The organism is Gemmatimonadaceae bacterium (assembly GCA_036273715.1).
Lineage (GTDB): Bacteria > Gemmatimonadota > Gemmatimonadetes > Gemmatimonadales > Gemmatimonadaceae > JADGGM01.
Window position 1 is genome coordinate 57,672 of the sequence record DASUHB010000072.1, and the last position, 56,863, is coordinate 114,534.

The window sequence follows — 56,863 nt, forward strand, 5'->3', positions numbered from 1 at the left end:
AGGCGCGCACGTTGGTCTCGAGTCCCCAGCGCTTCATCGCGTCGATCACGAAATCGCGTGTCCGCGCCTGCGCCGGCGTGCCGGCCACGTGCACATCGCTCGACAGTGTGCGCGAATCGGCGCGCGCCTGCGCGCTGTCCGGACGCGGCGTGGTACTCGCTTCCAGCGCTCGCTCCCGCTGCGCCTCCGCCGGCGTGTAGCCCGGCAGCGATGTCTGTTGTCCGTAGACGCCGCCGACACGGACAACGACAGCGAACGCCGCCAATGCGACCTTTAGATGAACACGCATGATGTTGGAGTGCAGAGAGGATGCCGCCGAATGCCTTCGATCGCCTACGCATGTTGCGCGCGGAACGTTGCCCATGGGCGCGGGCGTTGGCAAGTGTCCTGCGCCCGCCCCCCGCCCTGTCCCGCGAGCCGCGAGCCGCGATGACTAACCGTGGCTCAGAAATGCGTCGCGCGCCCCCGTCACCACGAACTGCACCGCGACCGCAGCCAGCAACAGGCCCATGATGCGCGTCATGACGCGGATGCCCGTCTGTCCGAGCCCGACCACCAGGCGCTCGCCTAACCGAAGCGCGGCCCAGGAAAGCGCCGCGGTCAGCACGACGGACCCGTACACCACCACCGCTTCCGCAACCGTCCGCGCTTGGCTCGAGAGAACCATCACCGTGGAGATCGCGCCCGGTCCCGCCAGCATCGGCATCGCCAGCGGCGTCAGCGCGACGTCTTCCTTCTCGGCCCCCTCCTCGATTTCGGCGCGGCTCTCCTGCGTGCTGCGTTGTCCGCGCAGCATGTCCATCGCCACGTACCACAGAATGAGTCCGCCCGCGATGCGAAACGCCGGAAGCGTGATGCCGAACAGCCGAAAAATGAGACGGCCCGCAATGCCAAACACGATCATGAGCAGGGCCGCCGCGATCGTCGCGCGCCTTGCCGTCGTGCGGCGCTGCGCCGGCGTCTCATTCCGCGTGATCACCAAATACGTCGGGATCACCGCGATCGGATCGACGATGAACAGCACCGACGTAAACGTGATCAGCGCGAATTGCAGGAAACCGGTCACGAACGCTCGCGCAGGGCAGGGATCATCGCAGTGCCGCGTGGACGGCGGAACTTAACCACCGCCACGCGCCAGCCATAGTCGGGCTAACGATGTTCCATTTCGTCGAGCAGCACTTCCAGCGCGTTTCTCAGTCGCTCTTCTCGCATCGGCCCCGCGCGCACCGTCGCGCCGAGATGCGAGAGCTGCGCCACCATCTCCCGCTCGACAAACACGTCCGGATCTCGCACGCCGAGCGCTTCCAGCGAGCGCAGCGCCACCGAGCGAAGGAGCTTTCGCGTCTCGCGCGTGAGGCCCGACAGCACTCGGGGATCTGTCGCGAGCTCCGGTGCGGGATCCTTTCGCCGAGCCGGCGCCGATCGCAGCGATGAGAGCGGCGCCAACGCGACCACGAACGAACCGGGCGTGTGCTCGCGCACCGCGTCCACCACGCCGCGCCGACGCAGGGTGCGCAACAGCGCGAGAATTGCCTGTCGCACCACCGACACCCCGGCGACGCTCCGGTTCCCGCGCCCCGTGATCACCAACACTTCCCCGGCGCGCTCCACCTGCTTCTGCCTGAGCCACGACTCCGCGCGCGCTGTCGCCTGGCTCGGCGTCGGCAGCACCGCCCGCAGGTTCAAGGTCCGGCCGGGCCCGAACCGCGCCTCGTCCAGCGCCGCCAGTGCGCTGCCTGGGCGCGGTCCGTCCCGGCCCATACGAACTTCCGTTAGAACGTGACGCCGACGCTGACGGGCAGCATCTGCACGCTGCTCCCGGTCGTGAAGATGTCGTGCCAGCGAATCTCGGCGAACGTCGAGAATCCCGTGAGCTGCACGCGCAAGCCGGCTCCAAGGTTGATGCCGAAGCGCGTCTCGGAAAACGAGTCGGCGCCGGCTGGCTCGAACTTCACGTTGTATCCACCCACACCGCCGATGACGTATGGTTTGATCACCGGCTGCGGCCCGAAGGCATACGTCGCATTCAGCGTCACGGCGACCACACGCGCCTTCTCCGACGACGTCCCCAGCCCATCAGGGGTGGCGATGGTAGTCGTCTTCGTGCCTAACTGATGCCACACGCCTTCCACCCGGAACCCGAGCGGCACCAACGGAAGTCCGAGATCCACGAACGCACCCGCATGCCAACCGCTCGCGGACGCATTGGACAGAGTGCCGAGCGGAAAGGTGCCACCGCCCACGATCCCGAATCGAGCAGGACTCGACGCCAACTGCGCCGATGCCGGCACGGCGAACGCGAGTGACGTAACGGCCGCGATCACACTCCACACCATGCGTCTCATGCAACGCCCCCTTGAAAATGCTTGTGCATCGCGACCGTTTGTCGTCGCCCCGGTCGCACCGCTGCGTCTCCAACCCTCACCAGCGAAGCCGCGCCGCGCAAGTCGCGCGCCCCGCTAGAAGCGAAGGCCGACGCTAATGGGTACCATCTGCGCGTGCTTTCCGCTGGTGTACGCGTCGTGCCACCTCGCCTCGACGAACGCCGCGAAACCGGCCAGCTCCACGCGAACGCCCGCGCCGGCGTTCACGCCGAACGCACTCCGGGTCACCTCGCAGGGCTCAGCAGCGCAGTCGATCGGGACCGGATCCCGAAACGATCGCACGTTGTATTGCCCGACCCCGGCGATCAGATACGGTTTGATGATCGGCAGCGGAAGCAGCGTGTATGTCGCATCCACGGTGCCGGCAAGCACTCGTGGACTGTCATCCGTGCCGAGGATGTGCTTGCTGCCCAACTGATGATACGTGCCCTCCAAGCGAAAGCCGATCGGTATCACGGGCAGCTTGAGCTCGAGAAACGCGCCGGCATGCCAACCGGAGGTCGCGACATCTCTGAGCGGTCCTGACGGAGATGTGGTGCCACCCACCACTCCGAATCCAAGCGGACTCGAGATCTGTCCATGCGACACGGGCGCGATCATGATGAGGGCAACGATCACAGCGAGCGCTGGCGACGATGTGTTCACGTGGATGCTCCGGTTGAGTCGAGCTCGATGTCTGATACACGAGCGGCGGCGCTCAGGTCACAAGCCGCCTGCCCTCGGCGGCAAGTTGCGCGCCTCCGCTGCATCGGCGGCTCGACCTTGTCCGTTAGACACGCGAGGGGGCGCACGCGTCACCGGCGAGCCGGAGCGGCGCGCCGGGAAGACGCCCTCGATCTGGACCCTGGCTGCACCGCCGGCGAGCTGAAGCGTACCGGCGTCTCACGCCGCTGCGTCGATGACCTCAGCCGCCAGCGTCCGCGAGACGCAGATTTCTTTGCACCCGGCACGACGCGCACACGCCGCGCAGTCGCGCTGCAGCTTCTCCGGGTACCGGGCGCGATCATCCACGCCGTACCCTACCGCCTCGAAGAAGGTGGGCGTGAGCGTGAGCGCGAAGACCTCCTCGACGCCCCGAATCCGCGCCAGCCGCTCCACCGCCGCGACGATCGCGCGGCCGACACCGCGCCCGTGCGCCTCCGGCGAGACAGCCACCGACGCGACCTCGCCTAACGAAGGCGAGTACTGCTTGAGCGCGCCGCAGGCCACGACGCGACCGCGGCTATCGGCGGCGACGACGAAATCATCCAGCGCCAGTGCGATCGACTCCGCGGTCCTCGGCAGCATCACCGCCTGTGCCGCGTACCCGTTGACCAACGCCGCAATCCCCGACACATCGGCCACGCCTGCGGCCCGCACGTGATACATGTCGCTCATTGCAACGCCGACTCGAGGATCGACAAGCCCTCCTCGAGCTCCGCCCGCGTCGCGACGAGCGGCGGGAGCAGCCGCACGGTGAATTCGCCGGCGGAACACACGAGCAATCCCGCCTCGAGCGCGGCATGCACCGTCTCCGCCGCCGGCCGCATCACGTCCAGGCCCCACATGAATCCGATGCCGCGCACCGCGCGCACACGACCGCACCGCGCGGCCAGTGCCGCGAGCTCCCCGCCTAACCAGGTGCCGGTCTCCGTCACGTGCGACAGCAGGTCGGGATCGGTCAACCGCTCCAGCACGTGCAGCGCCACCGACGCGACGAACGGGCCGCCGCCGAACGTCGTCCCGTGATCGCCCGGCCGGATCGCCCCCGCGACCTCCGATGTCATCAGCACCGCGCCCATCGGCAGCCCGCCGGCCAGCGGTTTGGCCAGCGTCACGAGATCCGGCACGATGCCGGCGCGCTGATATGCGAACATCCATCCCGTCCGGCCCAACCCGCATTGAATCTCGTCGCACACGAGCGCCACGCGACGCGCGCGCGTCAACGCGCGTACCTCGCGCAGATAGCCGGCGTCGAGCACCCGGACACCGCCCTCGCCCTGCACGACCTCGAGCACCAGCGCCGCCACACGCTCGCCATCCAACACCGTCTCGAGCGTCTTGAGATCGCGCTCCACCACCGACACACCGCCGGCTAACGGACGGAACGGCGCGCGATACTTCGGCCGGTCGGTGGCCGCGAGCGTCGCGAAGAGCCGGCCGTGAAACGCCCCCCGCAGCGCCAGAATTTCGTGCTTCGCCGCACCGCCAACCTCGCGCGCCCAACGACGCGCAAACTTGAAGGCGCCCTCGTTCGCCTCAGCTCCCGAATTGCAGAAGAACGCGCGATCCAGCGACGACAAGCGCACCAGCTCCGCCGCCAGACGCGCCGCCGGCCGCGTGTGAAAGAGATTCGACGTGTGCAGCAGCCCGGTGCCCGCCGCCTCGACCATCGTCTGCGCGATGCCGTCGTCGCCATAGCCTAACGCGTTGACGCCGATGCCGCTCGTGAAGTCGAGGTACGAGCGATCATCCGCGTCGAAGACGCGTACGCCCGAACCGCGCACGAGCTCCATGGGCGGACGCTTGTACAGCCCGAGCAACGCCTCGGGCACGACCGCCGGAACTGCCTCCGGCGTCAAGCTCTGAGCAGAGAGGGGAAGTGCGGTCACACCAGGCTCCGTGTTGGCGCGAGCACCGTACCTCGCGCCGGATCGAGAAGCGCATCGAGATCGCCGATGCGAACGCGCGACACACCGCGTTCGACCGCCGCGAGCCCGGCGCTGAGTTTCGCGACCATACCGCCGGTCGCGGTCCCATCGGAAATCGCCGCCGCCGCCTCATCGGCATCGAGCTGCGGCACTACCATGCCGTTCGCCCGCACACCGGGCACATCGGACACGAACAGCAACTCGTCGGCTTCGAGCGCCACGGCGATTGCCGCCGCCGCATCATCGCCGTTCACGTTGAGCGCGCCGGCTGCACCCGGGCGCGCGTCGAGATCGCGCGCCAACGGCGACACGACGGGCAGATACGCCCCCGCGAGCAGATGGCGCAGCACCGCGGCGTCCACCCATGCCGGCTCGCCCACGTGCCCGAGCTCCGCGCCGGCAATGCGCCGCGCGCCTAACAACCCCGCATCCTCGCCCGACATGCCGATCGCCGGCACCGCCGCCGCCGTTAGGCGGGCGACGAGATCCTTGTTCACCCCGCCCGACAGCGCCATCCGAATGATCTGGATGTCCGCCTCGCGCGTCACGCGCCGGCCGCGCACGAACGCCGCCGGCGCGCCGAGCGCGCGCTGCAGCGCCGACACCTGATCGCCGCCGCCGTGCACGATGCACATCGCACCGGGACCCGCGAACCACGCCGCATGCACCGCCGCCGGCAGCCGCGCATCGTCCTGTGCACGGCCGCCGAACTTGATCACGCGCATCACGCCGGCAACCCCATCGCTTCGTCGAGCCCCGCCAGCAGATTCCCGTTCTGCAGCGCCTGCCCGGCCGCACCCTTCACCAGATTGTCGATGGCCGCCACGACGATCAGCGTGGGACGACGCACATCCGCCGCCGGATGCACCGTGATGCTGGCGACGTTTCGATGCACTACGTCGCGCAGCGCCGGCACCGCATCCGTGATGTCCACGAACGGCTCGCCGGCGAATTGCGCCCGCCACAGGTCGAGCGGATTCGACAGCGACTCGGCTAACGGCACGGTGATGGTCGCCAGAATCCCGCGCGATACCGGTAAGAGGTGCGGTGTGAACACCAGGTCGGCGTCGCAGCCCAGCGCCCGCATCACGGCGCGCATCTCGGCCAGATGCCGGTGCGTGTTGCCTAACGCATAGGGGCGGTAGTCGCCGTTCACTTCGGCGAACATCAGGTCCTGGCGCGGCGTGATGCCCGCGCCCGTCACGCCGCTCGCCGCCGCCACGCTCACGCAGCCGCCCGGCGCGATGAGCCCCCGCACCAGCAGCGGCAACACGCCGAGCAGCACGGCGGTGGCATAGCAGCCCGGGTTGGCGACCACCTGCGCCGCCCGCACCTGATCGCGCGCCAGCTCCGTTAGGCCGTACGGCACCGTCATCGCGCCGCCCGCGCTGCCCGGGCGCAGATCCGCCGACAGATCCACCACCTTCGCCCCGGCCGCTTGCGCCGCTTCCACCCAGCGCCGAGATGCGCCGTGCGGCAGCGCGCTGAAGATCAGCTGCGCCCGGTCCAACGGCGCGTCGTCGTGCGCCAGAAAGGTCACCAGCTGCGTTCCACACCGCGCCGTCGACCCGCGCTGCTCGTTCGCGCTCGCGAACACCAACTCGGCGCACGGATGCCGCCCGAGAAGCGCACACAACTCGCGCCCCGCGTACCCGCTCGCGCCCAGGACACCCACAGAGACTTTATGCACAAGCTATGCATAAACACGCATCCGCGTGCTGTCAATGCCGCCGCGCGCCTGGAGAAGATCGCCCGAAGCCTGGCCGCCACGGCCCGGTCGGCTGTATCCTCCGGCATGGCCAACAAGCGCGACCGACAAGCCACGATCCGCGAGCTCATCGACGGACGCCCGGTGGAGAGCCAGGAAGAGCTGCGAAAGCTCCTCCTGCATCGCGGCTGGGACGTCACCCAGTCCACGCTCTCGCGCGATCTCCGCGAGCTCCGCATCGCGCGAGTCCCCTTACCCGATGGCGGTGCGCGCTACGCAGTCGCCACCGCCGCCGAAGACGACTCCCCGCGCCTCGATGCGCTCCTCCCCCATTTCTTCACCCACATCGACGGCGTCGGCGAGCTCATTGTGCTCCACACGCTGAGAAGCGGCGCCCAACCGATCAGCGAAGCCCTCGACGCCGAAGAATGGCCCGAGATCATCGGCACCATCGGCGGCGAGGACACCGTCCTCATCATCTGCCGCTCCGCAACCGCCCGCGAAAAAGTCATCCGCCGGCTCAAGAGCCTCGCCGAAGCCTGATCCGCATCCGCTGGATGTATCGCGCCAATCAAATGCCTTGACGCCCCCGGGTCGTGAGAGTAAATATGCATAGCCACAGCATATTTATCCTGACCGCCGGAGCCGTCATGATTCGCACGATCGCCCTCGCTTACTCGGGTGGACTCGACACCTCGATCATTGTCCCCTGGCTGCGCGAGCACTACGGCGCACGCGTCGTCTGCGTCGCCGCCGACATCGGACAGGGCCAGGAGCTCTCCGGCGTCCGCGAGAAAGCCATCGCCTCCGGCGCCGCCGAGTGCTACGTGGAAGACCTGCGACACGAATTCGTCACCGAATACGTGTGGCCGACACTCCGCGCCGGCGCCGTCTATGGACGCAAATACCTCCTCGGCACGTCCATGGCGCGCCCGCTCATCGCCAAGCGCCAAGTGGAAGTCGCGCGAGCTGTGAACGCCGACGCCCTCGCCCACGGATGCACCGGCAAGGGCAACGACCAGGTCCGCTTCGAGCTCACCTATGCGGCCTTCGCGCCCGACCTGCCCGTCATCGCGCCGTGGCGCGAATGGAATATCCGCAGCCGCGAGGACGCCATCGCCTACGCCGCAGCCCACCACGTGCCGGTCACCGCAACACGCGACAAGATCTACTCGCGCGACCGCAACCTCTGGCACCTGTCCCACGAAGGCGGCGTGCTCGAAAACCCGGCGTCCGTTCCGCCCGACGACTTGTTCCTGCTCACCGCCAATCCGGCATCCGCGCCTAACGTACCCGAAGACGTCGTCATCGGCTTCGTGGCCGGCACGCCCGTGTCGGTCAACGGCCAGTCCCTGTCGCCGGTGGCCATTATCGAGACGCTCAACACCATTGGCGGACGCCACGGCGTCGGCCGCATCGACCTGGTCGAGGATCGTCTCGTGGGCATGAAGTCACGCGGCGTCTATGAGACTCCGGGCGGCACCCTGCTCCACACCGCGCACTCCGAGCTCGAGCAGCTCGTGCTCGATCGCCGCACACTCGCCGCGAAAGACGTCATCGCACCCCGCTATGCCGATCTCGTATACGAGGGCCGGTGGTGGACCACCGAGCGCGAAGCATACGATGCATTCGTGAACACCACGCAGCAGCGCATCACCGGCAGCATCACGCTGCGTCTGTTCAAGGGCACCGTCACCGTTGCCGGTCGCGCCAGCGAGCACGCGCTCTACGACGAACGCTTCGTGACCTTCGGCGAAGACGACGTCTACCAGCAGAGCGATGCCGCCGGCTTCATCCGACTCTACGGACTCTCCCAGCGCGTGCGAGCGCTCAAGGACCGCGAGCTGGACGACGCCGCCATCGACAACGCACCCGCCGCCGAGGGAGCGCCCGAAGCGCTCGCCATCGCGTGACGTCGCTCAAGCTCGTCGGCGCCGACGCCACCGCACACAAACTCTGGGGCGGACGCTTCGGCGGCGACACCGCACCGGCCCTCGACGCGCTCAACCGTTCCATCGGCGTCGACTTCCGCCTGTGGCCCTTCGATGTGCGTCTGTCCAAGGCCTGGGCAGTCGCCCTGTGGAGCGCCGGCGTCCTAACGGTGCAGGAAAGCCAGCGCCTCGAGCGCGGCCTTGACGCGGTCGCGGCCCGCTTGCGCGCCGGCGCGACGCCGGTCGCATCCGATGAAGACGTGCATACAATGATCGACCGGCTGTTGCACGAGGAAGTGGGCGAGCTCGCCTCGAAGCTCCACACCGGTCGCAGCCGCAACGACCAGGTCGCGACCGCCACGCGCCTCTGGACGATGGACGCATGCGCGGAGCTCGATGTCCACATCCGCGAGCTCCAGCGCGTGATACTCGGCCACGCCGAATCGCTGGAGCGCGACGGCACGCTCATGCCCGCGTACACGCACATGCAGCGCGCCCAACCGATTGCGGCCGCACACTGGATGCTGGCGCACTTCTGGCCGCTCGACCGCGATCGCACCCGCCTGGCGCAGACCGCCCGCGCCACCGCGAGTCTTCCGTTAGGCGCAGGCGCCGTCGCCGGATGCGCCTATCCGATTTCGCGCGTCCTGTTGCAGGGCAGCCTCGGCTTCGACCGCTTGAGCCGGAACAGCGTCGACGCCGTGAGCGATCGCGATTTCGTCGCCGAGCTGATGTTCACGATCGCGCTGCTCGGCACACATCTCTCGCGGCTCGCCGAAGACCTCGTACTCTACGGCAGCTCCGAATTCTCGTTCGTTCAATTCGGCGACGCGTTCACCACCGGCTCGAGCATGATGCCGCAGAAGCGCAACCCGGATGCGCTCGAGCTCGCACGCGGCTCGAGCGCCCGCGTCCTCGGCGATCTCACAGCCTTGCTCGCCACGCTGAAAGGACTGCCGAGCGGATACAACAAAGATCTGCAGGACGACAAACACGCACTCTTCGATGCGGTCGACACCATGCGTCTCGTACTGCCGGCCGTTGCCGGCGCACTGGCCGAGATCACGTTCCGGGCCGATCGCATGCATGCCGCACTGTCGAGCGCCATGATGGCCACCGACCTCGCCGACTATCTCGTGCGCAAGGGCGCGACCTTTCGTGAGGCGCACGCGAGCGTCGGCCGACTCGTGCGCGAGAGCGACGAGCGCGGTGTCGAGCTCCACAGCCTGCCGCTCAAATCGTTTCTCGCCGCGCATGCGCTGTTCGCCGGCGATGTCTTCGATGCGCTCTCCCCGGCGGCGTCGGTGGAACGACGCGACGTCGAAGGCGGCACTGGGCCTAACGCACTACGCGAGCAGATCGTGGGCGCGCGGCTGGCGCTCGCATAGCCGCTGCCCCACGCCAGGAGCATGAAAAACGGAGGACACCGTTCGGCGCCCCCCGTTTCGCGTGGCCGTCAGTCATTGGCCAACGCTGGCCGACGTCACGTAAAACTCGGTGTCGCCGAAACACGATGTCGGCACACCGCGGTGCTCCTCGAACGTGAGCGCGACACGCTTCCCCATGTTCTGCTCGATCTGCTTCGCCACGGCTGCGTCGCGCACCGTAAAATGGAAAATCTGCGGCATGGTCCCAGGCAGGTTCGCCATGGCCAACTCTCCCTCCCACGTCTTACACACCCATCCCTCTTTCGCAAACTTCTGCACGTAACCCGATCGCTCGCCGTGTCCGTACGAAAACGTCAACGTCGACCATCCGTACAGCACGAACAACAAAATCGGAATCAGAAATACCATGGCGACGTATCGTTTCCACTTGAGCCGGCGACGCTTCTTCGGTGCCGGGTCCTGTGCCGCCATGTCTTCCGTGTTGTACGCCCTCGGCGGTTGTTCCATGTCGTCAACCATGTGGCAGCTCCAGTAGAGTAGAGTTCCAGCGTCGGAGCCGGGGCCGCGTCGCCCGCGGCGGCCGCATCCTTTCGCACATCGGTCCCGTTAGGTTTCGCGCATGACCTTCGCGACTCGCCGGCACACCGTCACCACGGTAGTGGGCGGCATCCCGGTTGGAAGCTCCCATCCGGTGGTGGTGCAGTCCATGACCAACACCGACACCGCGGACGCCGAAAGTACCGCGGCACAGGTCATCGCGCTTGCGCGCGCCGGGTCCGAGCTCGTGCGCATCACGGTCAACACACCGGAAGCAGCCGCCGCGGTCGAGGAGATCGTTCACCGGGTAGCAGACGCCGGCGTCCAGGCTCCGATCATTGGCGACTTTCACTACAACGGACATCTGCTCCTCGATCGCTATCCGGCCTGCGCCCGTTCGCTCGCCAAATATCGGATCAACCCCGGAAATGTGGGCGGCAAACGACGCGACGAGAATTTCCGTACGATAGTGCAGATCGCCGTCGCGAACGACAAGCCCGTCCGCATCGGCGTCAACTGGGGATCGCTCGACCAGGACCTCCTGACAGCGCTCATGGATGAGAACGCGCGGAGCGCCGTGCCGCGCGATGCCCGTGATGTGTACATCGACGCGATGCTCGAAAGCGCGCTGCGCTCTGCTCAGCTCGCCGAGGAGACGGGGCTCGGCCACGACCGGATCATTCTCTCCGCGAAAGTGTCCGGCGTGCGCGATCTCGTCGATGTCTATCGACTGCTGGCCCGGCGCTGCGACTATCCGCTGCACCTTGGCCTTACGGAAGCGGGCCTCGGCATGAAAGGCACGGTCGTGAGCACGGCCGCGCTTTCGATCCTGTTGGGCGAAGGTATCGGCGACACGATCCGTGTGTCGCTCACGCCGCGTCCCGGCGGCGACCGCACCGAAGAGGTGCTCATCGCCCAACAAATCCTTCAGTCCCTCGGCTTGCGCACGTTCACGCCGCAGGTTTCGGCGTGCCCGGGGTGCGGACGCACGACGTCCACATTCTTTCAGCACATGGCCGAGGACATTCAGACGTATTTGCGCGAGCAGATGCCGGTGTGGCGCACACGGCATCCCGGCGTCGAAGAAATGCGCGTCGCCGTCATGGGATGCGTCGTCAACGGACCGGGCGAGTCGAAGCACGCGAACATCGGCATCTCGCTGCCCGGCACGTTCGAAGAGCCGAAGGCGCCGGTGTACGTGGACGGAAAGCTCGCCGTCACGCTCAAAGGCGATCGCATCGTTGCGGAATTCCTGTCCATTCTCGAGGACTACGTGGCGCGCACGTATCCGGCGCCGAAGGACGCCGCGTTACAGCCACCGTCGGTCGCGGCGTCTACCTGAGCGGCGGCGCGCCCCTGGGCAGGCGCGGACTCCGCTTGCCTAACGTCGCGATCATCGCGCCGAGCTCGTCCATGATCGGCGCCTCGAATCCGGTCTGGACGAGACGAATGTAGACGTTGTGGAACCACGGAAGGGCGCCGTCTCCCCCGGCCAGCGCGTTCGCCTGCGACACGACGTCGTCGGGAAAACTCGTCCGACTCAGATCGGCCAGGAGCGTGCCCGCGGCGTGCAGCATCACCGCCGCGATCACCCACTTCCCGCGCTCGTCCGCTCCGCCGATCCGGTCGAGGAGATCGGCCCGCCGTTCATCCGACGACAGCTCCACGTATTCATCGTCGTTTCGCCGTTCGACGACATTCGACAGCGCGCCGAGCACGGCCGCCCCGAACTTCTCGCCGACGCGCGCGTTCAGCACGTCCTCGGCCGCCCCGTCGCGCACGTAGTCCTGCACGACGTCGCGGAGCACGCCGGCCACGACGGTGTCGTCATCGCGGCCATAGCGCGACAGGATCACAGCTACGTTAGGCGCGGCCGTGAGGTACGGCAGACGCGTCCCGCGCCGCACCTGTTGATCGTGGTGCTTGGCCGCGAACGCGAGCGCGTGGTTGATGCGATCCGAGTAGCCCGTCTTCAGTCTGGCGAATCGCCGCACCAGCATCTCGAGTCCCGCCGCGTCCTCATCGCCGAAGGTGTCTTTCGTCTCCGAATCGATGTCGAGCACGGCGATCAATTCGATACCGGGACCGAATACCGGCACCACGATTTCGGACTGCGCGCGCGCATCGCACACGATGTGGTCGGGGAATTCCTGCACGTCGGGCACGACGATCGTGCGGCCCGTCTCGGCCGCGCGCCCGCACACGCCGCGTCCGAACTCTATCGTTAGGCAGCCGAGCGTTCCCTGGTACGGACCGACGACGAGCTGGCGTCCCGGCACGGCGACCTGATAGAATCCGGTCCACAGGAAGCCGAACGCGTGATGCAGCACGGCCGACATCGTCGACATGATGGCCACGCGATCCGCAATGCCCTCGAGCACCGCATCGAGATGCGCATCGACTTGGGCGTACGCCGCCGCGCGCGGCGCACCGCGCAGGTCGAGAATCGCTTCAGCCATCGAAAGCCATCCTGCCGGTTTGCGTTAGGCGCCAGTCGCGAGGCGAGCCAGGAAGAGACGGTCGAGCACGAACAGCACGCCCCCGTGAGCAACGAGCGCCATGCCGATACCGGTGAGATCCAGCCGCTTCACCAGCGCGACCCCCACCCAGATCACCACGGCCGCCACAGCCACGAGCCATGCGTCGCCGATCGTCGCCAGCCGGACCTGCGCCGTGAGGCGCAGCGCGCTCGCGAAGTCGCGCTCCGCAAGGCCGCGCAGCCGCACCAACGCAAACCCACACTCCGCCACTCCCCACACCGCCATCGTGCCGGCGAACCAGACCGCAAGCGGGGCGCGCGCCCGTTGCACGCGCAGCGCCACGATCACTCCCGCACCGAGCAGGAAACTCGATGCGCCCCAGATGAGGAGCTGCAACACGTGAAGCCGTTCCACGACCAACAGATCCGGCGACCACACGTCAGGTGCGTCGTTCGAAAAGTCGTCGTGCGCGGCTCACCCGTGCAATGTATGCCCCGCGCGCGTCACGGAGCAACGAGAAGCGCGGGCTGTCGCTCGTTGGCGGTACGGCTGAGCACCACCGTCGTTTTCGTGGACGACATCGTGAAGGAGACGATCGCGCCCGACGTATCGGATGGGTTGGTAACGCCAAGGCACAACTTCGCATTGCACGTCGGCTCGCCGATGCCGAGCGAGTCGCTGGCCAGCTGCGTCGTCGCACCGGAACTGATGTCGACGCGCTGAATCGTGGGCACGCCGCTTCCGGACTGGTAGATGATCGACTTGCCATCCGCTGACCAGACGGGAGAAAACGCGCCGCCCGCCTCGTGGCTCACTTGCGCTGCAGCACCACCCGCCGCGGGAACCACGAATACCTGCGGTGTACCGGTTCGGGTCGAGGTGAACGCCAATTGAGATCCGTCGGGACTCCAGACCGGAGATTGCTCGGGCACACTTGCGTCAGTGCCGGTGGCGAGCGCGGTCGCTGTCGAGAATCCGGTGTCCGACAACGCCGGCGCCGGTACGATCCAGATACGTGGCAGCCCGCTGCGATCGCTCGTGAACGCAATGAGATCGCCCGCAGGCCTCAGCGCCGGCTCGAAATCGTTTGCCGCGCTGTTCGTCACCCGATGCTGCGTTGCGCCGAGGGTATCGGAGATGTAGACCTCTCGATTTCCGTCGCGATCGGAGGTGAAGACGAGCATGCCCGCGGCACTCCGAGGATCCGTGTCGTTGCCGCCGTCGTTGGTGATCTGAATCGAGCTGTCGCTGCGAAACAGAAAGAGTTGCGACGGCCCTGTCGCATCTGACACGTACACGAAAGTCGGCACACTGTGAATGCCGGGGGCTGTCGACGTGCTCGAGCAGGCAGTGAGCATCGCGATGCATGCAATCGCTACACAGCTGGCTGGACGCACCGCGCACCTCATGCAGATGTCGCTTCAACGAGTCGCTCGGCAACCAGGTCGTCGAGCAACTGATGCACCGCTCGCGTGGCTTCTGGCACCTCGACATCGTATTCCCGTACCAATGCTTGGACGATTTCCTCCTCGGTCGGTTGCAGTTGCAGTAGCGACCAGATTCGCGACCCCGTCTCGTTGAGCGAGAAATAGCGCTTCGTATAAAGATTCAGCAGTACTGCGCCGTCGCTCAGGGAAGCAGAGAGCGCGTCCGACACGATGCGATATCGCATCACCGGGCCGCCGCCATGATGGTGCTGTGCACGCACGCCAGTTGGGCAGGCGTATGGCGCAGGGTAAAGCAGGGTACCGCCTCCACCAACTCGCGCAGCGTCTCGAGGTGGGCCGCGGCATGATGATCGGTCAGCATCAGAAACGTCGCCTGGCGCACGAGCATCGTGAGCGCGCGCGTCGACGAAAGCGGGGACATCGAGTCGTGCGGGCTCCGCTCCACGGCGATGAGGCCCGCAATTGCCGCGCGCTTAACAAAAGTGGCGTCCACGTCCACGCGATGCCGTGCGTCTTGCCAATCGACGAGATGGTCGTGTCGTCGCAGCTCCGGAAACCATTCTGCCAGCTCGATGCTCACACGCAGTGGATCGCGCCAGCCGTGCGCGATCATTCCGCTCGCCGTGTGCTCGAGGACGACACCATCTTCGCCTAACACGCGCCATCCACCGCGGGCGAGCGCGTACGCGAGCGTCGACTTCCCGGAGCCCGTTTCTCCCATCAGCAGCCACGCGGCACCATCGGGCGCAACGACGCCCGCGGCGTGCAGATGATACCGAGCATGCTGCCGCAGCTTGAGCATTGCTCCGACACGGGCCAACCGCTGTCTGGTTAGGCGAGGCGCGGCGGCGTAGCCCGGACCGCGCATCAGCCGGCCGCCGGCAAGCCGGAGCTCCGCGCGATACTCGGCATCGACCAGGCGGGACGCAGCGCCGGCGGTTGTGCCCTCGACGAGGCCGCAACGCCAGTGCGTCTCCCGGCCATCACCGGATGCACGAACGGGGGCGCCCACCTGTGGTGCGCCCCCGCCCGCAAATTCCATCGCCGCCATTGGAGCTCAGTGCGTAGCGATCAGTGTCGCGGCGGACCGGAGGCGCCGCCCTGCGCCGTCACTGGCTGACCGGCGCTGGTACCTGAGGGACCTACGCCGCCGCCGCCGACGCCGCCCGTCGAGCCGCCGATACCCTGCAACAGCAGCATCACATCCGACACGCCCAACACGCTCTGCGTTAGCACACTCATGGATGCGTGCGCCGTCAGTTGCGGCGCTGCCCACGGCCGTCTGCTACTCGGCGTCGACTCCAGCGATGCGTGTGCAGGCAGTGTCATGGTCTCTCGCAAACCGAAGAATTGACCGTGTCCAAATCAGTGGGTCTCGACACTCCACCGGGCGCTTGTACTCAAGTATCGCCCGGTGGCTTCCGAAATCAACGCCCCGATCACAGCAGCATTACGGCTGAGATACGCCGATTCCGTATGTGATGACGCTCCAAGCCGAGTTGTGGTTGCCTGAAATGCTGCCGTCGCCGAAGAACTCGGCAGGTCCCGTGGTGAACGACGCCACCGAGTCCTGCGCCACCGAAGGCAATTGACTGTACGTCAGGCGAAGGCGCCGCGTACCGTCGATTTCGAGAGTTACGCTATCGGTTCCGAACTTGCGCAAACGATAGGTGTGGCTGGCGGTCGCATCGTTCGACAAGCTGTCCACGAAATTCGCTTGCGGCAGTCCGTGACCGAAAAACCCCGGCGCCAAGAAGGCGTACTTCACAAAACCGATCCGGGCATTGGTCATTCCGATGGCCGCCATCCTGGTACCATCAAGGAATCCAAACACCGTTTCCGGCTTGGTCTGCCCACTACTCACCTTCACGTGCGCCTCGAAATACGCCGGCGTTGCGGCCGCGAGCGAGTCGCGGCGGAACAAGTAGTAGTCCTTGGCATTCTGCGGCTCGAGCGAATCAACTCCCTGCGATTTGGACCACGCCTCCGTGGCGGCGCCGAACGCCGACATGTTGCCCGTCCGCCAGATCGGTTTCGCATGCTGATCCGGCGCCGAGTCAGTCGGAGCATTGTAGAACACGCTCCAATTCTGCTGCGCAGGAGCCGGCCAGTCCGCACCGACAATCAACACGAACGTCATGGCCGTTACTTGCGTCGGCGACGTCCACGTGAACGGGCGACGAACGCTGACGGTGTCGGCGCCCGGCACTGCCTGCTTCACAGCCAGCCGCTCGCGCCAATAGAGATATCGCTGGTTAGGCGCGGTAAACGTGCCCGTGCCGTCGTAGCCGACGGTCGAAACTGCGCAGCTGCCCGGGCAATGGCTCGACGTCTTGCTAACGGTGGGACCACTGATCAGCGCCAGGAAGATGCCGGTCGTGTCGCTCGGCGTCGATCCGCCTTGATTGCTGCCGATCGGAAACGCCAGCAGATTACGCAGACCGAAGTTCATGGTCCAGGTCTTGGTGCTGCCCTTGATAACCGACGTCGCAGCTTTCGCATAAACGTGCACGTTCACGTCTTGCGAGCCGTAAATCGAGCCGTCGATTCCGGGCGCCAAATCGCTCGACGCTCCCTGCAGCGGCACCGTGGTGACGTTCCCGGCGTCGTCCACCGTAACCTGCACCATGCCAAGGCTCTGCGAGGGCAGCATCGGCGGAGTCTGCGGTTGCATCACGCCCGTGCCCGTAACTCCAGCCGACCGATCACTACAACCAACAACAGCCGCCAGCGCAGCCATCACGCCCGCAGCGCGAATTGCCGAAGAATGGAAACCAAGGCGCCGAGACATCGTCTTCCCCCGAGCGCCATCAGCGGCGCTCTTTTCATTGGAAGCCTCTGCGCAGAGCACTCTGTCGCAGAAGCAAAGGTTTGACTCCGTTGACGAAGCGTGCTCGGAACGCCAGCCAGCTTCGCCCTGCTTGTAACATTAGACGAGTCTAACCTAGCGTGAGTCACAGGCCGCTAACCAAGCGCCGGCGCCGCTACAGTATTCGCCCAACCAGTGAATTTTTCAAGAGTTGCGATCGTCCGGCCGCGCGGCTGCTGGGATCGGTTCGCCGCGATTCCACATTAAGATCCCTCGGCTATGCGCCCCGCGGTCCCGAATCAATCCCGTTAGTCGGCCGAGTGAGCTCACCGGTGTGCGTGCGACGCGCACCACCACTACCGGCGTGGCCACCGTCGCCGCCAAACCCAGCTCGCCCGCTCGCGACATCGGTGCGCTCAGCAGCACGCAGTCGTAGCGGCGTCCAACGTGCTCCAATAGTTCAGACACATCTGCAATCATCGAGTCCAGCGCTTCGTGAACACCGAACGCACCGCTTGGCAGCACATCGAGCGTTCGATCGCGACCGACAGTCACGCTTCGCACTACCGCGGCCCAATCATGTCGGCCGGCAAGGACGTCGACCAGGCCCGGCGTACCGGGCAGACGCGTTACCGATGACAGGGATTGCCGCTCGACGTCGGTGTCGATAAGCAACACATCGCGCACCTGTCGAGCTGCAACCGCGCCAAGGTTCGCGGCGACGACGGCAGTCGTGACCGCGTGCTCTCCCACGATCGACAGCAGCGGCAAGTTGTCCGACTGGTCGGCGAGTTGCGCGTACAGCAGCCGATAGGCATCCGACGTGAGGTCGACTAACGGAGGTGTCTCCAGGTCCGCGCGCCGACGACGAGCTGGCGCCGCCGGCGCTTCGCCGATCGACGCCAACACCGGCACGCCGGCGATCGACTCGGCTTCGTCACCGTCGGCAACGCGCGGCTCGCGCAGCTCGAGCGCCAGCGCAAACGCGAATCCGATGACGCCGCCGAGTGCCGCCGCTCCTGCAAGCATGGCCGGAACGGATGCACCGAAGGCGTCGACGGATTTCGCCCGCGCATCGGCCGAATCCATGTCGCGATCCACGTCGCGCGCCTGCGCCAGCCATCGGCGCGCCGACGTGAACGCGGCAACCGCCGAGTCATGTGTCCGGGCGAGAGCTGCTGTATCGAGTACAGACGTCGAAGATGTCGAGGTGCCGCGCGCCGTGTCAGTGACGCTCTCCGGACGTGCGTTCAAGAGCCGGGTAGCGGCGAGCGTCGAATCCGATCGATGTGCGACGGACCCAGCCATCGCGATGTGCTTCAGGATTTCAATCGTGTCCGGACGCGGACGCACGAGCGGAAGGCTCGCTCGCATGGCGCTTCGCTCCTGTAACGGTGCGATAACCGCCGCCAGCAGCACGACAACGAACACAATCAGTCCGACGGCGCTCACGAGGAGCGGCCGTCGATAGACGTTCCGTGCGCGACGCCGAATCCAGCCTGGTGCGTGCGGAGTTGACCTGAGCAACGCCGGTGCAACGAGAGGCTGCGTGTGCTCTGCTTCGGCACTCGTCGCCTCCGTCACCAGATTTTCTCTCGTCTCCTCCACGCTGCCTGACTCGGACATTGCTCCCACGTAGGCCGTCGACTCTTTCAAGGACGCCCACGTGGCGCCCGTCGTCAGCAGTCGCTACGGCTCGCCGAACGGGTCACCAGGGGGCGCAACGAGAGCCTTGGTTGGGGTGGGCAGCTCGCGGCGGTCGATCCAGCGACGGTAGTCTGCGGCGATCGAGGCCCAGTGCGCACGCTCGGCAAACGAATCGGCGGCGCGCTCGCGACGTTCGGCCGTTGCGCGAAGATTCGTGATCTCGAGCTCGGCGATTGCCCTCACTTCTTGCGCGGCATCGTGATCGGATGCCAGCAGGAGCAGCTGATCCGCGACCGCACGCTGCGCTACGCGCTGCAGCGCCGCGAGCTTCGGCGTCGGCGGCTTCCTCGCGCCCCACGTGGCTCCTGTTAGGGAGTCAATGACTTCCTCGAGAGTGAGCGGGCTCGACTCCGACGTCGCGAATCGAACTACACGGGCCGCGCGCTCGGGTTCGAGAATAATGCTCACGATCATTTGCGCCAGGGTTCGCGCGGCACCGAACTCGTCGAACGCGGGGCGCGTGCGACTGCCGAACAGTTCCTGAGACTCTTCGTACGAGAACGGCCGCGGTCCCAACAAGGTCAAGACCGTATCGGGGATCGCCAGCTCGGCCGGCGCGAGCGCGCCTAACAATTGATGCAAGGCCGCTCGCTGCTGCGTTGCGGGAATCGGTTGCGTCTCCGCCTGTCCGTCGCCACTCACCGCGTTGGCGTACTCCATGCCGCCGATCGTCTTGCCTAACGAGTTGAGCGCAAAGCGATGCAGGAAGTACACGGGCGCGAACCGTTCTTGCAGCAGCGCGACCGGTTCATCGGGTCGGATGTTGCGCAACCCGAACCCGGCAATTGCGGCGCGTCGAACCGCCATCTGATCGTGGAGAAAATTCGATGCAGAGGCCTGGTCGTCCCACAAGTTGGTGCGCGGATCGGAGGCGAAGTCCGGACGTGCATCGGCATCCGAAAGGAACAAGTAGCCTTTGCGCAGTCCGTCGGTGACGATTGCGCGAAGCGAGTCCGCTTCGCTGGCGCGCGGGAAAATGCCGTAGCCCCAATGGATCGCCCACACATCGTACGCGCCCGGACCAGCGGCATAGGCCTGGCTGATATCGATGCGTCCATCGGGCGCCATGTGGACGCGCGGCGGCGGATAATCCATGACGGATCCCCGCTCGTACGTCGATGCGATGTAGTTGTGCGCCAGGCCTAACGTGTGCCCGACCTCGTGCGCCGCCTTCTGTCGCACGCGGGCCAATACGAACGCCGTGTCGGCCGCAGATGACGCGGCGCCCATGAGGCCCGCGTACAGATTGTAGTCAGTGCGCTCGCGGTGCGAATCGAGCCGCGCCATCCCCTTGATGATTTCTCCCGTGCGCGGATCGCCGAGCGAACCGCCAATGGACCATCCGCGCTCGTTGCGATTTTCCCACTGCACCACGTTGTAGCGTGCATCCATGGGATCGACGCCTTCTGGTAGATCCTCGACGCGGAAGGCGCCCTTGAGACCCGCCGCGTCGAATGCCGTCGCCCACCAGCTCACGCCTTGTTTCACCGCGGTGCGGATTGGCTCGGGGATGCCGCGGTCGACGTAGTACACGATCGGATTCTTGATCGGGCTGTTCGGGTCCGATGGAGTGACGCGCTCCAAGCGGTGTCGCGCGATCCACCGCTGCTCGAGAGAACCCTGAACGGGCTGGCCGTAGTCCTTGAACGTGACGCCGAAATATCCGACGCGAGGATCGAGCGTCCGCGGCTCGTAGGCGCTGTCCGGAAGCGGGAGCAGCGACAGGTGCTGGCGCAACGTGATTGCCGAGGGATCCGGCACGATCGCGGAGACGATGTCGCCCGCCTTTCCGTTAGTCAGCGCGAACGTCAGCGAGGCGTCGATTTCCGTGTTTGCCGGAAACGCTTTCGTGTACGGCACGAAGATGGTCGATCGATCGCGGGCCAGCGCATACGAGCCTTGCTTGTTCGCATCGAGCGTTTCCGCAACGTGCGCCCAATCGCGGAACACCAGCGGGGTCGCATCCACGATCAGGACGCCCGAATGCTCGTCGACGATTGGCAGCGCGGCGACGGTGCTCGGCGGAAACGACTCGTGTACGCTGCGCACGTTGTCCTGGTTAGGCGATGAACTGCGATAGTTCCAGTTCTCGAGCACCAGCAGCACGTGGTTCCCGGCCCGATCGAATCGTGCGACGAAGGCAGCGACGTCGGCGCCCCGGTCGAGTCCGATCGGATTCGAGCCCAATCCCGTCGCGAGCGACACGAAAAGGAGCGCGCGCGTCGAGTCGCGAGGAATCTCGAGCAGTACGCGCTCGCCCTTCGCATCGAGGTCCAGCGGGAGAAACCCGTCCCAGTGCTGCGTGCCAGCCGTCGCGCTCGGGTGCGCCGGGCGGAGGCTGTCGTTAGGCGACGTCACCTGCGCTGCAGGCTGGACCGCGGGGACTCGTGCGTGCTGGCTTGCGCACGCAACAGCAGCCAGGCCCACGGCAAGTCCGGCAAGGGTTCGCTTCATACGCGAGAGACCGAGAATGAGAATGGGGCGGAGATGCGCGTGAAACGGCAGGTAGTCGAGGGGACAAATTAATGCGGGGGCGAGAGTGACCGGCACCCTCGCCCCCGCATTGCAGTGACGTCTCGGCTGGACGTCGACTTACTGCACCGTGACCGATCCCTTCATGCCCAGTGCGAGGTGTGGCATGCAATGGAACGGATAGGTTCCCTTCGGCACTTTGGCGAACGAAATCACCTCGGTGTCGCCGGGATTCATGAGGAAGTTGCTCTGCAGGGGCGCCATTTGATTCGGCATGTTCGCGATCAGCTGCGCCGTCGCTCCGCTTGGGATCGTGGTCGAGTCAAACGCAACGTCGTGCGGGCCGCCGGACACCATCGTGAACTTGATGCCGTCGCCTTCCTTGATCGTGAGGGTCGCCGGCTCATACCGATAGCCCTTGTCGTCACCTATCATCTTCACGTCCCACGTCTTACCGGTGATCGGGGCAGCCGCCGCCGATGTTGCCGACGCGCCGCCTGCAGCCGGGGTCGCGGCCGGTGCCGCGGCGCTCTCACTCGCCGGCGCCGCACTCGCTGCCGTGCTATCCGAGGTCGATGCCGCGTTCTTCGAGCCGCCGCCACACGCGCCAAGGACGAATGCGCCAGTGATCAGCGCTACTTGTCCGATGAACCGCATTACTTGAGGCCTCCAGTGCCGAGCTATTGCAAGAGTTGCTGGGATTGCTTCGGTCCTCTGACGCGAAGCATTGTGAACTTATTCACATGAGGTACGAAAGGCAAACCGCACACGCTCGACTAGTGCACGCGCGACCTGCGTAAAGGAGTCATCACCACAACAAAACACGGGAGCGCCGCGATACGGCGCTCCCGTTCGTAACGCATCGCGACGTACGACTTACTTGACGATGACGACGCCGGTCATCCCCTGGTGGATTGAGCAGTGGTAATTGAACGTCCCGGCTGTCGAGAATGTCCGGCTGATCGACTGACTGGCAACCGGGCTCCCTGCAGTGCCGATGTCAGGCGGCGTTCCGGCAGGCAAAGGCGTGTTGAACGTGACCGTGTGCGCCAACGACTGGAACACCCAGGTCACCGACCCGCCAGCCTTGATGGTGACCGACGAAGGATTGAACTGCTGACTCGTCGTCGCTGTGACACTCGCTGTCGTCGGGATGTCAGCGACAGTTACGCTGCCCGAACCATTCTTTGTGACTCCGCCCGAGCTGATCGAAGCGGAGATTGACACTGGGCCACCAAGCGCAACCGAGGTTACAAGACCACCGCCGTTCACCGTCGCGATGGTCGTATCGCTCGAGGACCAGGTCGCGGCCGGCAGACCGCCCATCTGATGACCGTCCTGATCGAGCGGAACGGCAGTCAACTGCGTCGTCGTACCAGGCGCGCCGAAGATCGTTTGCGTATCGGGCTGGACCTGGACACTCGTGAACGTCTGTTGCGGTCCAACACCTCCGCCTCCACCGCCACCTCCACAGCCGGCAGCAACAACCGTGGCGAGAACGATGACTATCGAAGCGCGCATAAAATCCCCCGGGCCTGCGAGTGAAAAGAAGAAACGGGAAAGCGGTCGTACCGTTCAACCTTGAACAAACTTGAAAGCCGACATCTCGTCAGCTTGGAGTCTCTTTGTTCCTCGCCTACCTCTTCTCTAGCAGCGACTGAAGCGCCTTACCGTCCCCCCGCGCCATCGCGACCTCGGCTCCGAGGCTCACATCGTCTCGGAAAATGCTGGCAACGGCCAAGGTCTTCCCCTTGCTGTGATAGGCGACGGCGCAATCGCGCTTCTCAATGGAGCCGTGCACGTCGATGCGCTCCCAACCCGATGCGTGGCCCACGTAGGCAATCGTGACGTCGTAGTGGGCGCTCCAGAAAAACGGCGGGCTCCGAAAAGGTTCCCCGGCGCCCAAGAGGTTGCGAGCGGCGGCCTGACCCTGACGCTCCGCGACCACCCAGTGCTCGACACGGATGTGCTCGCCCGTCCACGCGTCGGGCCAGCGCGCGATGTCGCCGGCTGCGAACACCCCGGTTGCGCTCGTCTCGAGGCGCTCGTTGACCGCCACCCCGCGATCCATGCTCAAGCCGGCCGATTCCGCGAGCCCAACGTTAGGCCGAACGCCGATGCCGGCGACGATGAGGTCGCCGCCAAGCGTGGTGCCGTCGTCCAAGACGATGCCGTCCGCGGTGACGGAGGTGGCCGTGTGCTGTAGATGAAAAACGACGCCGTGCTCCTCGTGCAGCGCCTTGACGAATTTGCCTAACTCGGCACCGAGGACCTTTTCGAACGGCACGGCCTCCGGCGCGACGACGTGCACCTCGAGTCCACGCGCACGCAACGACGCCGCGACCTCGAGGCCTATGAAGCTCGCGCCAATCACGATCGCTCGCTTGGCAGACGCTGACGACGCAACGATGCGGCGGCTGTCGGCGAGCGAACGCAGGTAGTGCAGGCGTGGAGACTCGGCGCCAGGTACGCGGAGCGCAATCGGACTCGCACCCATCGCAAGCAGCACTCGATCGAAGCGATGCTCGGCCCCGCCATCGAGCGTTGCGCGCTTGTCCTTCGCATCGAACGAGGCGACGCGTCCGCGCACGACATCGATACCATGCGCCTCGTCGAATCCCGGCGGACGCAGTGGAATCCATTCTTCGGGGGCGTTGCCTGCCAGGTAATCCTTGGAGAGGTTCGGCCGGTCGTACGGCGAATCGCGATCGACGTCGATCACCGTAATGCCGCCGTCATAACCTTCGCGCCTCAACATCTCGGCCGCCGCATTGCCCGCGGCGCCGCCGCCGATGATTCCAATGTGTCCCGGCCGGGTTCCGCTGCGCCGCGACGGGTTCGGCGTCGGCGCAAGCGGTTCGCGTTCGACCTTTTCAGTGACGTACGCCTTCTCGCCCCGGACCTCGACCCGCCAACAGGCAACAGGATTGAGCGCCGGCGCTTCCAGCGCCTCACCCGTACGCAGATTGAAGCACGCGTGATGCCACGGACAGTGCACGTGGTCGCCGTCCAGCAGCCCTTCCGCTAACGGTCCGCTGTAGTGCGTGCACACCGCACCCATGGCCAACACGTCATTGCCGCGCCGTACGACCAGCACCGCTTCGCCGTTGGCGTGACCGAGAAGCATCACGCCATCGACGAGCGCGGCGAGGGAAATGCCTAACGTAAGATCGGGTCCCGCCAGCTGCTGCTCGCTGCTCATGAGATGGAGACTCTCGAACGTGTGGTCGCAGAATTACCGGCAACGGGACCGCACTTCAAGTCGCCGAGCCGCGAGCCCTGTCGTTACTGACCCAGCTTCTGCTGCAGATTCTTGGCCGCCGCGAGATGCCCCTCGAACGCCGGGACGACCTTCTGAACGAACGCTTTGAGGTCGGCGTTCTGTATGGCGGGAAGAAGCGTATTGTTGATCGCGTCAATGACCTGCTGATGGTACGCGACCTCATGGGCCAGATACGCCTTGTCGAATTCGGCGCCGTGCTTCGACTCGAGATCCTTGAGCGCCGCCTCGGCGGCTTCCTTCCCTTCATCGGGCTTTGGCGGCGTCGGCGTCACACCCAGCTTCTTCGCGAGATCACGGCCCTGCTGACGAACGGCGGTGTGATCGTGTGCGAATTGCTTGCCCAGATCGCGAACGTCCTTGCTGGCGCCGCGCTTCGCGGCCAAGCCGCTCGTTTCGATGTCCGCCGTGTTCGCTTCGTCGAAGATCGCGACGATCGTGGCGTCGTCGAGCGCCGCTTTGCTTGCCGTCGAAGACACAATCTTACTCGGATTGAGATTCAGCATATGCGTGGCCGGCATGGCGAACGCGGATGCGAGCCCCACTACCGCAGCAATGGATACCATCTTCAGCATGACATTCCTCCTCTTTCGTGCTGGATTGTGGTCCGGAGCCCACTCACCCCGGGATATGTCGTGCGGGGAAGATGATCTGCGTTAAGACAATTTGTCAATCAAATCGTGTAGATATTGTATTTCGTTGTGCAATCTGTTATCCTGTCCGATGCGACAAGGACTGCCCACATGAATAGTGTAACTCGTTGGAACCGAAAGTTTTACGCCAGCACCCGCGGGCGAATTGTCGGGCTCCTGAGACGGGCAGCGCTCACGGTCGATCAGATCGCTCGCGATCTCCATCTCACCGATAACGCCGTCCGCGCTCATCTCGCAGCCCTCGAGCGCGATGGACTCGTCGAGCAGCACGAGCCCAGGCGCGGCTCGGTTGGAAAGCCGGCCAATACCTATCGGGTGACCGAGGAAACCAATCAGCTGCTTTCGCGCGCCTACGTGGTTGTGTTTGCGCGCTTGCTCGACGTGCTGTCGGAGCGGATGAGTGCGGCGGAGCTCGATAGCATCATGCGCACGGTGGGCCAGCGACTGGCAGCCGAGAACGCCCGGCCGTCGGGCTCGCATCGCGACCGTGTCGAACGCGCTGCGACAATCCTCGATGAGCTAGGAGGCGCCACGTCCGTCGAGGAACACGACGGAATGCTCCGGATTCGCGGGCACGGTTGTCCGCTCGGCACCGTCGTACGCAGCCATCCTGAGGTTTGCGGTTCTGTCGAGGCGCTGCTGAGTGAGGCGGTCGGCTCGCCGGTCCGCGAATGTTGCGACCACGGTGAGCGGCCGCAGTGCTGTTTCGAGGTGGCCGCGCAGGAAGCCGGCTGACCGCGTGACTTGCTCGGTGGTAATGCGGCCCGACCACTTCGAGTGGGTCGGGCCGTTTTTTTTGCACCGCACGCACATTCCCGGCCTGCGCACGGTGTCCATGCCACGTAGTTTCCCGGTGTCGTCCCGTGCGCGGTACTGATCGACTAACGATCTGACGCCGCACGACATGGCCCAACGGGAGCCTCGGTGATCGTCATTCCAGCGCTCAATCTCCGCGATGGCGCAAGCGTGCGTTCGGAAAACGGCACGCGCGACGTTGACGCTGCGCATGCCGCAGACGCGATCGCGCTCGCGCGGTCTTGGGCGGGGCTCGGATTCAGCCGCATACACATCACCGATCTCGACGCAGCCTCGGGACGCGGCGACAACGCGCGGCTCATCGCGTCGCTGCTGTCCAACATCGAGGCTCCGGTGCAGGTCGGCGGCGATGTCCGCACGTTGGAGGAGATCGATCGTCTTCTGCAAGCGGGCGCCGACCGTGTCGTGATCGGCGTCCAGGCGATCGAAGACGGCCGCTGGTTGGCGGATGCCGCGGCACAGTTTCCCGGTCGGGTTGCGCCGGGTGTCCTCGTGCGCGACCGACACGTCGTAACGCGCGATCGAACGGTGATGGCGCGCGATTTCTTGAGCGTGATCGAGGATTGGAACGAGTTGCCGCTCGCTGCCGTGATCGTGACTGTTGCGCAGCGCCATCGGCACGTACGCGGGAGCGACTTGTTCCTGATGGAGGATCTGACGGACGTGTCGTTGAATCCGGTAATTGCGGCCGGAGGCATCACGACGCTGTCGGAGCTGCGGGATCTGGAGGAGCGCGGCGTGTCGGCGACGATCGTCGGTTGGGCATTGTCCGCGAGCCGCCTCGATGCGCGCGTGTTAGCCGAAGAGTTTCCGCAGGCCTGACGCGGCGCTCGAGGCTGCCGCGTCTAATCGTTAGGCGAGACACCGACCACGCGCCGTGCGCGCGGAGCGATCCATGTTCGACTTGTCGCAGCTGAATTTTTCGCAGGATGACGGCTTCGTGTCGGTGGTCGCGCAGGATGCAGCGAGCGGCCTCGTGCTCATGGTGGGACGAGCCGACCGCGACTCGATCGCGGAGACGCTGGCCACAGGCGACCTCCACTGCCATATCCGGCTCGATGGCCGGTGGCGGTCGAACGCCGGCGGCCCGGGTCATCGTATCGTTTCGCTGGCCTGCGACTGCGATGGCGACGCGTTGCTGGCGCGCGTCGTTCCGGCCGGCCCTGCATGCCACACGGGAGCGCCTTCCTGCTTCTCCCACCCGGAGGACGACGAGACCGGCGCGCTCGCCGAGCGTGCGGGCACCGGGACCGTTGGCGCGGCGCCGCGCCGCCGGCTGCGAGAGTTAGGCGACGACGCAGTCGATGCCATCGCTGATTCGGCCCGCCGGGACGTGGCCATTGCGAGCGCCGAAGTCGCGGATCTGGTGTATCGCGCGCTCGGTGCACTCTGCGAGGCCGGCGGATCGCTCTCCGACGTGCAGCGTCTGCTCGGCCAGCGGCCGACGCCGGCCGGCCGCCCGATGCGCCCGCAGCCGCACGGACGCTGACGGGCACGACTGGCGATCCGATGCTCACCGTGATTCCTTGATCTTGGATGACCTCCGCTGCCTCGCCGCACACAGACGTCGTCGCCCGCCTAGCGTCGTTCATCGCGCCAGAGCGCATTCGCACCGGCGTCGCGCTGGCGCCGTACACGACGTTCAACATCGGCGGACCGGCCGACCTGTTTGTCGAAGTCCAGAGCGCCGACGAGCTTGCGCGCGCGGTGAGCGCGGCACGCGACACCGGTCTCCCGTGGTTCGTACTCGGCCTCGGCGCCAACATCCTCGTCGGCGACAAGGGATTCCGCGGACTGGTCATCCGGAACATGGCCTCGCACTCGCGGTGGTCGGACGACGGCCGCGTCACCGCCGAGAGCGGAACGGTGATGCGCGACTTGATCATGGACGCCGTGCGCCGCGGCTGGTCGGGACTCGAGCACTACGTCGGGATCCCGAGCACGTTAGGCGGAGCGGTGTGGCAGAATCTGCACTTTCTCTCGCCGGCGCCGGAGCGCGCCCGAACGATGTTCATCGCCGAGGTGTTCGATTCGTGCGACATTCTGGCGGAAGACGGCGCGCGACGTACGGTCGATGCGTCGTACGTCGACTTCGGGTACGACGACACCGTCTTCCACCACCGGCGTGACATCGTGCTCACCGCGACCTTGCGCCTAACGCAAGGCGATCCGGCGGCGATGCGCCGCGTGATGGAAGAAAATCTGAGTTGGCGCGGTGCGCGTCATCCCTGGCTCGACTGGTTTCCGAGCGCGGGGTCGATTTTCAAGAAAATCGAAGGCGTCGGCGCCGGCCGGCTCATCGATCAGTGCGGGCTCAAAGGCTTTCGCCACGGAGACGCGCAGATCTCGACGATCCACGCCAACATCATCGTGAACCTCGGCCGAGCGACCGCGGCGGACGTTCGCGCCGTCATCTCCACTGCCCAACGCCGCGTGCAGGAACAGCACGGGTACCGCCTCGAGCCGGAAATCGGATTCATCGGCGAGTTCTGACGCCCGCCGGTCTCAGTTGTTGTTCGCCATCGCTTCCCATCGTCCGATTGCGGCATCCAGTTCGCGCTTTGCCGCTTCGAGCTCGGCGCTCAACTCACGAGCACGATCGACGCCGGACGGCGACTTGTAGAGGGATGGGTCCTCCAACAGCGCGGTGAGGGAAGCGACGCGCGCGTCAATCCGCATCACGTCTGCTTCCGCCGCGTCGAGCGCCCGTCGAGCGGCGCGGCTCGCGCGCCCGTCCGTGCGGCGCTGCTCCCGCGCCGCCGCCTCCAGCCGTTGCTCGCGTGTCGGCCGCTTGGATTCAGCCCGCGCCGCGTGCGACTCCTGTGTGCGCTCCGCCACCGCTTGCTCCCAGTCGGCAAAACCTCCCTCGAAGTCCGCGATCCGTTGGTCGCGAAGTGACCACACGCGCGTCGCAAGGCTGCGCAGCAGCGCGCGATCATGGCTCACGAGGATGATGGTGCCATCGTACGCGGACAGCGCGTCCTCGAGCGTTTCGATCGACTCGACATCCAGATGGTTCGTGGGCTCGTCGAGCAAGATGAGATTGGCATGCGCGAGCATGAGCATGGCCAGGGCGAGCCGTGCCCGCTCCCCGCCCGACAGCGTGTCCGTGCTTCGTTGCACGGTGTCGCCCGTGAAACCGAAGCGCGCGAGATGACTCAGCGTCGCGCCGCGCCCCCACAGGGGGCGGAGTGTCCCGATCACGTCGAGCAGCGACCGTCCGGCTGGGACCTGGCTGAGCTCTTGTCGATAGTAGGCGGGCGCGATGGACGCGCCTAACCGAATCGTTCCATCCTCGAGCTCCAGCTCGCCGAGGCTCGCGCGCAGCAGAGATGACTTGCCCGCGCCGTTCGCTCCGACGAGCCCGATCACATCGCCGCGTCGCACGGTGGCGCTGAAATCATCGATCAGAGAGCGGCCGCCTTGCGCAAGGCACACATGATCCGCCACCAGCACTTGATCACCGCCGCGTTCCGCCGCCGACAAGCGAAACGCCATCACGTCTTCCTCGGTCGGCGGCGCACTGAGTCTGGGCATGCGCTCGAGCCGCGTGCGACGTCCTTTCGCCTGGCGGCTGTTCTGGCCGGCAATGTTCCGGCGAATGTAGTCCTCTTCTCCCGCGATCACACGCTGCTGCTGCGCGTACGCACGTTGCTGCGTTAGACGGCGTTCATCGCGCTGGCGGACGAACGCGCGATAACTCCCTGTGTACGCGAACGCGCGTCCATCTTCGAGATGCAGGACGTGGTCGACGACGCCATCGAGAAAGGCGCGATCGTGGCTGATGAGCAGCACGGTCTCGCCCGCGTCCCGAAGATATGCCTCGAGCCACGCCGACGTCTCGAGATCCAAGTGGTTGGTCGGCTCGTCGAGCAGCAGCACGTCGGCTGGCGTCACGAGCTGGCGCGCCAGTCCGACGCGGCCGCGTTCGCCGCCGCTCAACGTCTCGACCAGTTGCTCGCGCGCGCCCTCCGGATCGAAACCCAACCCGTGAAGGACTGCGTCGACGCGAGACGAATAGGTGTATCCGCCCTCGTGCTCGAACCGCTCCAGATCCCGCGCATACGCATCGAGGTCGTCCGGCGTCACCCGGTCACCGAGCGCGCCAATGCGCTCCGCCTGCTCGCCTAACGAACGCTCGAGGGTGATCAGCGCCGAGAAGGGTGCGGCCGCCGCGTCCCACACCGTGCGCGCACTACCGAAATCCCGCAGCTGCTCGAGCAACGCCAGACGCAGGCCGCTCGCCCGGCTCACCGTCCCCGCCGACGGCGCCATCGTGCCCATGATGAGCCGGAAGAGACTCGTCTTGCCGCTGCCGTTGCGACCGATGATGCCCCATCGTTCGCCGGCGCCCACCGTGAACGTCACGTCCGTCAGCAGCGACTCTGCTCCGAACGTGATGCTCACTTGGGACATCGACAGTTGGGTCACGGCCTGCCGCCGCGGCGTGCGGTCACGAACCGGCCACCCACGTCGCCCACTCGGATTCCGCCAGTCCGACCGTCAGCCGCCCCTGGCAGCGCACGAGCGGAGTGCGCAGCGCCAGTGGCTCGTCGACCAGGAGAGCCAGCCAACGCTCATCGGACAGCCGGGCGGAACGAAGTCCGAGATCCGAGTACCGCCGCGACTCTGTGTTCAGGAGCGCGGATACACCAAATCGTTGGGCAAATCGCATGAGCTCCCCGCGCGATGCCGGGCGTTCGGCGAGATCCACGAAGTGCGCACGCACACGACGTTCGGAAAAGAACCGCTGCGCCTTGCGGGTGTCCGCGCATTTGCGCGTACCGAAGATCTGCACTTCCATGGCCGCCTGTCGTGGAGCGAGTATATGTGCGTGCACGGAATCTACATGATCGACACCTCGCGCCCAGACGCGTGAGCGGACCGCTGCGCTATCGACCCGCATGGTGGATACCGGGCGCACACGCCCGCACGCTGTGGGGCAAGGTGATCCGCCGGAGAGCCCGCATCGACACGCACCGAGAACGATGGGACACACCCGACGGTGACTTCATCGATATCGATCGACTCGATGCCGGACCGGAACACCCGCGCGTGCTCCTCTTGCACGGCCTGGAGGGCTCGTCGCGGTCGCACTATGCGCGGGGCCTGCTGGCGGCGGCGCATCGACGCGGTTGGGCAGGCGATGTGTTGGTCTTTCGGTCGTGCGGCGGCGAGCCGAATCGGTTGCTGCGCTCGTATCACTCCGGCGAAACCGGCGACCTCGACTTTGTCATCCGGACGTTGATCGCCGAGCAGCCGGCGCAGCCGATTGTCCTAACGGGAGTATCTCTTGGCGGCAACGTGCTGCTCAAGTGGCTTGGCGAACAGTCCGATACCGTGCCGGCGCAGGTTGTCGCGGCCGCCGCGATCTCGGTGCCGTTCGATCTGGCGCGGGGATCGCGGCACCTGCAGCTCGGGCTCTCGCGACTCTACGAGTCCTACTTTCTGCGCAGTCTGCGGAAGAAGGCGATGGGCAAAGCGGCACGCTTTCCGGGAGACCTCGATACGCGCGCCATCCGGCGAGCGACGACGCTCTGGGACTTCGACGACGCAGTCACCGCGCCGATTCACGGCTTTCGCACCGCACGAGACTACTACGATCAATCGAGCTCGATCCACTGGCTCGCCCGTGTGCGCGTGCCCACGCTGTTGCTCAATGCCGTCGACGATCCGTTTCTGCCGTCGTCCGTGCTCGATGACGTGCGCACCATCGCGGGCACGAACGCTGCGCTGCACATCGAATTCGTCGCCAAGGGCGGACACGTCGGGTTCATCTCCGGCGTCGCGCCATGGCGACCGATGTATTACGCCGAGGCGCGCGTGATCGAGTTTCTCGGCGGTGCGCTCGAAGCGCGCGCGGCGCTCCAGTGACTACAGCGCCTAACGCAACGCTGCCGCCGATGCCGGCGGTCTGGCATCGCTCGCGCGCCGACGAAAGCGCGCAGCAGGCCGCTGCCGTCGCGGCCCGAGGCCGACGCATCGGGCAAATCCGGTTGCTTGCGTTCGCGCTCTTCGTGCTGGCGGCGGCTTGGGCGGTGATCCCGGGAGCACCGTATGGATGGCTCTCGCTGATCGCGACCGGCATCGCCGTCGCCGGCTTCGCCGTTCTCGTTAGGCGCCACCGCGCGAATCGCGCCGCGTTCGCCGCGCTCGATCACCGACGGATCTATCACGAGCGCGCCGTCCGCCGCATCGCGCGCGATTGGGGCGCGCTCCCCCTGCCGCGCGTGACTGACGACCTTACGACTCACCCCTACGCAACCGACCTGGCGATCACGGGGCCATCGAGTGTCCTCCAACTGCTCGACGTTGCATCGTCGGCCCCCGGCCGGCCGACGCTGCTCGGGTGGCTGGTGGGCCCACCGCCCACCGCCGCAACGATCACCGAGCGACAGGCCGCAGTTCGCGAGCTCGCCGCACGCGACGACATCCGAGTCGAGCTCGGCGTGCTCGCCATCGGCATCGGCGATCTCAGTCCGAAGACACTCGAGCGCTTCTTCCTCTGGTGCGAATCCGATGGGCCGCTCTCCGAACGCGGCGCCTTACAATGGAGCGGACGCGCATTCACCGCGTTGATCGTCGCCGCGATGCTGCTGCAGGCGGCGGGGACTCTTGCCCAACCATGGTGGCTGGCCGCGGTCGTCGTTGCGCGCGGCTTCCGTGTGTTCGCCCGGCGGCTCGCGCGGGAGAGCGGCGCGATACCGGCCATCTCGTTTGCTGCGTTAGGCGGTCATCGCGCAATGCTGACGGCGATTGCCGGAACGAAATTCCACGCGCCGCGCCTGGAGGAGATGGCAACCCGCTTTCGCGAAGGGGGCGGCGCCGCAGTCGCGCTTCGACGCGTCGAGCGCATCGCCGCGTGGGCCGAAGTGCGCCAGTCGCCAATGCTTCACTTCGCGCTCGACTGGCTCTTCCTGTGGGACTTCCATGTGGGCGCGGCGTTCGACGCCTGGAAACGAACGTCAGGTCGACATGTGCGCGGTTGGCTCGGAGCCCTCGGCGAAGTCGAAGCTCTCGCCGCTCTTTCGACGCTTGCGTACGATGAGCCGCTGTGGACCTTCCCCGACGTCCACGACGACGAACCCGCCACCGTCGAAGCCGAAGGTATCGCGCATCCGCTGATTGCCGATGCCCAACGCGTCGCCAACGACGTCACCGTTGGACCGCCGGGCACGTTCCTCCTCATCACCGGGTCCAATATGTCCGGCAAGAGCACACTGCTCCGCGCGCTGGGAGTGAACTGCGTGCTCGCGCAGGCCGGCGGTCCGGTCTGCGCGACGCGGTATCGATGCCACACGTTCCGTGTACGCGCGATTATGCGCATCGAAGACTCGCTTGCCGAGGGCGTCTCCCTCTTCATGGCCGAGCTGCGCCGACTCAAGACCGTTGTCGACGACGCGCGCACACACGAGCCCGGCCAACCGCCGGTACTGTATTTATTCGACGAGATCTTGCACGGAACCAATTCATCCGAGCGACGTGTTGCCGCTCGGATCGTGCTGGGCCATCTTCTCGAAGCTGGTGCCGTCGGCGCCGTCACGTCGCACGATCTTTCGCTCGCCGCGGCGGAACCCATTCAGAGCGCGGCCCGCTGCGTGTCCTTCGCTGATTCGATCGATCGCACGAGCGGCACGCCCGTCTTGCACTTCGACTATCGACTCCGTGATGGCCTCGCAACATCGACGAACGCTCTAGCACTGCTCGACCTTGTTGGACTGGGGCCGGATCTCGACTGAGCAACATCGGACATCATTGCAGCATCACCATCGTTTGCGAGCCTCGTATTCGATCCATGCGCGTACTCTTTCTCTCCACGTTCATACTCGGCCTGGTCCTCGGCGTAGTCAGCATGATCGCCGGCATCGATCGAGATCAGCGCCGCGGCCGCTGGGTCAAATATTTCAATCTTCCAACAATCGGCACCGCGGCGATGCTCTTCGGTATCGTCGGTTACCCGTTGGCCATGTACACATCCCTTCAGCCCGGCGCGACTGTCGTGATCGCGGCGGCCGCAGCCGTGGCGGGCGGCATCGGCATGGTTGCGGTAATCGCCGGATGGGCACTGCCGAGCGCTGCGCGTGACGTCCCGGACGAGCGATATCAGCTCCAGGGACACCTGGCCAAGGTCACGAAGTCCATCGATGGATCGGCGGGCGGCCAAATCGCGTTCGAGGTCGAGGGCAAACGTCAGATAGCGACCGCCGCTAGCCTCGACGGAACATCCATTGCCGTGGACGCTGAAGTCGTGATCGAGCGCCTCGAAAATGGCGTGGCCTATGTGGAGCGCTGGACCACGATCGCCAAGCAACTCGAGCTGCCGTCGTAGTCGATCGGGCACCAGGTTCGGACGCTTGCGCGCGTAGCCGGCACTCCGTATATGGTGCAACACGAGGTGCGCCCCATGTCGGATGCGTTGGTCTTCGCAATCGTCTTCATTGCGTTCGTGGTGCTACGCATCGTCGCGGCGACCATTTTCTTCCTCTGCCTGCTGCCGGACGGCGATCGCTGTCCCAATTGCGACACACCCACGCTGCGCGTCCAGTCACGCGGCTGGAATTTGCTCATGCCCTGGTTTCGCACCAGCTGGTGTTATGCGTGCAACTGGGAAGGACTGCTGCGAAACGGCGCGCTGTCTCCTCAAGTCCAAACGCACGAGCAGCCGCGCCACGATGTGAAGACCTGACGTCGGCGTCAGTCCATGCGACCGGCCACCCACACGCCTAACCACGCCGGCCAGTTGCCGCTCATTTCGACGAAATCATCGAAGTAGACAAGACCGAGCGATTCGAGTTGCTCGGTGAGTTGGACGATCGCGTCATCGGCATGAAGCGGTCCAACGGCCACGATTTCTCCCTCGACGCGGAACTCATCCGGCGTGAGCCCGAACGTGGCGTCGATCGCAGCACGCGCCAACCCGGCGCGTTCGAAAGCCGCCTTGCGGATCAGCATCGTGGGCAGGTCCGACGACAGAGAAAGCGGCATGTCTCAAGTTTGTCGCGAGGCGCTCGACGTGTCTACCTGCACGACTGCACCGGGCGATTAGCTTTCTCGCATGAGCGTGCATACCTCCTCCGTTTCAAACCCGGAGATGGATCTGGATGTCATCGTCGTCGGAGCCGGTCATGCCGGCACCGAAGCGGCGGTCGCGGCTGCACGACTTGGTGCGCGCGTCGGGCTCATCACCGCTGCGCTCGAGACGATCGGCCAGATGTCGTGCAATCCTGCCATCGGCGGCATCGCCAAAGGCACGGTCGCGAGGGAAGTCGATGCGCTTGGCGGAATCATGGGCCGTGCGACGGACCTCGCAACGCTCCAGTTCCGGATGCTCAATCGCAGCAAGGGACCGGCGGTGTGGGCGCCGCGTGCACAGTGTGATCGCGGGCTGTATCGTCGCGCCGTCCGATCGCTCCTCGAGGAGCACCCGACGCTGCACACGATCCAGGGCACAGTCGCCCGCCTGCTCATCGATCAGGATGGGCGCCGATCGTTAGGCGTAGAGACGCTCGAGGGCCGGCGTTTCACATCGCGATGCGTCGTCATCACCGCCGGCACGTTTCTGCGGGGCCGCATTCACATCGGCACGGACACCAAGCTCGCCGGCGGACGCGCGGGCGACGCGCCGGCCGTTCATCTCGCGCAGCAACTCGAGGATCTGGGACTAAAGGTTGCGAGGTTCAAGACCGGAACGCCGCCGCGCGTCGACGGCCGGTCGGTCGACCTCACTCGTCTCGAGCGGCAAGACAGCGAAGTGGAGGCGTTCGACTTTACATGGTCGCACTTCTGGCCGACGCCTCGTCGGACTGCCGCCGGCACCAGACATCCCGCGCAGCTGCCGTGCTGGATTACCTACGCCGGCGCAGACGTGAAGCGCATCATTGCCGACAACATCGATCGCTCGGCGATGTACGGCGGAGCGATCGCCTCGCGCGGCCCCAGATACTGCCCGAGTGTCGAAGACAAAATCGTGAAGTTTCCAGACGTCGAACGGCACCAGGTATTTCTCGAGCCGGAGGGACACGACACCGCGGAGCTGTACGTCAACGGGCTCTCGACGTCGCTCCCTGTCGACGTGCAGCTGCAGTTCCTGCACGCCGTCCCGGGTCTCGAGCACGCTCGGATGACGCGCGCCGGGTACGCGATCGAGTACGACTACTATCCGCCGACCCAGCTCGACTCGACGCTGCAACTCAAAGCACTCGGCGGCGTGTATCTGGCGGGGCAGATCAACGGCACCACGGGATACGAGGAGGCGGCGGCCCAGGGCGTGGTGGCCGGAATCAACGCAGCGCGTTCCGCGCACGGCGACGACGCCTTCGTGCTCGGACGCGAAACGTCGTACATCGGCGTGCTGATCGACGACCTGGTGACGCGAGGCGTCGACGAGCCATATCGGCTGTTCACGTCGCGGTCCGAGTTTCGCCTAACGGTGCGGCAGGACAATGCGCTCAGGCGGTTGTCGCCTCGCGCCATGGCGTTGGGCATGCTCTCGAGCGCCGAAATCGCGGCCGTCGAGCGGCGCCTGTGCGACGAGGATCAGGCACTCCGGCTGGCTCGCGAGACGAGCGCGGATCCCGGCGAGGTCGGGATGCTGCTCGACGCCGCGGGCAGTGCGCCGCTCGTGCACGCGGTCCGCATCGCCGAGCTCGCCAAGCGGCACGGGGTGTCGCTCGACGCCGTGATGCGCGCCACGGGCGTCCGCGGCGCGCTCTCGGCGGAGGCCGTGGCGTCGGCCGAGCTGGAGCTCAAGTACGCCGGATATTTCGAGCGAGAGCGGGTGCAGGCGTCGCGGCTGCGGCGCATGGGCGATTTTGCGTTAGGCGCAGACATCGAGTATGCCGGCATGCGGTCGCTCTCGTTCGAGGCGCGGCAGAAGCTGGGCGCCATCCGTCCGTTGACGCTGGCGCAGGCCGCGCGCATCCCGGGGATCAGTCCCAGCGATCTGCAGAATCTGGTGCTCGAGGTGACCAAGCGTCCCGTGTCCCGGGTTCCGGCGGGCGATGCGGCGGACGCCTCGGTGGACGCGGTCTCCGACGATTGACGCAATATTCGCATTCTGTTAATAAAGCGCCCGGCCATTCCGGCCGAGCGGAGCTCATCACGGGAGGTTGACAGTGCGGATCCTTGCGTTCCTCTTGTGCGTCGCGATCGCACATCCGGTTTGCGCACAAGATTCGAGTGCCCGGGGCAGCGTCCAGCAGCGCGGGCCGACGATCACCGCGAGCGGGCACGGCGAAGCCCGCGTCACCCCGGATCGTGCCACGCTGTCGATTGGTGTTCAGACGAAGGCGGCGACGGCTGCCCAAGCGAGTGCCGACAATGCCCGCCGGCAGCGCGCGGTGATCGATGCGCTCAAGGCGTTAGGCATCACCGACCAGCAGATCTCGACGGTGGAATACAGCCTCTATCCGGAGAGCGCGCCGACGACGAACAGCGAGCGTACGCCGCGCATCGTCGGCTACACGGCATCGAACACGGTCAGCGTCGACGTTCGGAAGATCGATCGTCTGGGCGCGCTCATCGACGCGGCGCTCGCCCACGGCGCGAACACGATCAATTCGTTGGAGTTTTCGTCGTCTAACGAAGATGATGCACGGCGAGCCGCGCTTGCCCAGGCCGTCCAGCGAGCGCGCGGCGATGCGGACGCCATGGCAAAGGGCGCCGGTGGCCGGTTAGGCGAACTGATCGAGCTGACATCCCAAGCCGCGCCCCGCCCGATTCAGTTTGGCGCGCGGATGGCATTGGCGGCTGGGTCGGAGACGCCGATCACCCCAGGGAGTGAAACCGTTAGCGTAGATGTTAGCGGCAGGTGGCGATTTATCGAGCCGTAAGTCTATTTGGCGCGCAAGTGATTATATGTTGTTCTTATGCTGTCGCTGAAACTCGCCCACGACTGCTGCAATGTTTCACGTGGAACTCTGCCTTCTGGAGAGTCGATGTTTCACGTGAAACGCGAGAAGGGTCTTCCATTGAAGAATCACTCGTTATATTGGCGGCGCGCGAACGTGTTGTTAGAGACCCTCAGACGGACGGAAGCGACTGGTGGCTAGGGTCATCGCGATTGCCAATCAGAAAGGAGGCGTGGGCAAGACGACCACTGCCGTAAACCTCGCTGCGAGCCTCGCGGTCGCTGAGCAGCGAACCCTTCTGGTTGATGGCGACCCGCAAGGCAACGCGACGAGTGGGGTCGGCCTTGATGGCGAACGAGTCGCGCGCACCGTCTACAACGCCCTGATCGGAGAGTGCCCTCTCTCCGAAGTGATCCTGCGATCAATCCAGTTCGCTCATCTCGACGTTGCTCCGGCGACACCTGATCTAGCGGGGGCGGAGGTCGAGCTGGTCGACAGTCCGCGACGTGAGTTGGCGATGCGCGACGCGATCGCTCCGGTCCGCTCGCGCTACGACTTCATCCTCGTCGACTGCCCGCCGTCACTGGGCGTCCTGACGGTCAACATGCTCGCCGCTGCGGATGCCGTCTTGATACCGGTTCAATGCGAGTACTATGCGCTCGAAGGGCTCTCGCAGCTGCTGAATACGATCCACATGATTCAGCGCGGCGTAAACGCTGAGCTTGCGATTGATGGTGTCTTGCTGACGATGTACGACGCGAGGCTCAATCTCTCTCGCCAGGTCGCAACCGACGCGCGCGAATATTTTGGTCCCAAGGTTTTCGATGCGGTCATCCCGCGGAACGTCCGATTGGCCGAAGCACCCAGCTTTGGTAAACCAATCATTCTCTACGATGTGGCGTCGGCCGGTGCGCAAGCGTATGTCAGCGTCGCGCGGGAGCTGCTCGAGCGCTATCGGCGCAGCGGCGACTTCACACGGGCTGCCTTGCTTAGCGATCGTCCCTCGATGCCGGACATCCCTGCGAGAGCCGACTGACTCGAGTCACTTGGGTCCGGCCGCTCTTCCGGGCGAACGGACTGCTGCGTTCTTGAAGCGACGATCGAGGCGGTTATGAATCCGCTCGAGACCATTCACCCACATCCGTAAATGTCTACTGACAAGCCTCGCCGCTTAGGGCGCGGCCTCGAAGCGCTGCTGGCGACACGCCCCAATCAGAGCACGACTGAACAGGTCAGCCGAGGGCAGCTTCAGCGTATAGCCGTCGCGCGGATCCATGCGAATCCGTATCAACCGCGTACAGAATTCAAGCCGAATGAGCTCGCGGAACTCGAGGCTAGCCTCAAGGCGAACGGGCTGCTTCAGCCGATAGTCGTTCGCCCGCGACCGAACGGGGACGGTTTCGAGCTGATCGCCGGGGAGCGGCGTTTGCGAGCTGCGACCAAGATCGGCTGGGAGGACATCCCAGCGGTAGTGAGGGACATCGACGACCAGATGCTTCTTACGCTCGCCTTGGTCGAGAACCTCCAGCGGTCAAACCTGAACCCGATCGAAGAGGCGTTAGGATATCAGCGTCTTATCAGTGACTTTACACTAACACAACAGCAGATTGCAGAGCTCGTCGGAAAGGACCGGACGACAGTTGCCAACATCTTGCGGCTCCTGAGCTTACCGGAATCGGTGCGACGCATCCTCCAGGACGGCCACATTACGCTGGGACACGCGCGTGCTCTTCTCGCGATCACCGAGGAGCGTGAGCTGATCGCCCTTGCCAACGAAATCGTTGCCAACGGGATGACGGTGCGCGACGTCGAACAGCGAGCTCGCGCCGGACAATCTCCGCGTTCGCGTCCGCGAGCGCGTCGAGGCAGTGCCAAGACCGAAACGCCGGCTGAGGTACGTCGCGTCGGCGAAGAGCTCCGACGGCATTTGCAGACAGACGTATCCATCCGTCAGCGCGACTCGGGACGCGGGGCAATCGAGATCGTCTTCTATTCCGCCGACGATCTCGATCGAATTCTCGATCTCATCCTGGGAAGCAGCCGAGACGCGATGTGACGAACGACCCCAGCGAAAAACTGTCTGGACGCGGTTACGGCAATATCTACACGCCGCATGCTGGTTCGATGATCATCCAGGTGCAGCGTGAAAGCGGACTGGCCAATCGAACCATTATCCTAACGCAGCGCCAGGTTCGTCTCCTTCGCCGCGGCGCGTATGCGCTCGGGACGCTTCTCGCCATCGTCGTACTGAGTTGGTTTTTCCTGGCGACCCAGGCGGCGCGGGTTCCCGGACTGACGCATCGCGTTCAGACCCTTCAACACGACGTCACGCGCCTCGACACGCTGCAAGCGGCGCTCACGGCGCTCGAGGGAAGATTTCAGCAAGTACAGCACATGCTTGGCGCCACTACGCCGACAGCGACGTCGGCGGCCGCACCGAGCGCGAAGGCTGCCGACTCCACGGACGAGTCGATACCGAGTCACTGGCCGCTCGCCGTCGCCGGTACTATTGTCGCTCGCGACGACACGACGGCATCGAGCAGCGGAATGGACATCGAGGCACCGCCAGGCACCCAAGTTCGTGCCTCGGGCGCCGGCTCGGTCGTCGAGGTCAGTGTCGATTCTTCGGGCAGCGCCACACTCCGCATCGCACACAGCGACGGGTATGAGACGACATACGCCGACCTCCGCGACGTGCGAGTGACCCAGAAGAGTCGGGTCGCCGCCGGCGCCGTCCTCGGTGTGTTAGGCGGCCAGACCGGTACCCTTCCCCCGCACCTTCACTTCGAAGTGCGTCACAACGGCACGAGCGTCGATCCCATGTCGCTCATGAAACAAGGACCCTCGAATGGCGATCTTCAATAAGGACGCGCGCGCATCGGACGAGGCGCGGGGCGCCTCGCACGGCGGCGGAAGCAGTTCATCGCTCTCGATCATCGCCGCAGGAACCAGCATCGACGGCGACATTGAAACGGAGGGCGTGATTCGCGTCGAAGGACGCGTCGAAGGCTCGATCAACGCCGGCAGACAGGTGCTCATAGGCCGCCAGGGCGAGGTTCGTGGCGACATCACGACGCGGGAGGCGGTCATCGGAGGTACGGTTCAAGGTACGATCACTGCCAGCGAACGCCTCGAGGTGCAGAGCACCTCGGTCATACACGGCGACATCAACACGCGAGCGATCGCCGTCGTGGAAGGCGGCCGGATCAACGGGACGGTTCGGATTTCGGATGCCAAAGAGCACGTCGAGTCGGATGTCGCCGAAGTGGCGGCTCTCGCGGTTGGGCGCTAGCGGTCCACTCCGCAGTCGGCCAGGTCCGGCGCTAGGTTGAAGGCGATAACCCACAATTGGTTATCGCCTTCCTTGTTTTTTACACGTCCATAACGCCATACAAATCAATCCATTATGCCAAGTGTGCACAGCCGAGTGCGACTGTTCTCCACATTGTTCCACATTTCCGCAATCGCATGCGTGATGACCGGTTGCGGGACTGGCGCGGGTGCTGGTGCAGCTGATTCGACCGCGTTCAAGGTGGCTCTTCTTACTCCCGGTCCTATTTCCGACCATGCCTGGAACGCCGGCGCGTATCAAGGTCTACTCCGCATTCGAGACAGTCTTGGCGCGCATATCAGCAACATCCAAGTGAAGACGCCTGCGGACTTCGAGGAGAACTTTCGGGCGTACGGAGCGCAGGGATACAATCTCGTCTTCGGCCATGGATTCGAGTTCCAGGATGCCGCTTCGCGCGTGGGGCCCGAATTTCCGCATACGGTCTACATAACGACGTCTGGCAATCGCTCCGGCGCCAACGTCGCTCCGATGATTTTTGGGTTCGAGGAACCGTCGTACCTGGCCGGCGTCATCGCGGGAACGCTCTCGCATTCGCGCGTCGTCGGTGTCATTGGCGGAACCGATCTTCCGCCCGTCAAGAGCAGCTTCCTGGCCTTCACGGCGGGCGTGCATGCGGTGGATCCGCGCGTTACTGTGCTCACGTCGTACATCGGGAACTGGGATGACGCGAGCGCTGGAAAAGAGCAGGCGTTGGCACAGATTCAGCGCGGCGCGGACTTCATTTTCCAGAACGCCGATGCTGCGGGGTTGGGTATCTTCGAGGCCGCGAAAGAATCGAAGAACGTGTACGTTTTCGGGGCGAATTCCGATCAGAGCAGCGTTGCTCCAACCGTCGTGATCGCGAGCGTCGTGATCGATCTGCCGCACGCGTTCCTAACGGTGGCGCGTGAAGTGAAGGCCGGGACCTTCAAGCCTGGGATACTCTACTTGGGAACACGCTCGGACGTGACCAAGCTCGTGATCAACCCTGCGCTCGCGTCGCACATTCCGCCTGGGCTGCGGGCGACGCTCGACACCACTCGCCAAGCGATTCTCGACGGGCGCGTTCGCCCGCCGCGCATCGAGTTCGTCGACTCGACTCATTCGCGCTGAGCATGCCGGTACTCTCCGACATCGCGCAGTACCTCGACGAGCTCCTGCGCATCAGGGAGATTCCGGACTATGCCAACGCGCTCAACGGGATTCAGGTAGACACGGACGCCGAGATCGGGAAGGTCGCCGCGGCCGTCGATGCACGCGAGCAGACCATTCAGGGGGCGATATCCGCCGGCGCGAACTTGTTGCTCGTGCACCACGGACTGTTCTGGGGCGGCCTGCGCCCGCTCCGAGGACCTGCCCTGCGTCGCATCGACGCGCTCATCACGCATCACGTGGGACTCTACTCGGCGCACTTGCCGCTCGACGCGCATCCGACGGTCGGAAACAACATTCTGTTGGCCCGCGAGCTTGGCCTAACGACGACGTTCGGTTTCGCCCGGCACCACAGCGTCGACATCGGGGTCGGTGGTGAGGCGAATACGCCGACCGTGGAGATCATCGAGCGCGCGTCCGCGTTCGCGCGCCGCTACGGCGGCCTCGTTCGTCACTCGACGTGCGCCGACGAGCGCGTAACGCGGCGCTGGGCCATCTGCACCGGCGCCGGCGCATCGCACGATACCCTCGCCGAAGCTGCGCTTCGGGGCGTGGACACGCTGATCGTCGGCGAGGGTGCGCACTGGACGTCCATCGATGCCGAAGAGCTTGGCATCGTCGTCGTTTATGCGGGTCACTATGCGACGGAGACCCTTGGCGTGCAGGCGCTGGCCGCAGACCTGAGCGCCAGGTTCGCGACGCCGTGGATCTTCCTGCACGCTCCCACGGGGTTGTGAACGCCGCTCCCGCGCTCTCGCTCGAGAACATCGCGCGCCGCTTCGGTTCGGTGCGGGCGCTCGAAAACGCATCGCTGGTCGTGGGCGATGGATCGGTGCACGCGCTCCTGGGCGAGAACGGCGCCGGCAAGACCACGCTCATGCGGGTGGCGTTCGGCCTCGTGCGACCGGATGCCGGCACGATTCGCGTGCGCGGCCGCACTGTCGATCTGCCGTCGCCGGCGGCCGCGATTGAGTTAGGCATCGGCATGGTGCACCAACACTTCAGCTCGATCCCTGCCCTGAGCGTCGCCGAGAACGTCGCGTTAGGCGGACACGGCGCGTATCGTGCGGACCGCGTCCGCGCTCGTGTCCGCGACATCTGCGAGATGGTCGGCTTCAGCCTGGATCCGGACGTGCGCGCCGGCGACTTGTCGGTCGGCGCCCAGCAACGGCTCGAAATCGTGAAGGCGCTGGCCCGCGGCGCCCGGATCCTGATCCTCGACGAGCCGACCGCGGTTCTCGCACCTTCCGAAGCCGAGGACCTACTGGCGATGCTCCGCCGGTTCGCTGATACTGGCGGCACGGCGGTGCTCATCACGCACAAGCTGCCGGAAGCACTCGCGACGGCCGACGAGGTGACCGTGCTGCGGCACGGTCGAACGATCCTCGCCGAGCCGGTCACCAATGTCGACGACTCGAAGCTCGCCGCCGCGATGATCGGCGGAGCAGCGCCCACCGCGACACGTCGCGAGCGTCGACACGCCGGCCCGATCGTGCTGGCGGCTCAGCATCTCGCCGTGCGCGATGAGCGCGGCGTGATGCGCACGCGGGACGTCAACCTGGCGGTGCGTTCGGGCGAGCTGCTTGGCGTCGCTGGAGTCGACGGTGCGGGCCAGCACGAGCTGCTGCTCTGCCTCGCGGGCCGTCTGCCGCCATCGTCGGGACACGTCGACGCGCCAGCCACAGTGGGGTTCGTGCCCGAAGATCGACTTCGCGACGGGCTGATACTTGAATTCGATGTCGCTGAGAACCTGGCGCTCCATGAGGCGGGTCAGGCACGAGGACGCCTCGCGTGGCCACGCATTCGAGCGCGCGCCGCCGAGATCCTGATCGAGTACGATGTGCGCGCCCAGTCGGCCGACGCACTCGTCTCGACGCTTTCGGGCGGGAATCAGCAGAAGCTGGTGTTGGCGAGAGAGCTGGAACCGCATCCCAGCGTGCTGATCGTGGAAAATCCGACGCGCGGGCTCGATATCGCGGCTACTGCCGCCGTGCATTCCCGGCTGTTCGACGCCTGCGAAGCTGGCGCGGCAGTCGTTGTCTATTCGAGCGACCTGGACGAGGTGCTCGCGCTCGCCGACCGGCTCATCGTCATGTTCGAAGGTAAAAGCCGTGAGGTGGCGCTCGATCGCGCGGCCGCGGGCCGCGCCATGTTGGGCGCCGCGTGACGCCTAACCAGCCGGGAGCGCGGGCCCAGCTCGCGATTCTCGCTCTGTGTCTCGTGCTCGGGATGTCACCCTGGTTCAGTGCGACGGTGGCCGCCCCGGCGATGATCGCCGAGTGGCACTTGGCACAAGCGACCAGTCCGTGGTTCACCATGGCGGTGCAGTTAGGCTTCGTCGCCGGCACGCTGATCGCCTCGGTGTTCATGCTCAGCGATCGGTGGCGTGCCGAGCGATTGGCCGGCTGGAGCGCCGCGGTCGCCGGCACGGCCACGCTGCTCATTGCGGAGCGGGTCCACGGCGCGACCGGGGCGCTCGTGCTGCGCGCGGTCACCGGAGCCGCGCTCGCTGGTGTGTACCCGCCGGGCATCAAGCTCGTCGCCGGGTGGTGGCGCTCGAGTCGCGGGCTCGCGATCGGCGTACTGGTAGGGGCGTTGACGATTGGCTCGGCGTCGCCGCATCTCATCAGCGCGCTTGCGCCTAACCAGGACTGGCGCCGCGTGCTGCTGGTTTCGGCGGCGGCGGCATTCGCAGCGGCGGCGCTGCTCCTGCTCGCGGTGCGCGAAGGACCATACCAGGCGCCGTCGGCCGCAGTGAGCCTCGGGGGATTGCGTCGTGTCATCGCCGATCGCGGGGTGGTCTTGTCGATCGCGGGCTATCTCGGGCACATGTGGGAGCTTTACGCGATGTGGAGCTGGATCGCGCTGTTCTGGGCGGCGGTGGCGGCGCAGCACGCGCTTCCCCGCACGGTGCCGAGTATGATGGCGTTCATCACGGTCGCCTCCGGGGCCATCGGATGCGTGATCGCCGGCGCGTTCGCGGATCGGTTCGGCCGGACGACGACGACCATGACCGCGATGGTGGTCAGCGGCGCCTGTGCGTTAGGCATCGGCGCGGCGTACGGCGCCGGCGCATCGCCGGTGCTGCTCGGCGCCATCACGTTGATCTGGGGCGTCACCATCGTCGCGGATTCGGCGCAGTTCTCGGCGTGCGTGACGGAGCTGTCGCCATCCGAGTATGTCGGCACCGCGCTCACCGTGCAGACGTGTCTCGGCTTCCTGCTCACCGTCGCGAGCATTCGCGCCGTGCCGGTGTGGGTAGCGCAATGGGGTTGGGGTTACGCCTTCGCGCCGCTCGCGTTGGGCCCGGCGTTCGGTACGATCGCGATGTATGGGCTGCGCGGCGCCCGATACCGTGCGCGACTTGCCGGCGGGCGCGGTTAGGCGCTCGCGATGCGTCCCGCGACGCCGAGGTCCGGCGCGTCCGCCCTGAGCACGTGGCATCGTCGCGCAGCGACGTCGCTCAGCGGCGCGGCCATCGCCATGATGGTTGCGGTCCTGTCGCTGGCTCTGCTCTGGGTGGCGCTTCGGTTGGCCGGCTTCGATGCCACGCTCGCCCTCGGCGCCCTGTGGCGCGGATCGTTCGGAACCTGGTATGCGCTGACCTCCTCGACCCTGGTGCGCGCGACGCCGCTCGTGCTGACGGGACTCGCCGTCGCCATCGCGTTTCGCGCCGGCGTCTGGAACATTGGCGCCGACGGGCAGCTGCTGGTCGGCGCCGCGGTTGCGACTGCGGTGGGTCTCGCGTGGGGCGCACAGCTCGGCTGGCTGAGCATGCCGCTCGCCTTGGCGGCCGGCGCAACTGGCGGTGCCGTGTGGGCCGGCGTCGCCGCCCTCCTTCGCACGAAATTCGGCGTGCTGGAGGTGATCAGCACCATCATGCTCAACTTCGTCGCGGTCGACCTGGTCGGATATCTCGTGCGGGGTCCGCTGCAGGAACCGAGTCACGCGTATCCGCAGAGCGACCCGATCCCCGCGACGATGCACCTGCCGATCCTCATCCCGGGCACGCGGCTGCACGCGGGGTTTGCGTTAGCCGTCGCCACGAGCGTCGTGCTCTGGTGGGGCATGCGATCGACCGCTGCGGGCTTTCGCGTTCGCGCCATCGGCGCCAACCCCGATGCTGCACGGATCGCAGGACGTGTCGATGTCGCCCGAACGACGACCAACGTTTTGTTGTTGAGCGGCGCGCTGGCCGGACTTGCCGGCGCGGTCGAGGTCAGCGGCGTCACCTTCGCGCTGTACGAGAATATCTCGCCCGGTTACGGCTACACGGCGATTGCGGTGGCGCTCCTGGCGGGGCTCGACTCGCTCGGCGTGTTAGGCACCGGCATCTTGTTCGGCTCTCTCGAGGCCGGCGCGCTCTCGATGCAGCGAGAGGCGTCGGTGCCCTCGGTCGTCGTTACGGCCGTCGAGGCCGCGCTGGTCCTGCTGCTGCTCGCGATCAGCCGACGAGGCAGCGCCGCGAGCATCATCGCTCGATTTGCAGGTGCGCGGTCGCCGGCCCAGGACGACGTACCGTGACCGGCGCTCTCACGAGCTTTCTCGAGGCGTCCGTGCGCACGGCGACGCCGCTCGCCTTGGCCGCACTCGGCGAGCTACTCGTCGAGCGCGCGGGCGTCATCAACATCGGACTCGAGGGTATTGTGCTCGGTGGCGCCTTCGGCGCGTTGCTCGGCGCGGGTACGAACCATCTCGTCTTCGGTTTTCTGGCCGGCTGCGTTGCGGGCATCGCGGTGGCCGCGCTGTTCGGCGTGTTCGCCGTGTCCATGCGCGCGGACCAGATCATTACCGGCACGGCGATCAACCTGCTCGTCCTCGGCCTAACGGGCGCGCTGTATCGCGGGCTGTACGGTGCGACGGGCGCCGCGCTCTCGATCCCGACGACCGGCTCCTTCGCTGTCCCCGTGCTCTCCCGCATTCCGGTGCTCGGACCGACCTTCTTCGATCAACCGCCGCCGACGTATCTCGTGTACGTCGTTGCGCCGCTCTTCTGGTGGTGGTTGTATCGGACGCACGCGGGACTCGCCATCCGGGCGGTTGGTGAACGGCTGGAGGCCGTTCGCGTGGCCGGAGTGGACGCGCATCGATGGAGGTGGATCACGCTGCTTGTCGCCGGAGCGCTCGGCGGCGTTGCCGGTGCGACGCTCGTGTTGTCGCAATCGGGTACGTTCGCCGAGGGTATGTCCGCCGGCCGCGGCTTCATCGCGATTGCCATCGTCGTGCTGGGCCGCTGGCGTCCGGTGGGCGTGTTGGTCGCCTCGCTTCTGTTCGGCGCCGCGAGCGCGTTGCAATATCTGTTTCAGGCGATGGGCTGGAGCGTACCCTATCAGCTCTTTCTTGCCGTGCCGTATGTCCTGACGCTGCTTGCGCTCGCCGGATTCGCCGGACGGCGCATCGAATCGCCGGCCGCCCTCGGGCGCGCAGGGTGACGCCCCAGTTATCGGCCTAACAACCCGTGTGTACGCTCGTCCAGCGCAGGCGCCACGTACCGTCCGTCTGCCGTTCGATCATCGCGTAAGCACTCGTGTCCTGGCCGTCCCGCAGCACGACGAGCGCCAGGCGGGACGGCGCGGACAACCGCACGACAGCGAGCACGTCGGTCGTCTCGATCGATTCTTCCAAACCGCCGGCACGTTCATGGTAAGCGACGCGCAACGCCGCGTCCGGCGTGTTTGCAGCGCGCTCGGCGATGATGAACGTGTGCTGCTCGAGCGGCGACGCCTCCTGGTTGAGCCGCCTAACGAGATCCGCAGCGACGCCTTCCACGCCGGGAGCCGCCTGGAAGCGGTACGCGTACCGCACGGAAAACGGGATGCCACGGAAGGTCCGGCTGGTATCGTCGGGAAGCGCGGAGGCAAGGCGCGTCAGATCGGCGGCGAAGTTCGCCGAGTCCGATCCCGACATACCCTGGAGAGAATCGAGCGCCACGGCGGCAACGCGCTCCTGGACGAAGCCCACGGTCCAGCCCGCGGCACGACTCGTGTCTCCACCGATGCCAAGCGTTGCCGTCGGCCATTCGACGCACTCGTCTCCGGCCCACTCTTTGGAGCCCGCCGAAACAACCGGCACTGCATCGACGACGCCGCCATGTCCAATCAGCGATACCGAGTCGCCGCGCAACGTCGACGCATCGAGCTGGAGCGTATCGGGGACCGTGCTGTCGGTGTAGACAGGAAACACCACCGAGGCGTTTGCAGCCGACGGGCCTCGGGCGAGCATCACGGGGCCAACGCTCGAGTCCCACTGCGGCACCGCTTCCGGCGTCGGCCGCGCCGCCACAGACTCCGGTGCGTTAGGCGGGGCGGCATGCGTCGGCGCCGCGTCTCGAGCTCGGTTGCACGACGTGACACACGCGGCGAGCAGCGCGAGCCGCCCTGCCCGGGTGATCATGATGCGCCGGAGGTCTGACATGCGTGGAATCTTCGTGTCGCCCGAGCAGGCGTCAACGATCGCGATGACGTCCGGCGACGATGGAAAAATCAGCGTGGCGGAAGCAAACGACCGACGAGATCCCAGTGCCAGGCATCTCGGCGAATACCGGTGCGCGGATCCTTGAGCGGCTTGTACTGGAGACGCTCCGGAGGGAGGCCAACCTCTCTGCCATAGGCAAGCAGCCGCAGTCGGTCGGTCGAGACCAGATGCGCCATTGGCTGCCCCCGGTATACGTGCCGGTGCAGCCAAAGGCCGCCGTTCATGGCGAACGTCATTCCCGCTTTTCTGTTGTTCACGAACTCGCGATACCAACCCGACAAAGCCGCGCCTCGAAAGTCCTCTGATGTCGTCTCGCTAGTTGCAGGCGACGACGGACTCCACGGTGGCTGGCGAAGGCGGTGTCGCAGTGCCGATGAAGATGGCGCAAGACGACGACGACGCGCCCGGGTGACTTGCAGTGGCCGACCACCCTGACGGCGAAGCTTCGCCAATCGTGACCGTCGTGCCGGGGGACGGTTGAAAATTGATTGCGGTAAGGTTGGTCGAGTAGACGTCGTTTGTGTAGTAGTACGACTCTTCCGCCGTCGCGAGATTGCGAAGGTCGGACCTCATCATTGCCGTATACGCCTTGCCCTTCGTCGACGAGAACTTCGGAATCGCGATCGAGGCAAGAATGCCAATGATCACGACCACGATAAGCAGCTCGATTAGAGTGAAGCCTGACGCGCGGGAGCGAGACATAGGACGTTCCCCATGACCGAAAGAGGAGCCACGACGCGTGGCTCACGGTGCGGCTATGGGCAATGGAAGTGCCGCTCGAGTGACCGAGCGTAAAATCTTGTCGGCCAAGCTGTTAGGCAGTTAAGACTTCTCGCTGGGGTCAATCTGACCGCTCGATTTGCCACGCTTATGGCAGACTGCAACGACCCCTGTGAGAGAGTCCTAAGCGCGGTTCTGGAGCGAGCTCATGGGGTGCAGCCAATCACATTCTTGAGCGTGGCGGGCGGCAATACGGGCACGTTACCGTAGTAAATCGCGCAGATGGCGCTATCGCCGGCGTAGCTCGCCTTGGCCGCCCACCCCAATGTGTCGGCAGACACCACATTGATCGCCACCTGCGGGCTGCTGCTGTACTGGATCTGGCGCAGATCGGTGCTATAAGCGCCGGAGACGTTCCAGTACGCTTCCTCGGTCGTAGCGAGATTTCGGAGGTCCGCGACCATCGTCGTGAGATAGTAGCGTCTCTTGTATGCATGGTAGCGCGGGATGGCCAGACCGACCAGGATCCCGATCAGGAGTAGCACAACGAGCAATTCGATCAACGAAAAGCCGCCATGCGCACGTCGTTGGCGCCCAACGATCGGGTGAACCACGGAAGTCGAGGCCATGCCTGAGCGAGTCGTCGTCGGCCTAAAGCAAAGCACGGCACATGTTCCGCGATCGAGGTGCGGGAGCGCAGTCGGATGTTCATGAAGACGACTGGTGCCCGCTAATGTCTCAGGGCCGCGTCACGCCTTCGTATTCAGCCAGTTGTCTCCAACGCCGATGTCGACGACGAGCGGAACGGAAAGCTCTGCTGCATGCTCCATCTCGTGACTAACGAGCGCGCACAGCGATTCGACCTCGTCGGTCGGTGCTTCGAACACCAGCTCATCGTGCACCTGGAGGATCATGGCGGAGCGCGCTCCTCGAGCACGCAGCGCGTGATCGATCCGGATCATCGCGATCTTGATGAGATCCGCGGCGGAGCCTTGAATCGGAGAATTGGTGGCGGTGCGCTCGCCGAACTGCCGTATGCTGAAGTTGCGATCGCGCAATTCCGTGATGTAGCGGCGTCGACCGAACAACGTCTGCACGTACCCGTTTTCGCGCGCGAACGCGACCATCGAATCGAGGTAGACGCGAATGCCGTGGAAGCGCTCGAAGTACTCGCTGATGAATCGCCGCGCTTCGACGACGTCGATGCGTAGCTGCCGTGACAACGCGTTCGCGCCCTGACCGTATATCGTGGCGAAGTTGATTGTCTTGGCGCGCGCGCGCATGTCCGACGTCACATCCTCGATCGGCACGCCGAAAATGATCGACGCTGTTTGGCGATGAATGTCGCCGCCGGCGCGGAACGCGTTGACGAATGCCGCATCGTTGGACAGGTGCGCCAGCAGCCGCAGCTCGATCTGTGAGTAATCAGCGGCGAGAAATTTCCAACCCGGCCGTGGCACGAAACCGCGTCGAATGTCTCGCCCGAGCTCACGTCGAATCGGAATGTTCTGCAGATTCGGATCGCTCGATGAAAGTCTCCCGGTGCTGGCTACCGTCTGATTGAAGGATGTGTGGATCCGACCATCTGTCGGGTGCACCAGTGCCGGCAGCGCATCGAGATATGTACCCTCGAGCTTGGAGAGCTCTCGGTATTCCATGAGGAGCGAGGGTAGCAGGTGTCCCTGCTCCGCCAACTGCTGCAGCACCGACGCATCCGTCGACGGACCACTCGGCGTCCGTTTGAGAATAGGGAGCTCCAACTTCTCGAAGAGGATCTGTCGCAGCTGCGGATTGGAATTGATGTTGAACGGCTCGCCTGCCGCTTCGTAGATCTCCTGCTCCACTCGCTCGCGCTCGCGCTGGAAGCGCTCCTTGAGCGACGCGAACCACGCGCGATCGATCGAGACCCCCTGCCACTCCATTTCCGCGAGCACCGCAGAGAGCGGAAGCTCGATCTCGCACATGAGGTTCGTCAGCGCGTATGCGTCGAGCTGGGGTTGGAAGACCGCGCGAAGGCGCAGCGTCATGTCCGCATCTTCGCACGAGTAGTCGCGCGCGGCATTGACGGCACACTCGTCGTATGGGACGAAGTTCCGGCCCTTTCCGCACAGGTCTTCGTACGACGTCATCTTGTGGTCGAGGAACTCGAGGGCGAGCACATCCAAGCCGTGCGAGCGCCGCCCGGGATCGAGCACGTAGCTGGCGATCATCGTGTCAAAGTCGACGCCGGCTAACCTAACGCCAGCGCGCCGGAGCACGAGCGAGTCGTACTTGGCGTTGTGCGCCGTCTTACGGAGGCCCGGATCCTCGAGCAGAGCGCGCAGCGGAGCCATCGGGTCGGAGTCGAGCGGCGGCAGGTTGCGAATCGCTGCCGCAGATGCATCGGCGGCGCTCGCCGGCGCGCTGTCGGGCAATAGCTCCTGCTGCGCCGGACGATGCGGCCGGTGACGGAACGGCAGGTAATACGCCTCGCCGGGCGCGAGCGCGATCGACAGTCCGACTAACGTGGATCGGAGCGGGTCGATGGACAGTGGGCTCCCGGGTTCGACCACGGCTTCCACGTCGACCGCGATGTAGGAGGCGGACCGCACCCGCGCGTACAGCGTCTCGAGGTCGTCGACGCTGTCGATCGTGGCGTACCGTGCCCGTTCGACGGGGCGCGCGGCGGCCGTCGCATGCTCCTTGGCGAGCGAGTGGAATTCCAGCTCGACGAAGAGCTCTTTCAGGCGCGCATGATCCGGCTCGGAGACGTGCATCGCCGCGAGGTCCAGCGAGATCGGCAAATCCTCACGAATTGTTACTAATTCCTTGGACAGGCGCGCGGCTTCGGCTTGTGTGAGCAGCGCTTCGCGCGGACGCTTCTTGGTGATCGAGGTGGCGTTCGCCAGGATGTTCTCGAGCGATCCGTACGTCGCCACGAGCTCGGCTGCGGTCTTGTCGCCGATGCCTTTGACGCCGGGTATGTTGTCCGACGAGTCGCCGACGAGGGCGAGATAGTCAATGACGCGATCGGCGGGGACACCGAGTCGCTCGGATGCATTCTCGGTTGTCACCCATTGTTCTTCGACGGCAGCGGCGCCGCCTCGACCTGGATTGAGCAGCAGGACGCCGGGGCGGACGAGCTGCTGGAAGTCTTTGTCGCCCGAGACGACAACGACCTCAAGACCGGCTTCGAGACCCAGTCGCGCCATCGTGCCGATGACGTCATCGGCCTCGTAGCCTTTGAGCGTGATGACGGGGACGTTGTACGCATCGAGCAAGCTTGCGATGCGTTCCATGCCGCGATCGAAATCCGCTTGGAGTTCTTCGCCGAGTTTTTCGCGGGTTGCCTTGTAGGCCGGATAGCGTTCGTGGCGGAACGAGAGACCGGAGTCGTGCACCCACCCGAGATAGGCGGGCTTGTGCGTGGCGAGCAGTCGCTGAAGGAAGTTCACCACGCCCCAGGCAGCCGAGGTGTTTTCACCGCGGCTGGTCGTGAGGGGGCGAGAGATCAGAGCGAAGAACGCGCGATAGATGAGGGCGTAGCCATCCACGAGGAAGAGGCGGCCTGCTGATTTGTTCGGCATGATCGAAAGGTCGCCCGAGCATCTGGGAGAAACCAGGGACGCAGTCGTCGCGGAGCGGTGGGACAACGTACGAAAAAGGCGAATCCGATCTGCGATGAGCGTCGCAGATCGGATTCGCCCGAGCCGGTCTCCAGACACCAACGCCTGCCACGCGTGGCGGCAGGCGGAAGCGGGGATCGAATGGCCCGTGAGTTCGAGAACGCGTCTAGCTGACTCGCTGAACGTTGGCGGCGTGCAGACCTTTGTCGCCGGTCTTGATCTCGAACTCGACCTCTTGTCCTTCAGTTAGCGTCTTGAAGCCGTCCATGGCGATTGCCGAGAAGTGCACGAAGACGTCTTCACCGCTTTCCTGTTCAATGAAGCCGTACCCCTTCGCGTCATTGAACCACTTCACTTTCCCTCTGGCCATTCGAGCAGCCTCCTGCGGGGTGAAACGGATCCTGCACGGCGTTGTGCGGGGCAAGGCCGGCGGCGGCTTTGCGGGCGCCTATATAGTCTCGACCTGCGATTTTGTCAAGAGAACGCCATGCGGCACAAGAAGATACATATTCGGTGATTCGCGAGTCCGGGCCAGGGTGCGTTAGGCATAGGCGGTGGCGCTGATGTGGGGGGGTTGCGCCGGGGTGAGCGAGCGTGCGGGGAGCCGCCGCGGAATCAGGATCGGCAGCATGTAGCTTTATCGCGACAGCATAGCGCCTGTTTAGCGATATTCGTGGAACATATTTGGTGGAAATAGGCCAGGCGAGCAGATTCGCGTGCCGGTGGCTTCGCGGCGAAAGTCAGCAGTAACGGGTGAGTCTGCGGGTGCTACGGTCGGCGCACGCGCGATGTTGCACGAGGCAGTGTTCTGTCCTACAGCTGTCGATCTTCGACGCGGATCGTGCTTGCTGCGTTATTGGAGTCCAGTTAGCTTCGCCGGCGTGAGTCGCGAGAACCTCTCAGGTACGACAATCGCAGGATACACGCTCCACGATATGGTCGGCGAAGGAGGAACGGCGGTTGTGTACCGCGCCGATCATCCGCAGCACGGCACAGTCGCGGTCAAGGTGTTGCGCGAGAAACTGCGGAACGACAAGACGGCCGTCGCGCGGTTTTTGCGCGAAGCGACCTACGGTACCAAGGTCAACCATCCAAACGTCGTCCGGACCATCGAGATAGGCGAGGCTCGGCCCGGGCTGCACTTCCTGGCCACCGAGTGGGCGCCGGGCGAGTTGCTTGAGAAGTATGCGAAGCGGCATGCGCCGCTTCCTCCGGCCGAGGTGGCGGGCATCGTCCAGCAGATCGCAGAGGCGGTACACGCCGCGCATTCGGCCGGGATCATTCATCGCGATCTCAAGCCAGACAACTTGATGTACGATGCGCCGACGAAGCGGGCCAAGCTGCTGGATTTCGGCATCGCCGCGCAGACGGATCTCGCTCCCGACGAGCGCCTAACGCGCGCCGGATTTTTCGTCGGAACGCTCATGTACGTGGCGCCGGAGGCACTGTCCGGCCAGTTGGTCACGGCGGCCGCGGATCAGTACAGCCTGGCGACGATCGCCTACTACCTGTTGTCCGGAGCGTTGCCCTACACGGCGAAGTCGCAGCGGGAGATGTTCACGCAGCTGCTTTCGCAGCCGCCGATTCCGCTGCTCGCGTCGCGCAAGGGGCTCGAGGTTTCGCCGGCGGTCGACGCGGTGGTCATGAAAGGACTGGCGCGGAATCCGACGGATCGGTATCCGGACACGCTGTCGTTCGCGAACGCGCTGCGCGAAGCGGTCGAGGCGCCGCCGGCGCGGAAGGACGGATTGCTTCGCCGGGTGCGGTCGCTTCTGCGCCGAGACGATCCCGAGGCGCCGCCGGCCTAGCCGGCCGACGTGGTGCGCGCGGGGGTTCCGGCGTCGGCCGGCGCGTCTCCCGGCGGCACGCCGCGCGCGGGCTCCTGCTCGACCGGGATCCAGACGGTGAACGTCGAGCCATGGCCCAACTCGCTCTCGATCGAGATGTCTCCGCCTAACAAACGGGCGAGACGGCGCGAGATGGCAAGGCCCAGTCCGGTGCCGCGATGGATCGAATCCCCTCGGGGCCCCGCGTTCACCTGCTCGAATTCGCCGAAAATGCGCTCGCGTTCGTTAGGCGCGATGCCGATACCGGAGTCGGAGACGTCGAGTGCGATCCATCCGCCAGGTGGGCGCGAGCCCTCGATGGCCGGCGGCGGACCGAACGGCGCCGGTGGCGCCGCGGGCGGCACCGCGGCGGTGAGCTGCGAAGCGACGTAGATGAGCGGCCGGGTGACCGCCCCGTGACTAACGCTAGGCGGAGGGGGCGGCGGCTCCAGATGGCGGGCGCGGATCGTGATGGCGCCCGACGGCGTGAACTTGGTCGCGTTGCTCAGCAAGTTCATGAGGATCTGCCGCAGATGCATGGGGTCGGTGCGCACGCGCGGGAGCGTGGCACTCACGGCAATCTGGAAATCCAGTCCGCGCTCGGCGATGAGGGGCTCGACCTCACTAGCAACCGTCAGGACGAAGGCGCGGAGGTCGATCGATTCCCGATGCACCTCGAGGCGGCCGGCCGCCATCTTGGCCAGATCGAGGATTTGATCCACGAGCAGCCGGAGGTGGCCGGCAGACGCGGCGATGCGCTCGACCGGCGAGATCTGACGTTGGGCGAGCTCGCCGTAGACCCCGTCTCGCAGCAGTTCGACGAATCCGACGATGGCGTTGAGCGGCGTCCGCAGCTCGTGTGAGACATTCGCGAGAAACTCGCTCTTGGATCTGTTTGCGCGCAACAATTCCGCGGACAAGCGTTCGAGCTCCGCGGACCGCTCGGAGAGTCGAATGCCCTGTCGGCGCTCGTGCAGCAACATGACGATGAGCGCGCCGAGCGTCGCCAGACCGATGCCCCAGACGAGCGGACGAACGTTGGCGTAGCCGGATCGACGCATCACGACGACCCGCCACTCGCCACCGCCCGGCACCGGCAACGTCGACGATGCGGTGTCCACGCTGGCTGAGCGTGCAAGCAGGCGCGGCGTCGCGCCGATGGTGTCGGTGTTCGCGAGAATAACGAGCTGACCGCGGACGCGCGGACGCGCTTGCGATACGCTCGCGAGGATTGCGTCAGTCGTGACGCTGCCGCCGGCGAATCCGCGAAAGCTGGTGCCGACGTAGATCGGCTGGAGCATCAACACGGCCCGCTCGCCCGTGACCATGGGTCCTGCTTTCGACACCTGGCCTCTGTGCGTCGCGCGGGCGGCGGCGGCGAGACGACCGAGGCCGAGGGCCGAGATGGTGTCAATGTCCAGGCCTTGGGCGAGCGGCGGCGACGGCCGGCCGAAGAGATGCTGCTCGCGGACTCGACCCGCGGTGTCCGTGATCCAGATTCGACGAAACGAATTTGCGTACTGCGTCATGGAACTCACGAGCGATTCGAACTGCTCGCCCCGGACGACGCGCGTCGTATCGAGATAGAGCCCGCGAATCGATTGCAGCGCTTCCGTGTGCACGGCGAGAAATCCGCCGACGAGCGCTGCCGATTCGGCGGCTT

The 56,863-nt window shown here is 65.5% G+C and carries 59 protein-coding genes (2 of these 59 only partly in view); 26 read left to right on the plus strand and 33 right to left on the minus strand.

Annotation, left to right across the window (positions count from 1 at the left end):
• The 9 genes from VFW04_17230 to argC all read right to left on the minus strand — a co-directional run.
• Positions 1-289: the 5' portion of a M20/M25/M40 family metallo-hydrolase gene (locus VFW04_17230; GenBank protein HEX5181078.1), read on the minus strand. It extends 1,838 nt beyond the left edge of the window; the window shows 289 of its 2,127 coding nt (coding positions 1-289); its start codon is at positions 287-289; its stop codon lies beyond the left edge, outside the window.
• Positions 290-433: 144 nt separating this feature from the next.
• The gene (locus VFW04_17235; GenBank protein ID HEX5181079.1) at positions 434-1,066 is read right to left on the minus strand and encodes a MarC family protein; all 633 of its coding nucleotides are present in this window, start codon (positions 1,064-1,066) and stop codon (positions 434-436) included.
• Positions 1,067-1,149: 83 nt separating this feature from the next.
• Positions 1,150-1,761, minus strand: a complete 612-nt coding sequence (locus VFW04_17240) for a hypothetical protein (protein ID HEX5181080.1) — start codon at positions 1,759-1,761, stop codon at positions 1,150-1,152.
• 11 nt (positions 1,762-1,772) lie between these two features.
• A complete protein-coding gene (locus VFW04_17245) occupies positions 1,773-2,345 on the minus strand; it encodes a porin family protein (GenBank protein ID HEX5181081.1) in 573 nt (190 codons plus the stop codon).
• A 114-nt stretch (positions 2,346-2,459) separates the two neighbouring features.
• On the minus strand, positions 2,460-3,029 hold the full coding sequence (locus VFW04_17250) for an outer membrane beta-barrel protein (protein ID HEX5181082.1): 570 nt from the start codon (positions 3,027-3,029) through the stop codon (positions 2,460-2,462).
• A gap of 237 nt (positions 3,030-3,266) precedes the next feature.
• On the minus strand, positions 3,267-3,761 hold the full coding sequence (locus VFW04_17255) for a GNAT family N-acetyltransferase (protein ID HEX5181083.1): 495 nt from the start codon (positions 3,759-3,761) through the stop codon (positions 3,267-3,269).
• Complete coding sequence (locus VFW04_17260) at positions 3,758-4,975, minus strand: acetylornithine transaminase (protein HEX5181084.1); 1,218 nt, start codon at positions 4,973-4,975, stop codon at positions 3,758-3,760. Before VFW04_17260 ends, VFW04_17255 begins: the two co-directional genes overlap by 4 nt.
• The gene (argB, locus tag VFW04_17265) at positions 4,972-5,739 is read right to left on the minus strand and encodes an acetylglutamate kinase (GenBank protein ID HEX5181085.1); all 768 of its coding nucleotides are present in this window, start codon (positions 5,737-5,739) and stop codon (positions 4,972-4,974) included. The genes VFW04_17260 and argB overlap by 4 nt, the downstream gene beginning before the upstream one ends.
• Positions 5,739-6,704 (minus strand): N-acetyl-gamma-glutamyl-phosphate reductase, encoded by a 966-nt coding sequence (gene argC / locus VFW04_17270; GenBank protein HEX5181086.1) that lies wholly within the window; start codon positions 6,702-6,704, stop codon positions 5,739-5,741. The genes argB and argC overlap by 1 nt, the downstream gene beginning before the upstream one ends.
• Before the next feature lie 105 nt (positions 6,705-6,809).
• Between argC and VFW04_17275 the strand changes: the two genes are divergently transcribed.
• From VFW04_17275 to argH, 3 genes are all read left to right on the plus strand, one after another.
• Positions 6,810-7,265 (plus strand): hypothetical protein, encoded by a 456-nt coding sequence (locus VFW04_17275; protein HEX5181087.1) that lies wholly within the window; start codon positions 6,810-6,812, stop codon positions 7,263-7,265.
• A gap of 107 nt (positions 7,266-7,372) precedes the next feature.
• Positions 7,373-8,635: an argininosuccinate synthase gene (locus VFW04_17280; GenBank protein ID HEX5181088.1), complete on the plus strand. Its 1,263-nt coding sequence runs from the start codon at positions 7,373-7,375 to the stop codon at positions 8,633-8,635.
• Entirely contained in the window at positions 8,632-10,041 is a 1,410-nt protein-coding gene (gene argH / locus VFW04_17285) for an argininosuccinate lyase (GenBank protein ID HEX5181089.1), read from the plus strand. The genes VFW04_17280 and argH overlap by 4 nt, the downstream gene beginning before the upstream one ends.
• Positions 10,042-10,113: 72 nt before the next feature.
• On the opposite strand, the gene VFW04_17290 is transcribed toward argH, so the two are convergent.
• Positions 10,114-10,560: a hypothetical protein gene (locus tag VFW04_17290; GenBank protein HEX5181090.1), complete on the minus strand. Its 447-nt coding sequence runs from the start codon at positions 10,558-10,560 to the stop codon at positions 10,114-10,116.
• A gap of 100 nt (positions 10,561-10,660) precedes the next feature.
• On the opposite strand from VFW04_17290, the gene ispG reads away from it, so the two are divergent.
• The gene (gene ispG / locus VFW04_17295) at positions 10,661-11,920 is read left to right on the plus strand and encodes a flavodoxin-dependent (E)-4-hydroxy-3-methylbut-2-enyl-diphosphate synthase (protein HEX5181091.1); all 1,260 of its coding nucleotides are present in this window, start codon (positions 10,661-10,663) and stop codon (positions 11,918-11,920) included.
• Here ispG and VFW04_17300 read toward each other — a convergent pair.
• The 11 genes from VFW04_17300 to VFW04_17350 all read right to left on the minus strand — a co-directional run bounded on the left by VFW04_17300 (position 11,913) and on the right by VFW04_17350 (position 22,886).
• Complete coding sequence (locus tag VFW04_17300) at positions 11,913-13,037, minus strand: GAF domain-containing protein (GenBank protein ID HEX5181092.1); 1,125 nt, start codon at positions 13,035-13,037, stop codon at positions 11,913-11,915. The two genes, ispG and VFW04_17300, sit on opposite strands and share 8 nt — an antisense overlap.
• Positions 13,038-13,061: 24 nt before the next feature.
• Complete coding sequence (locus VFW04_17305; GenBank protein HEX5181093.1) at positions 13,062-13,496, minus strand: hypothetical protein; 435 nt, start codon at positions 13,494-13,496, stop codon at positions 13,062-13,064.
• A gap of 65 nt (positions 13,497-13,561) precedes the next feature.
• A complete protein-coding gene (locus VFW04_17310) occupies positions 13,562-14,368 on the minus strand; it encodes a hypothetical protein (protein ID HEX5181094.1) in 807 nt (268 codons plus the stop codon).
• A gap of 95 nt (positions 14,369-14,463) precedes the next feature.
• Positions 14,464-14,730 (minus strand): PqqD family protein, encoded by a 267-nt coding sequence (locus tag VFW04_17315; protein ID HEX5181095.1) that lies wholly within the window; start codon positions 14,728-14,730, stop codon positions 14,464-14,466.
• Positions 14,730-15,557 carry a hypothetical protein gene (locus VFW04_17320; protein ID HEX5181096.1) on the minus strand — a complete coding sequence of 276 codons (828 nt, stop codon included), beginning with the start codon at positions 15,555-15,557 and terminating at the stop codon, positions 14,730-14,732. The genes VFW04_17315 and VFW04_17320 overlap by 1 nt, the downstream gene beginning before the upstream one ends.
• Before the next feature lie 20 nt (positions 15,558-15,577).
• Positions 15,578-15,835: a hypothetical protein gene (locus tag VFW04_17325; protein ID HEX5181097.1), complete on the minus strand. Its 258-nt coding sequence runs from the start codon at positions 15,833-15,835 to the stop codon at positions 15,578-15,580.
• 121 nt (positions 15,836-15,956) lie between these two features.
• On the minus strand, positions 15,957-17,246 hold the full coding sequence (locus VFW04_17330; protein HEX5181098.1) for a hypothetical protein: 1,290 nt from the start codon (positions 17,244-17,246) through the stop codon (positions 15,957-15,959).
• Between the two features lie 273 nt (positions 17,247-17,519).
• Complete coding sequence (locus VFW04_17335; protein ID HEX5181099.1) at positions 17,520-18,689, minus strand: hypothetical protein; 1,170 nt, start codon at positions 18,687-18,689, stop codon at positions 17,520-17,522.
• Between the two features lie 315 nt (positions 18,690-19,004).
• A complete protein-coding gene (locus VFW04_17340) occupies positions 19,005-21,476 on the minus strand; it encodes a zinc-dependent metalloprotease (protein ID HEX5181100.1) in 2,472 nt (823 codons plus the stop codon).
• 138 nt (positions 21,477-21,614) lie between these two features.
• Positions 21,615-22,151 carry a plastocyanin/azurin family copper-binding protein gene (locus VFW04_17345; protein HEX5181101.1) on the minus strand — a complete coding sequence of 179 codons (537 nt, stop codon included), beginning with the start codon at positions 22,149-22,151 and terminating at the stop codon, positions 21,615-21,617.
• Positions 22,152-22,370: 219 nt separating this feature from the next.
• Complete coding sequence (locus tag VFW04_17350; protein ID HEX5181102.1) at positions 22,371-22,886, minus strand: plastocyanin/azurin family copper-binding protein; 516 nt, start codon at positions 22,884-22,886, stop codon at positions 22,371-22,373.
• On the opposite strand from VFW04_17350, the gene VFW04_17355 reads away from it, so the two are divergent.
• Complete coding sequence (locus VFW04_17355) at positions 22,824-23,039, plus strand: hypothetical protein (GenBank protein HEX5181103.1); 216 nt, start codon at positions 22,824-22,826, stop codon at positions 23,037-23,039. The genes VFW04_17350 and VFW04_17355 overlap by 63 nt on opposite strands.
• 91 nt (positions 23,040-23,130) lie before the next feature.
• Here VFW04_17355 and VFW04_17360 read toward each other — a convergent pair whose 3' ends face one another.
• Together VFW04_17360 and VFW04_17365 are read right to left on the minus strand one after the other, a co-directional pair.
• A complete protein-coding gene (locus VFW04_17360) occupies positions 23,131-24,696 on the minus strand; it encodes an FAD-dependent oxidoreductase (GenBank protein ID HEX5181104.1) in 1,566 nt (521 codons plus the stop codon).
• Between the two features lie 83 nt (positions 24,697-24,779).
• A complete protein-coding gene (locus VFW04_17365; protein HEX5181105.1) occupies positions 24,780-25,349 on the minus strand; it encodes a DUF4142 domain-containing protein in 570 nt (189 codons plus the stop codon).
• 168 nt (positions 25,350-25,517) lie between these two features.
• Here VFW04_17365 and VFW04_17370 point away from each other — a divergent pair, with 168 nt between their 5' ends.
• From VFW04_17370 to murB, 4 genes are all read left to right on the plus strand, one after another.
• Positions 25,518-26,162 carry an ArsR family transcriptional regulator gene (locus VFW04_17370; GenBank protein ID HEX5181106.1) on the plus strand — a complete coding sequence of 215 codons (645 nt, stop codon included), beginning with the start codon at positions 25,518-25,520 and terminating at the stop codon, positions 26,160-26,162.
• A 189-nt stretch (positions 26,163-26,351) separates the two neighbouring features.
• The gene (locus VFW04_17375; GenBank protein HEX5181107.1) at positions 26,352-27,065 is read left to right on the plus strand and encodes a HisA/HisF-related TIM barrel protein; all 714 of its coding nucleotides are present in this window, start codon (positions 26,352-26,354) and stop codon (positions 27,063-27,065) included.
• A 73-nt stretch (positions 27,066-27,138) separates the two neighbouring features.
• Positions 27,139-27,732 (plus strand): phosphoribosyl-AMP cyclohydrolase, encoded by a 594-nt coding sequence (locus tag VFW04_17380; GenBank protein HEX5181108.1) that lies wholly within the window; start codon positions 27,139-27,141, stop codon positions 27,730-27,732.
• Between the two features lie 47 nt (positions 27,733-27,779).
• Positions 27,780-28,736, plus strand: a complete 957-nt coding sequence (murB, locus tag VFW04_17385; GenBank protein ID HEX5181109.1) for a UDP-N-acetylmuramate dehydrogenase — start codon at positions 27,780-27,782, stop codon at positions 28,734-28,736.
• Positions 28,737-28,748: 12 nt separating this feature from the next.
• Here the strand turns inward: murB and VFW04_17390 are convergent, their stop codons facing one another.
• Both VFW04_17390 and VFW04_17395 read right to left on the minus strand, forming a co-directional pair.
• Positions 28,749-30,674 carry an ABC-F family ATP-binding cassette domain-containing protein gene (locus tag VFW04_17390; GenBank protein HEX5181110.1) on the minus strand — a complete coding sequence of 642 codons (1,926 nt, stop codon included), beginning with the start codon at positions 30,672-30,674 and terminating at the stop codon, positions 28,749-28,751.
• Between the two features lie 22 nt (positions 30,675-30,696).
• Positions 30,697-31,047 (minus strand): arsenate reductase family protein, encoded by a 351-nt coding sequence (locus VFW04_17395; GenBank protein ID HEX5181111.1) that lies wholly within the window; start codon positions 31,045-31,047, stop codon positions 30,697-30,699.
• Between the two features lie 71 nt (positions 31,048-31,118).
• Between VFW04_17395 and VFW04_17400 the strand changes: the two genes are divergently transcribed.
• From VFW04_17400 to VFW04_17415, 4 genes are all read left to right on the plus strand, one after another.
• Positions 31,119-32,117, plus strand: coding sequence for a hydrolase (locus VFW04_17400; protein HEX5181112.1), 999 nt, complete (start codon positions 31,119-31,121; stop codon positions 32,115-32,117).
• Positions 32,114-33,982, plus strand: a complete 1,869-nt coding sequence (locus VFW04_17405) for a hypothetical protein (protein ID HEX5181113.1) — start codon at positions 32,114-32,116, stop codon at positions 33,980-33,982. The genes VFW04_17400 and VFW04_17405 overlap by 4 nt, the downstream gene beginning before the upstream one ends.
• A gap of 113 nt (positions 33,983-34,095) precedes the next feature.
• Positions 34,096-34,572: a hypothetical protein gene (locus tag VFW04_17410; protein HEX5181114.1), complete on the plus strand. Its 477-nt coding sequence runs from the start codon at positions 34,096-34,098 to the stop codon at positions 34,570-34,572.
• 75 nt (positions 34,573-34,647) lie between these two features.
• Positions 34,648-34,929 (plus strand): hypothetical protein, encoded by a 282-nt coding sequence (locus VFW04_17415; GenBank protein HEX5181115.1) that lies wholly within the window; start codon positions 34,648-34,650, stop codon positions 34,927-34,929.
• Positions 34,930-34,937: 8 nt separating this feature from the next.
• Here VFW04_17415 and VFW04_17420 read toward each other — a convergent pair whose 3' ends face one another.
• Positions 34,938-35,228 (minus strand): hypothetical protein, encoded by a 291-nt coding sequence (locus VFW04_17420; protein ID HEX5181116.1) that lies wholly within the window; start codon positions 35,226-35,228, stop codon positions 34,938-34,940.
• 70 nt (positions 35,229-35,298) lie between these two features.
• Between VFW04_17420 and mnmG the strand changes: the two genes are divergently transcribed.
• From mnmG to VFW04_17480, 12 genes are all read left to right on the plus strand, one after another.
• The gene (gene mnmG, locus VFW04_17425) at positions 35,299-37,284 is read left to right on the plus strand and encodes a tRNA uridine-5-carboxymethylaminomethyl(34) synthesis enzyme MnmG (GenBank protein HEX5181117.1); all 1,986 of its coding nucleotides are present in this window, start codon (positions 35,299-35,301) and stop codon (positions 37,282-37,284) included.
• A gap of 73 nt (positions 37,285-37,357) precedes the next feature.
• Positions 37,358-38,074, plus strand: coding sequence for an SIMPL domain-containing protein (locus tag VFW04_17430; protein ID HEX5181118.1), 717 nt, complete (start codon positions 37,358-37,360; stop codon positions 38,072-38,074).
• A gap of 211 nt (positions 38,075-38,285) precedes the next feature.
• Positions 38,286-39,128 carry a ParA family protein gene (locus VFW04_17435; protein ID HEX5181119.1) on the plus strand — a complete coding sequence of 281 codons (843 nt, stop codon included), beginning with the start codon at positions 38,286-38,288 and terminating at the stop codon, positions 39,126-39,128.
• A 111-nt stretch (positions 39,129-39,239) separates the two neighbouring features.
• Positions 39,240-40,148 (plus strand): ParB/RepB/Spo0J family partition protein, encoded by a 909-nt coding sequence (locus tag VFW04_17440; protein ID HEX5181120.1) that lies wholly within the window; start codon positions 39,240-39,242, stop codon positions 40,146-40,148.
• Positions 40,145-40,957: a M23 family metallopeptidase gene (locus VFW04_17445; GenBank protein ID HEX5181121.1), complete on the plus strand. Its 813-nt coding sequence runs from the start codon at positions 40,145-40,147 to the stop codon at positions 40,955-40,957. Before VFW04_17440 ends, VFW04_17445 begins: the two co-directional genes overlap by 4 nt.
• On the plus strand, positions 40,941-41,384 hold the full coding sequence (locus VFW04_17450; protein HEX5181122.1) for a polymer-forming cytoskeletal protein: 444 nt from the start codon (positions 40,941-40,943) through the stop codon (positions 41,382-41,384). Before VFW04_17445 ends, VFW04_17450 begins: the two co-directional genes overlap by 17 nt.
• A 183-nt stretch (positions 41,385-41,567) precedes the next feature.
• Positions 41,568-42,536: a BMP family protein gene (locus tag VFW04_17455; protein HEX5181123.1), complete on the plus strand. Its 969-nt coding sequence runs from the start codon at positions 41,568-41,570 to the stop codon at positions 42,534-42,536.
• A 2-nt stretch (positions 42,537-42,538) separates the two neighbouring features.
• Positions 42,539-43,312: a Nif3-like dinuclear metal center hexameric protein gene (locus VFW04_17460; protein HEX5181124.1), complete on the plus strand. Its 774-nt coding sequence runs from the start codon at positions 42,539-42,541 to the stop codon at positions 43,310-43,312.
• A complete protein-coding gene (locus tag VFW04_17465) occupies positions 43,279-44,742 on the plus strand; it encodes an ABC transporter ATP-binding protein (protein HEX5181125.1) in 1,464 nt (487 codons plus the stop codon). Before VFW04_17460 ends, VFW04_17465 begins: the two co-directional genes overlap by 34 nt.
• The gene (locus VFW04_17470; GenBank protein ID HEX5181126.1) at positions 44,739-45,959 is read left to right on the plus strand and encodes an MFS transporter; all 1,221 of its coding nucleotides are present in this window, start codon (positions 44,739-44,741) and stop codon (positions 45,957-45,959) included. Before VFW04_17465 ends, VFW04_17470 begins: the two co-directional genes overlap by 4 nt.
• A gap of 9 nt (positions 45,960-45,968) precedes the next feature.
• Positions 45,969-47,099 (plus strand): ABC transporter permease, encoded by a 1,131-nt coding sequence (locus tag VFW04_17475; protein ID HEX5181127.1) that lies wholly within the window; start codon positions 45,969-45,971, stop codon positions 47,097-47,099.
• A complete protein-coding gene (locus VFW04_17480) occupies positions 47,096-48,007 on the plus strand; it encodes an ABC transporter permease (GenBank protein HEX5181128.1) in 912 nt (303 codons plus the stop codon). The genes VFW04_17475 and VFW04_17480 overlap by 4 nt, the downstream gene beginning before the upstream one ends.
• A gap of 16 nt (positions 48,008-48,023) precedes the next feature.
• Here the strand turns inward: VFW04_17480 and VFW04_17485 are convergent, their stop codons facing one another.
• The 6 genes from VFW04_17485 to VFW04_17510 all read right to left on the minus strand — a co-directional run bounded on the left by VFW04_17485 (position 48,024) and on the right by VFW04_17510 (position 53,744).
• Positions 48,024-48,968 (minus strand): hypothetical protein, encoded by a 945-nt coding sequence (locus tag VFW04_17485; GenBank protein HEX5181129.1) that lies wholly within the window; start codon positions 48,966-48,968, stop codon positions 48,024-48,026.
• Positions 48,969-49,057: 89 nt separating this feature from the next.
• Entirely contained in the window at positions 49,058-49,330 is a 273-nt protein-coding gene (locus VFW04_17490; GenBank protein HEX5181130.1) for a hypothetical protein, read from the minus strand.
• Between the two features lie 34 nt (positions 49,331-49,364).
• Positions 49,365-49,751, minus strand: coding sequence for a prepilin-type N-terminal cleavage/methylation domain-containing protein (locus VFW04_17495; protein HEX5181131.1), 387 nt, complete (start codon positions 49,749-49,751; stop codon positions 49,365-49,367).
• Between the two features lie 224 nt (positions 49,752-49,975).
• Entirely contained in the window at positions 49,976-50,398 is a 423-nt protein-coding gene (locus VFW04_17500) for a prepilin-type N-terminal cleavage/methylation domain-containing protein (GenBank protein HEX5181132.1), read from the minus strand.
• A gap of 120 nt (positions 50,399-50,518) precedes the next feature.
• Positions 50,519-53,335: a DNA polymerase I gene (polA, locus tag VFW04_17505; GenBank protein ID HEX5181133.1), complete on the minus strand. Its 2,817-nt coding sequence runs from the start codon at positions 53,333-53,335 to the stop codon at positions 50,519-50,521.
• A 205-nt stretch (positions 53,336-53,540) separates the two neighbouring features.
• Positions 53,541-53,744, minus strand: coding sequence for a cold-shock protein (locus VFW04_17510; GenBank protein ID HEX5181134.1), 204 nt, complete (start codon positions 53,742-53,744; stop codon positions 53,541-53,543).
• 418 nt (positions 53,745-54,162) lie between these two features.
• Here VFW04_17510 and VFW04_17515 point away from each other — a divergent pair, with 418 nt between their 5' ends.
• Positions 54,163-55,182, plus strand: a complete 1,020-nt coding sequence (locus VFW04_17515) for a serine/threonine-protein kinase (GenBank protein ID HEX5181135.1) — start codon at positions 54,163-54,165, stop codon at positions 55,180-55,182.
• Here the strand turns inward: VFW04_17515 and VFW04_17520 are convergent.
• Positions 55,179-56,863 carry the 3' portion of a HAMP domain-containing sensor histidine kinase gene (locus VFW04_17520; GenBank protein HEX5181136.1) on the minus strand. It continues 136 nt past the right edge of the window, so only the last 1,685 of its 1,821 coding nucleotides appear in the window; its start codon lies beyond the right edge, outside the window; it ends in the stop codon at positions 55,179-55,181. The genes VFW04_17515 and VFW04_17520 overlap by 4 nt on opposite strands.

Bases quoted from the DNA above. Each gene is read 5' to 3' on its own strand.
- VFW04_17455 (HEX5181123.1), top strand. From the start codon at position 41,568: ATGACCGGTTGCGGGACTGGCGCGGGTGCTGGTGCAGCTGATTCGACC.
- VFW04_17335 (HEX5181099.1), bottom strand. From the start codon at position 18,689: ATGCGAGCGAGCCTTCCGCTCGTGCGTCCGCGTCCGGACACGATTGAA.
- VFW04_17485 (HEX5181129.1), bottom strand. From the start codon at position 48,968: ATGATCACCCGGGCAGGGCGGCTCGCGCTGCTCGCCGCGTGTGTCACG.
- VFW04_17410 (HEX5181114.1), top strand. From the start codon at position 34,096: ATGATCGCCGGCATCGATCGAGATCAGCGCCGCGGCCGCTGGGTCAAA.
- VFW04_17515 (HEX5181135.1), top strand. From the start codon at position 54,163: ATGTTGCACGAGGCAGTGTTCTGTCCTACAGCTGTCGATCTTCGACGC.
- VFW04_17415 (HEX5181115.1), top strand. From the start codon at position 34,648: ATGTCGGATGCGTTGGTCTTCGCAATCGTCTTCATTGCGTTCGTGGTG.
- VFW04_17330 (HEX5181098.1), bottom strand. From the start codon at position 17,246: ATGGCTGCGCTGGCGGCTGTTGTTGGTTGTAGTGATCGGTCGGCTGGA.
- VFW04_17345 (HEX5181101.1), bottom strand. From the start codon at position 22,151: ATGCGGTTCATCGGACAAGTAGCGCTGATCACTGGCGCATTCGTCCTT.
- VFW04_17450 (HEX5181122.1), top strand. From the start codon at position 40,941: ATGGCGATCTTCAATAAGGACGCGCGCGCATCGGACGAGGCGCGGGGC.
- polA (HEX5181133.1), bottom strand. From the start codon at position 53,335: ATGCCGAACAAATCAGCAGGCCGCCTCTTCCTCGTGGATGGCTACGCC.
- VFW04_17300 (HEX5181092.1), bottom strand. From the start codon at position 13,037: ATGGCTGAAGCGATTCTCGACCTGCGCGGTGCGCCGCGCGCGGCGGCG.
- murB (HEX5181109.1), top strand. From the start codon at position 27,780: ATGACCTCCGCTGCCTCGCCGCACACAGACGTCGTCGCCCGCCTAGCG.
- VFW04_17325 (HEX5181097.1), bottom strand. From the start codon at position 15,835: ATGACACTGCCTGCACACGCATCGCTGGAGTCGACGCCGAGTAGCAGA.
- VFW04_17360 (HEX5181104.1), bottom strand. From the start codon at position 24,696: ATGAGCAGCGAGCAGCAGCTGGCGGGACCCGATCTTACGTTAGGCATT.
- VFW04_17510 (HEX5181134.1), bottom strand. From the start codon at position 53,744: ATGGCCAGAGGGAAAGTGAAGTGGTTCAATGACGCGAAGGGGTACGGC.
- mnmG (HEX5181117.1), top strand. From the start codon at position 35,299: ATGAGCGTGCATACCTCCTCCGTTTCAAACCCGGAGATGGATCTGGAT.
- VFW04_17315 (HEX5181095.1), bottom strand. From the start codon at position 14,730: ATGCGATATCGCATCGTGTCGGACGCGCTCTCTGCTTCCCTGAGCGAC.
- argB (HEX5181085.1), bottom strand. From the start codon at position 5,739: ATGCGCGTGATCAAGTTCGGCGGCCGTGCACAGGACGATGCGCGGCTG.
- VFW04_17255 (HEX5181083.1), bottom strand. From the start codon at position 3,761: ATGAGCGACATGTATCACGTGCGGGCCGCAGGCGTGGCCGATGTGTCG.
- VFW04_17275 (HEX5181087.1), top strand. From the start codon at position 6,810: ATGGCCAACAAGCGCGACCGACAAGCCACGATCCGCGAGCTCATCGAC.
- VFW04_17340 (HEX5181100.1), bottom strand. From the start codon at position 21,476: ATGAAGCGAACCCTTGCCGGACTTGCCGTGGGCCTGGCTGCTGTTGCG.
- VFW04_17240 (HEX5181080.1), bottom strand. From the start codon at position 1,761: ATGGGCCGGGACGGACCGCGCCCAGGCAGCGCACTGGCGGCGCTGGAC.
- VFW04_17395 (HEX5181111.1), bottom strand. From the start codon at position 31,047: ATGGAAGTGCAGATCTTCGGTACGCGCAAATGCGCGGACACCCGCAAG.
- VFW04_17365 (HEX5181105.1), bottom strand. From the start codon at position 25,349: ATGCTGAAGATGGTATCCATTGCTGCGGTAGTGGGGCTCGCATCCGCG.
- VFW04_17280 (HEX5181088.1), top strand. From the start codon at position 7,373: ATGATTCGCACGATCGCCCTCGCTTACTCGGGTGGACTCGACACCTCG.
- VFW04_17245 (HEX5181081.1), bottom strand. From the start codon at position 2,345: ATGAGACGCATGGTGTGGAGTGTGATCGCGGCCGTTACGTCACTCGCG.
- VFW04_17495 (HEX5181131.1), bottom strand. From the start codon at position 49,751: ATGTCTCGCTCCCGCGCGTCAGGCTTCACTCTAATCGAGCTGCTTATC.
- VFW04_17290 (HEX5181090.1), bottom strand. From the start codon at position 10,560: ATGGTTGACGACATGGAACAACCGCCGAGGGCGTACAACACGGAAGAC.
- VFW04_17370 (HEX5181106.1), top strand. From the start codon at position 25,518: ATGAATAGTGTAACTCGTTGGAACCGAAAGTTTTACGCCAGCACCCGC.
- VFW04_17475 (HEX5181127.1), top strand. From the start codon at position 45,969: ATGCGTCCCGCGACGCCGAGGTCCGGCGCGTCCGCCCTGAGCACGTGG.
- VFW04_17440 (HEX5181120.1), top strand. From the start codon at position 39,240: ATGTCTACTGACAAGCCTCGCCGCTTAGGGCGCGGCCTCGAAGCGCTG.
- VFW04_17320 (HEX5181096.1), bottom strand. From the start codon at position 15,557: ATGGCGGCGATGGAATTTGCGGGCGGGGGCGCACCACAGGTGGGCGCC.
- VFW04_17500 (HEX5181132.1), bottom strand. From the start codon at position 50,398: ATGGCCTCGACTTCCGTGGTTCACCCGATCGTTGGGCGCCAACGACGT.
- VFW04_17420 (HEX5181116.1), bottom strand. From the start codon at position 35,228: ATGCCGCTTTCTCTGTCGTCGGACCTGCCCACGATGCTGATCCGCAAG.
- ispG (HEX5181091.1), top strand. From the start codon at position 10,661: ATGACCTTCGCGACTCGCCGGCACACCGTCACCACGGTAGTGGGCGGC.
- VFW04_17460 (HEX5181124.1), top strand. From the start codon at position 42,539: ATGCCGGTACTCTCCGACATCGCGCAGTACCTCGACGAGCTCCTGCGC.
- VFW04_17380 (HEX5181108.1), top strand. From the start codon at position 27,139: ATGTTCGACTTGTCGCAGCTGAATTTTTCGCAGGATGACGGCTTCGTG.
- VFW04_17355 (HEX5181103.1), top strand. From the start codon at position 22,824: ATGACCGTCCTGATCGAGCGGAACGGCAGTCAACTGCGTCGTCGTACC.